This is a genomic window from Saccharolobus shibatae B12, from assembly GCF_019175345.1.
GTDB lineage: Archaea > Thermoproteota > Thermoprotei_A > Sulfolobales > Sulfolobaceae > Saccharolobus > Saccharolobus shibatae.
This window is the reverse complement of the sequence record NZ_CP077717.1, coordinates 230199-287869: the sequence shown is the minus strand read 5'-3', so window position 1 is coordinate 287869 and position 57671 is coordinate 230199. Positions and strand designations below refer to the sequence as shown.

Here is a 57671-nt window from a genome sequence, read left to right as displayed (position 1 = left end):
TAACCTATCAACATAATATATCTTATCGTAGAACAAGACAGCTATTTGCCTACTATCGTCTCCATCTTCTATATTAGCAAAAGCGTAAATTTTCTTACTTTCTATTAAAGAGACTATCACACTCAATATTATTACCTTATCATTAGCCTTTATCAAATATTGAACTTGATCTTTAATTTTATTCTTACCAATTATTGGATAGTTCTGTTCGATAATATTAGTCACATTGGCAAAAATTTCAGAATTAACGTAAAGAAATTTCCTAGAAGAAAGCTCAATAGATCTCTCCTTAACAAATTTTGAAATCGAAAACAAACAATACTTTACACATTTCTTATATTCATTAAGCTTGTACAGACCTTGATTGAAATAGTCATGGACTTCATTTAAATCAAAAATTTCACATAGCTTTTCCTGTCCATAGTAAAAAGCGGTATTACTAATTCTAGAGTCAATATAACTCCTTATTTCAATTAAAGAATCGTCTAACGATATTAGGACAACATCTTCCATATCGCTGACTACTATATCTTTTATTGCCTCTTGAAAAGTTTTATATAACGATGTTGGAATCTCAGCCCTTATCATTCAATTACCGTTAACTATATATAAAATTTAAATTTTAAGTTCAACTATTTCAAACAATTTGGAAAGTATCCTATATGTCATCCCCCAAATTCTATATTGCTTATAATAAAATGCGTTATCGCCCCTTGCGAATTCACTTTCGTGAACCCAAAATACCTTATCCACCTCCGCTGGATTCGGCCTTGGTTCTATTAGCTCATCAAGTAATGCAATATATGCCCTAACTTTTATTTTAGCATTATTAGGTGAGAATACTCCTAGACTGGACCTTATATTTGGCCTGATTCCAACTTCCTCCTCACACTCTCTGATAGCTGCTTTAAGAGTAGTTTCATTATCTTCTCTATGACCTCCTGGCAAAGCCATTTGACCCGACCACGGATCCTTTGGATTAGTAACTCTCTTTATCAACAAGATATACTGGCCTTTAGCTATTAATACTACAACTGCAGCATTGCTCTCATTATCATCAGTTAGTGGAAGCTGAAGAAGTTTACTAATGTTCATAATTAGAAACTAAAAACAGTTCCAATTAATTTTTATGCACTATTGCCTTCTAGCTTTTATTAATATGGAAAAACGCTTAAAAGGATAACGGGAAAAAAGAGCTATTCCATGGCTAGAAGAACTTGTCCTAAATGCGGTAAGGTTGTTGAAATCTTAGTGGAGCACGTTAATAACAAGGTTGTGAAAAAGTGCCCTAATTGTGGCCATGTATTCATAGAGTACGAAGTTAACTCCAACTCCTCTTTTCTATCATCTTTCTCTCCATCTGCTAAATCTAACAGAGAGGAAAAAGAACAATATAGATTCGAGTAACAGAACTAGAAATGATATAACTAACATTTCCACGCTTGTATTTACCAAATTTGTAATCCCTTGTGAGAATATTGCTGAAGCTGTAGTTGGTAATATGAGCAAAGGAATGTAAAGAGACTTAGGGAGGAATGTATAGGGATAAAAAACCGGTGGTATTATGGTTAAAATGCTAGATAAAAGACCAGCAAAACCCCAGCCATATCTCGTATGAGGTACTAGGCTAGCCAAGAAGAACCCTATGGAGGATGTTGCAAACAAGAGAAGAGTAATATCAATTAATAATGGTATAAAGTTAGTTAAATTCAAAACGTGGTACACTAATGCAAGTATAATGTATAATATAACTCCCGGAGAGGAGTATAGTAAATTTGCAAACATTAATCCCATGATATAGTCACTAGGGCCTATACTAGTTGCAACCAACAAATCTTGAAGTCTACTTTCAAGTCTTAAGAACACTAAATCACCAATTAGTGAGAACCCATTGTTGGCCATAACGCTAATTAATCCTCCAACAATGGCGAACCTTACGAAATCTCCCCTCGTGATAATGTATATTAAAAACAGTTCAGCTAGAGGTATGCTGAGATAAGTTAATACGTATACAAATCCTCTCCTTATTGAGGATAAGCCATAAAATATTGTAAAAGCTAAGAGAAAACTACTCCTCAAGAGTCTCACCACCGTAAATTATGAACAGATCCTCCAAAGTAATTGGCTTAATAACATATTTCCCTACATAATCAGATGCCTCATTCCTATCTATATAACTAATCCTTAATCTTCCTATCTTATAATCACCAATTCCCTCCACTCTAACCTTATTGTCAAATTTAGCCAAAAGCTCCTTTATGCTTCCTTTAGCTATTAGCTTTCCCTTATGAAGAAGGATTACCTCATCCGAGAGCTCTTCAGCTTCTTCCATATAATGTGTAGTTAACAAAATCTTGCTCTTTATACTCTTTAACACGGACCAGACTTCTAACCTAGAGTATGGATCTAACCCTGTAGTTGGTTCATCCAATAATACTAGCTCAGCATTTGATGCTAAAGCCATAGCGACGAAAATCTTCCTTTTCATTCCACCTGAGAGTTCGTCACTTGGTTTATCCTTAACTTCCCATAGCCCGACTTCTTTGAGAGCGCTCCTAGAAATTTCAGTAGCCTCTTTAAACGATAATCCCCTAGCTGTTAAATACATGACCAAATGTTCCATGGGACTAGCTATGCCTATTGACTTAGCCTCTTGAGGTATTGAAGCTATTATTTTTCTAACTTTCTTGGCGTCCTTCACTACATCATAACCTTGAACCCTAGCAATTCCGCTAGTGGGCAATAATTGAGTTGAAAGAATTCGAGTTAGCGTTGTCTTACCAGCCCCGTTCCTACCTAAAAGCGTAACTACTCTACTATTCGCACTAAACGTTAAGTTATCCAACGCGATAGTCCCATCTCTGTAAACCTTAGTAAGGTTAATAGTTTCAAGCACAAATCTATATTAATGGACGCTTGCTTTAAGTATATAGGTTTTATAAAGAGAAATAACAATTCAACATCTAGAAATGCAACCGTTGAAATCCATATAAATAAGGAATATGAAGAGGGGTTAAAAGGATTAGAGGAGTTCTCCCATATCATAGTCGTTTATCATCTACATTTAGCTAACTTTGATGGAAGATTGTTGAGGGAAAGGAAAGGAGTTACGGTAGGAGTTTTAGCAACAAGATCACAATTCAGGCCAAATCCTATAGGCATATCTATAGCTGAATTGATCGAGATTAAAGGTAATATTATAATAGCTAAAGGTATAAATGCATTTAATAATACTCCAGTTCTGGATATAAAGCCATACGATAAATGGGATAGGGCAGAGGAAATTAGAGTTCCAACATGGCATGATGTTGTGTGATATTTCCATATATTAGAGAAAGAATATATAGTTTAATGCAATTCATATAATTATGTATGTTGCAGATTTGATAGTTAGAAATCCAGTTACAGCAAAGCCCGAAATGAGTATACGAGATGCTGCGAAAATTATGAGAAAGGAAAATCTAGGATCACTTATAATAGTAGACGAGACAAATAAGCCAATTGGGATAATTACTGAAAGGGATATTTTAAGAGCGGTCGCTGATGAGATATTATTAGATTCTCCAGTTTCTACAATCATGACGAAAGGTTTGATAACTATTTCTCCAGATAAGGATGTTACAGAGGCGTTGATAATCATGTATCAAAATAACGTTAGACATCTGGCAGTAGTTGGGCAAAATGGTGAATTGGTAGGAGTAATATCTATCAGGGATGCAGCCAAGGCAGTTAATCTATTGGCACTTGATCTGGCAATATGGTAAGTTATCTTACTAAAGTAAATTGTTAAAACCATAACGAATTAAATATTGGCAACAATCTAATTCCATATTATAAATATTTTTTAGTACTAATTTAGTAGATGAGTTTAAATGTGATAATCCGGAAAAGGAGAGGATGAAAAATAAATTTATAATATATTTTATTTTATTCTTATTTCTGATATCATTGGGTATTATCCCATTAGAACATGCTAATATACAAAAAGAACAAGTAATCATACAGCAGTATTCGACATACTTAATACGAAATGGTGAGTATCTAAATTACACCGTGGTAGGTGGAGTTGAAGACAAGACGATCTACAGCAATGTAACACAAGTAGGAGTCAGCTACAATAAAACTACATATTTGCTTAAACCGTTAAATTTAGTATATTATAATAACTCAATAATAAATGTTTCAATAGATGGAGGAAAATTAAAAATATATAGTGGTATCCCACAACTAATTAAGGCCATACTCTATACCTCAGGTCTACAAGAAGTAATATGGGCTGGATATCTATCAAAACCAGCCTTTATTTCGACTTACGCTTATGTAAATGGGAGTGGCACCTTAGAATTACAATATCTAAACGGTTCTTCTACATATAGCTTAAATGTTTCTATTGGTCACAACCAAAAACTCTCCGTTCCCCTTATAGGCTTAAACTATGTAGCGTTTACACTGAAATCATATCGTAATATAACGATTTCAACTGAGTTACCCATGCCATATAGATCATTTGAAAATATAAGTTACTTTTACGTCTCTATGTCATCATTTTTCAACAACACGTTTTTACCCTCAATGATTTGGAGATCAAACAATATTACAGCAATTGAGTTCTTTGGAATTGATGACAATATTGCAGGATTCGTGGAGGTAAATGGATCGAGCCTATTAATCTTGAAAAATCTTAACGCAGAATACTATACGCCTAAGTACGTTATTACTACAACAATTAATAATAGGATAATAATGTTAGGAATTGGTAATAACAGTGTGGAAAGCACTGCTAATATTACGTTCTCTTACTTCGTTGGTGTTAGTAAACAAATAGGATTATTATTTAGTATTGAAAATACGTCAAGTGTATACTTGGCTTTTGATAATGGTAGTGTTTATGATATTGAAATCTCATATCCAAAAAATATATCTGTCTCCAATATTACAATTCAAAATACGGTGTTCTTAGCAGAAAAAATAATTGTTGTCCCTAACTCGTCAATCTCACTAATACCAATAACACCTAAATATAACGGCACATTTTTGATATTGAAAGAGTTACCTAATAGTTCAATATTATTTATAAATGAAACGGACTTTTTCATGCGCAACAGTACCTTATACCTATTAACTTTAAAGCCTGGTGGAACGTATTATATTGTATATTCTGACCATCCATTACTTACAATAACACAAACTAAACAACCTATAATACCATATGGAGCCAATAATCTCGTTTTAATCTCTGGAGTAGTTGTAATCTTGTTAGTTATCGTATCAATAGTTGCAATAAGAAAGAGAAGATCGTAGTACATAAAGTATATAAGACGTGCTTCGTTAAGTGTAAATAATGAGAGTTTCTAAATCCAATAAACCAAAGGAAATATGCCCAATAGTTTCCGCAATAGCTGTAATTGGAAGCGAACCGAAGCTGTTAACAATAAGGTATTTACTTGAAGGACCTAAACGATTTAATGAACTTCAAAAACTTACCTTGTTAAGCTCTAAAACCCTCTCAAAGACACTAAAAGAATTGGAAAGTTACGGAATAATTGAGAGGAGAATTATAAACTCTCGTCCGGTTATAGTAGTTTATGAATTAACAGATAAAGGCAAGGAACTGAAGAGAGTATTCGATGAACTTAGAAAATGGGGAGAGAAATTTACTCTATCACAAATTGCTATAACAAATAGCATTCGAATGAACGAGAATTTTTAGAACTAAAAGGAAACTGACTCCCTTATATAAAACATATTAGTCAGATCTATATTACACAGATTTGGCTGGGGTGTAGGCCGTTAACTTCCTTGAGCGTAAAGCTCCATGCAGAGCTTAACCTCCAATTCGGACCGGAAGTTAGGCTTGAAGCCGAATAAAAACATAAGGGTATACATGGAGGTTCCAGTTACAGGAAAAGATGTATCAAAAGATAAAGTAGTCATGTATTTCCAAGGCAAATCCTACGAGTTGCCAAATGATAGGCTAGGTTATGAGGACATATTCACATCTCGCCTAAGGGTTGTAAAGTGGATATATTGAAAAGGCACTACATGGTTTTAATGTCACTTTTCATGATCGAATATTGTTCGTGTATACGGATATTCTTTACTTTCATAATACCATGTTTTTCTTGCATAATATCAACTACCTTCAGCCCCTAGAAAAATTTACTTGCACTCCTACTCGGGGTTTTATCCTATATAGTTATAAAGACTTACAAGGATCAGTTTTAACTTAAGATGCTGAAAACGAGCGAATTGATAAAATCAACCAGTATAACTTGTATTGATAAATATTGATTTCCCTTATTATTTAATAAGAGAAGCTTTATATTTATATGAATTTTTGCATATAATAATGTGTTAGTTCAATATTCATACTCCTTATATAAGGAAGAACATTTTATAAATTTTATATACAAATGATGGCAGCATGTCCACACTCAATATTCTGATAGTTAAGTTTAATTATTTGGTGATTAGATTATTCTTTGGTAAAAGATGGAGAAAGTGGTAATAAAGAGAGTTGACATCCAAGGAAGGATAGTTATACCAAAAGAATGGAGGGACAAGTTTAACACTGACGAGTTCATCCTAGTTTTAAAAGACGATAGGATTGAGCTTTACCCCCGTGTTTCAAATTTAACAAAACTTATTGACAGCATTGATGTTGAAGAATTGCCAGGTGATTGGCATGAGCTTAAACGTAAAGTTTATAGATTCTAACGTGTTTATATATGCATTACTGAAACCAAAACGTTCAGTTGATGAAAAGATTGTGAAAATGAAAGAGAAAGCAAAGGAAATATTGACGCGAATTGATAACGGGGAGGAAAAAGTTCTAACTACTGTAGTTCACATATCTGAAATTGCTAACGTAATTGAGAGCTTATCTAACCTCACGACCTCAATTAAGGTTATCGAAAACGTGATTAACAACGAGAATATTCTCGTTAAAGAAGTCACAGTCCAAGATTACACTGAAGCTGTTAAAATAGCCAATGAGGAAAACTTAAGCATCAACGATGCTCTGGCTTATGTTATAATGATGAAAAATGGTATCAACGAGATTTACACTTTTGATGAAAAACATTTTAGAAAATTGAATGTGAAGATCTTGTGAATGTCCACCTCGAAGTGTAACTATTAAGCTAAATATTACTAGCTAGCTTAGAGTTTTTCTTACTGAATTAACTTAAAGTTGAATGAATGTACCAAGTCTAACTTTCAACAATCCTCTTTTTCAATAATAAAAGCTTTTTTAGCACCTCCTATTTCACCTTAATGAGCCCTTAAACCCTTCGTGGATGGATAGGCTCATTAAAAAAGGGTATAAAAGCTGTAAATAGGAGTTTGGAGGTTATCAAATATTCATGAGATACAGTTTTATGGTAAAGAAAATTAATTCTAGAATTTATAGCTTAAGGACGATATCATCTCTACACTTTAATACGTTATTAGCAAGGAAACTATAAGAATATTAACATACGTATACGATCTATTTAGGTAACAAGCTCATCCCCATCTTTACAAGACGACTAATGTTTCTTAATACCTTAGACTTAATTTATGTAAATTATCTTTTTATGGTTTTTAAGTATTCTAAACTACGTATGTTCGATGTACATATCTTATCAAGTTCTCACTTCTTATTTCAGAGAAAACTTTTGTAATTACGAGCATAGCTCTGATATTGTAAACCCCCGGCAAAAATATATTTAATAAATATATTATGTAGAGTGAGATCGAAAAACTCAATATAATATGTATGTTCTATATATTCCTCTATATTATATGAGTATGGACATGGTGTCGTCATTAAGGTATAAATTTTTACGTTTTGTAGAAAATCCACTTAGTTTATTATGAATTTTAGCCTAAAAAATACGAACTTAATTTTTTGTCGAAAAGTTTGTAACATAATAACGACATTATATAGAAAATTCTCCATTTAAGCTAGAAAAACGTTTATTAATACAATAGATTTATTTTTAGGGAGATGATTTTGGATCTACCATGAAAGGGAGTATTTCCTTTAGAGTTGGAAAAATTCTGAATAATTTTCAATTTAAAAATTTAAAATTTTTATACTATATTTATTCCTACAATATATGGCGAGGCTTTTAGTCGTAAGGCGCAAGCTACAAATTAGGTGGGTACAGATTATAGGTATAAGAAGAACGTGGGAAAATCTAACCTTCATAAAAATTTTTATATGAGAATCATCACACTCTAACGTAATGCCAATTAAGGGAAAAAGGAAGTATAAGGTGGAATTCGATGATTATACGTTGACTTCAGTAAATGGAGAAATATCATTAATCGATCAATTAGGTTCAAAGGTAGATTTTTCTAGGTTAGAGATAGGAGATGACGTAGCTAATAAAATAAATTCTGATCGATATTTCTATTACAAGATAATTCCACTATCCAAATATTTCGATATAGTAACGTATAGCCTCATCGATAGTATAGTAAAAGTGGGTGGATTTTATGGAGACCTATTGGAAGCGTGTTATTTGAAAGATAGGAAAAGTGGAAATAATGATTATAATTATTTAAAATATGCCTTTGGCAAGATTTCAATAAACAACGTGAAAATATATGACACGATAGCAGATGAAGCAGTAAAGAAGCTTATAGAAGAATATGGATGGGACTTCATAAATATATATGAGAATTTACGAAGTTTATTTAGAGTGTCAGTTGAAAAAGCTTACAATAAAGTAATTGAAAGCTTAGACAGGAAAAGGGAATTGGACGCCTTTATGGTCTATATTATATACTCCTACGATAAAAATAAGGCTAAGGAAATTCTAGAGAAAACCGTGATTACACCAAATTTAGACTACAATTATGAGTATGTAATCCCAAGATGGGGGCTAATAGGAATAGATGATAATATTATAAAAATGTTTAGCGAGATGGGAGTAAAGGTTCACAAAGATTCGCTTAAATTCAATGAGATTAAATTCCTTCTAGCAAAAATAAATAATGAGAAAGTTGAATTAATTAGTTAGATAATTCACGTTCCTACGTAGACCTTTCTTCCATCTTTAAGAACTAATAATAAGCATCTCTCCCCTTTCCTCACATTATAATACATCACCTTACCATCTATCGTGCTTCCGGCGAATATAACTCCCTTATATCTAGCAAAGCTACATATCTCATCTGGAGGTATCACTTCTTCAATTTTTTCAATTTGATCTCTAGGGAATGAAATGAAAGTAGATAACGTAGGTATTTTTATCGTAACACCTTTTTCATTAATCTCTACGCTCATAATAAAAACTCTCATTTTATGAATAAAAATGTTTTGAAACATGCAAAAATTAAGGGATTTTCATAAAGTGTGTCCTACTTAAACCGGAAATTATGAACTTAAGCTATGAAATTGCCGTTAATTTGTATTAGAAATCTTTTTTAGGAGTTAAGGTTACATGTATCTGATTTTCCTCGTGAAAGTCGATTAGGTGATAGTCCTCTTTTATGAATAGTCTTTCTAACGTTTTGAAGTTATATGCAGATATCTGCTTAAAAATGTGCGCTATAGTTATTCATTCCATTACAATTGAATCATAAAATTGTTGTAAATTAACCTTCCCAAAATTTTTCTGTGCCTTCTCGTTCAAAAATCTTGCATATTTTTATGCATATGTAAGTACTCTTTATTTTAAACAACTAACTGACTGATTAATAAAAATTTAAATTATATCATGAGTATTTTTAAATCATGATAAAAGTAGTTAAAAGAGATGGAACTGAAGAGGAACTTATATGGGAAAAGATTGTAGTCAGCGTATTGAAAACAGGTGCACCAGTTAACGTGGCTAGGAAAATAGCTTACATGACTGTCGGAAAAATATACATGGATGGAAAAGATAAGGTGACAGCGAAGGAATTAACAGGTATAATTCTAGGATTTCTAAGGAAGGAAAATGAGGAATGGTATAAGAACTGGATTATCTACGATAGGGCAGTCAAGAAGAGAGAGACTGAAAAAGAATTACAAAAATAAAAAAAAAAATTGCCTTTTAACTATTATCATCGCCTTGTGGATGGATAATGAGTAGTGGCTCATTGCTAACGTTTAAATCTCCTCTAGGATGCTGGGATACTTGGAATATAATTAATATTGAAATCTTGTAGGACCCACTCGTTAAACTGACATTGGCACTATCGTTTTCTGGTGTAAGAATTATAGTATGGTTGTTTATCTTTAATTCTACCGTGAAATTGCTGAAAACCTTTTGAAGTTTCTCAGCATGGAGCAAATCTATTGTATATGTTCCATTAGATGAAATGTTGATTACTGCAGTAGCAGTTGTATTGCCCTTTTCCCCAGCAGATAGATTACCTAAGTTAATATATGCTGGTATTATTTGCGCTTGACCTTGTTGTTGACTTACCATAATATGGTATGATATATACGCTAGTGGTCCATAGCCCGCTACACCAGCAGTTGTTAGTCCCGCTACAAATGCACCCGCTATCACTAAGGCTAGTAGAGCTGTTTTCATTAAGATAGTCTAAGTGTTTAGTTCTTTTAAGGATCACGTTTCGAAACGCGTTCCAATTAAAGTGAAACATAAAAAGAGACAACAAAACTGAATGAATCCCCTAATATAATAACTTTATTTAGTAATTATTTCAAATACTAAGTTTGGCTAAGATTTATCAAAATATTATAAGTCATATTTATGATAATGACTTACCCTTAATAGGGAGTCTTATTATTAATTAGTAAATTGAGAAACTGATAGAGCTCCAATAGTCTATTTCCGTTGTACTAAAAATTTATAACTTCAGATTTTATGTTCAATTTTAATACTTAAGAGATAAGAGAACTATGCAAGAGACCTACCTCTTTCCATACACTACAGAACCACGTAAAGAAAACATAAAACCAGTAATCCTAGAACACGAAGATGGAGATTTAAAGTAGAGGATATGGAAAAGTTAGTGAGCCTTAACTAAGTGTTAGGGTAAAATGTAGTATCTTTATTGTTACATACTACCTTTCTCAACACCACTTAACTTCCCAACAATTGATTCAAATGTTTACACAATTGAAATTTGCAATGGCGAAAGATTCCTCACCATAATGTTACTATATAATTAAAAAAATTAAACGTAAAATTCCGTATTAAAAGAGAAAAGAGGTTCCCAACTAAAATGATGTTATTTAAAAGACTTTCTACATAAAGTTAATTTATTTAGAGGCTTGCTCTTCTTGAACAATTACCTCTTCTTCACTTATTTCCTCTAAACTCTTACCCTTAGTTTCCTTAACAGCTATTAGAGTTACTATCGCGCCTAGTATTGATAGCACTGAAAGCATTATTAAAATATTCTTTATTCCTATCGAGGCCAAAAGTGTAGGGAATAGGTAAGTAGTTATTGCAGCCCCCAATTTACCTGATGCTGCACTAATCCCATGGCCAGTAGTCCTAGCCCTAGTTGGGTAAGTTTCAGCAGGGAGTACAAAGGTTGTAGTATTAGGACCAAAGTCTATGAAGAAGAACGATAGTGCGTATATTAAGAATCCAAGTTCAGCTGGAATCGTTAAACCAATTACCTTAGTACCGCTAACTATTAAGAATGAGGAAACAACTGCATAAATTATCGCCATCAATATAAAGCCTTGCAACTGTATAATTCTTCTTCCTAACTTATCCATCAAACTAACTGCCGTGAAGTAACCGAAAAATCCTACCATATATGGCAAACCTTGTTCTAATATTAAATTCGCTATACTACTGGGTTTTCCTAATATTAATTGAGTTATTGCACCAGAGTATATTCCAGTTCCATAAAAAGCTATATCAAGGATAAACCATGGAACTGCAGTACCTATTAGTGTTAGCCAGTATTTAGATAGGAACTCTGACAGCGATATAGGCTTCGAGTAAGCTTTCCTTTCCTCGATTTTACCACCTAGGAACTCAGCAGCTTTCTTAGCTTCTTGTACACTACCCTTCACTAACATTGAATATCTAGGAGTTTCTGGAGTTTTTCTTCTAAGGTAGATTACAGTCGCTGCCGGTATAGCACCTATTGCTGCCATCACCCTCCAAGAAATATCTAAGGGAAACGCTAAAACAGTACTAATCCCTACTGCAACTGCCGCTAAACTACCTAATCCTTGATTTGCAAATACTAAAGCTATCAACTTACCTCTGTCTTTAACATTAGCATACTCACTCATTATAGTAGCCGAAATTGGGTAATCTCCACCTATTCCTAAACCCATTAATGATCTGAAAATAATTAGCCAATATATGTTTGGAGAGATAGCAGAAAGTAAAGCACCAGCTGTCATTAACATTGCTTCAATCCCATATATTGCCTTCCTTCCTATCTTATCACCCAAGAAACCAAAGACTAATTGCCCAATTATTGCCGTCCATAACGCAGATGACGCTAAAAGACCCTCCGTAAAACCATTAAGTGGAAAATTAGGGTCATGCAACTGTATTAAAACGTCCAGAATTGCACTTATTATGAACAAATCATAAGCATCAGTAAAAAATCCCATACCGGAAGTGTACCAAACTTTAATATGGTTAAAAGTTAGTTTTAATGAATCAATGGAAGCAAAAGGCGTTTTTGAAATTCCTTTATCCATTTTTTCTCATGCCTATATCAGCCTCTGCTATTATATATTTTACCTATAAAGTAAATATAATCTATTGTCAACTATATAATCTATATAGCCCCCTTTTTTGCTTAAACATTTGTAGATGAGATTTAAAAAACTCTAGCGGAATATCTTATTTATAAGCAAAATTAGAATAGTTAATAGAGAAGATATAATAGCTGCAAAAAGAAGCGGAATAGTGTCTATATTTAACAATAAGGACTGGGGTAAAGCAAAATAATATCCCTTGTTAAAGCTTATGAAGTAGGTTGATCCTTTAGTGGTTACGTATGGAGCATTAACCAGACTATAGTGTCCACTTACGTGGTAAATTCCTGGAGAGCTAACAAAAATTGAATAGCCTAAGAGTATTTTGCCGTACATGAAAATGAAACTAGGCTCTTCTGAGGTTATATTGTAGATTGGTAAATAAATTTCACTTTTGTTAACTATTATCAATGCAGTAGTTGAGTTAACAATTACAAATGATAAATTTTCACTAGCCAACGAGGATTTGACTGGAAATGGCGTTTCTACTCCATTGGTTGTTATTACAAGGTTTTTGTCAATTTCAACTGCGGGAAATACTCGTTTATTTGATATGTTATAGAAGTAAAATGTGAGATTATTGGAGTGCACTAATCCAACCTCTAAGACGGGTATCCCATTAACACCCCTAATAATGTTAATTAGATCCTCAGATGAGTTAAATACTGTAACTGGAGCATAGGTGTAGTTGTAAGTTAGTATATAATATGAGGGAGGAGAGGGAAGAGGAGGCAACGTGTCGTTTATCTTTAATGTATTCAAGATTTCTGTTCTAAAAGTGTATAGATTACTAATTTCGCCCGGAAGTGCCATTTCTTCTCCCATTTGTATTATTCTGTTCAAATAAATTGGATTAGGATAATTCATTATCCATATCGTTAAGTTTAGGGGGTTCATATAAGGGATAAGAAATGTCGCGTTAAATCCACTAGTCTCAAAACCACTCCATAGTAAAAACTTTCCTACAAATATTGAGAATATATTAGGCAGATTTGTTGAAATACTCAAGGTCCAGTTAGGGAAATACGATATTCTAACTACATAGGTAACTGAAGTTATATTTATTGGAATGAGCTTTTCGTCTATAATACATGATGAGTTAGAATAAGAGTAAAGAATCTCTGAACCGTGAAGTTGATATGAAGAGTAATTCACTACGACATTACCATACGATATTAAAGATGAAAGGAAGAAAATTAAAGTTAGCATGATGAGTAGGAATACTCTCATATAACATACATTGGGCTAAATATTTTAAGTGTTACCAGTAAAATAGTAATACCATGAGGAATAATCTGTTACAATACATTGCTGGATTTCTAGGATTTATAGCATTATTTTACGGAATATTCTCTCTACTCAGTGAATACAAATTTCTTGAAATTAAGTCTCTAGAAGTATTTATATTAATCTTTTTTGGTTTTTTTGCTATCACTTATGCATTTACTGACAGAATCATGATAGAAAAACCGTTTGCACTTACGTTTTCTGTCATATTGTTTTATCTTGCACTCTTTAGTCCATTACCCCTTACAAGTAAAATACTACTTATTACAGGTGGGATAGTTGAGACACAATTGACATCGAGAAGGGGTATCGGAGGAACATTATACATAATACTTGGTATCTTAACACTCCTTTACTTCATATATATACATTTCATTGAATTATCATCAACACTTTCCTTGATAGGAATTGGATTATCCTCCCTTATTATAGTGTTAGGTAATAGGGATAGAAAAGTGAAAGCTATCTCATATTTCGCCTTCCCAATTGGTATCCCGTTAATAGTTTATGGTATTAATGGGTTCTTTCCCCTGTCACTAAATCCAATATTCATTATAGTGGGATTAGCTATAGTGTTGCTAAACTTAATTCCGAGCAAGGGAGCAACCAGTAAAGATAATGGCCTAAAACTTGACGAGAAATTATGTAGTGATATCCAAAGAAATGAGTGCAAGGATGTTATTGAGATTTACAAAAAATATATGGTTTACATTCCTCAACATTGTCTGGACAAGGTAGTGTTATGTATTGTAGATCAGAACGATATGCAGGATTTTAATTTAGTTGTAAGTAATAGCTTAGCTCGAAGTGTCGCTGAAAAATATATAGATAAAATGTCACCGGAGATGGTATATTCCCTGGCATTTTTATCAAACAGAAAGAAAGAGCTGCTGGAATTAGCATGTAATAAGGGATATAAGAAAGCATGCGAGCAAACTAAGCCGGTTTTAGATCTTAGGAATTGGGATCCTAAGGTATGGGTAGGAAAGGAGATATACAATTACAACATTGTCGATATAATCGGAGTTGGCGGTACAAGCTATATACTAAAGGGTGAAAAGGATGGGAATTTCTATGCCCTCAAGATACCATTAATAAATTACTTAAATAACGTAATGGATTTAGTTGGAGAATCGTCCAAATTGATAGAACTTTCTACTAAATCCCCCTATATAGTTAGACTATACGCAATTTATGCAGATCAGCTTGATGTAAAGGAGATCTTAGGCGGAAATTCAGAAATTTACTATAATAAGCCGCCTATGTTAGTAATTGAATTGATGAAAGGTGGATCCATAAATGATGTGATAAATGTCAAAGAGTTAGTGAGAAGTGAATATTGGAGAAAAATAGTATTTATTGCCACAGCGAGGATTGCTGAAGCACTAGAGACCATTCATTCTGAAGGATATGTTCACTGTGATATCAAACCTCTAAACATATTATTTAACGAGAAATTACCTCCAAATGCCAGACTAGCCCATGATAACTTGAAGAATGGTAAAATTATAGTTAAGTTAGCGGATTTAGGTTCTGCAGTCAGAGCTGGTGCAAAACCATTTAGTTATACTCCAGCATATGTACCATTTGACCTAGTTAAGTCAACTGCCTTTGGAGGAATTTCCCCAATGGCTGATATATACGCATTAGGAGCTACTGTGTACAAATTATTAACTGGAGTCCCATTAAATACTAACGCAATGATAGAAGCTATAGATAAATTTGATGTTAGTAAGGATATGAGATATTTGGATAATTCTTTATACAATACCAGGAATTTGGACTTGTTAAGAAAGTACGTGGATAAAAATACTTATACCTTTATAGCGAAAATGGTGGATCCAGATCCTAATAAAAGGCCAACTAGTAAGGAAGTAAAGGAGTTTTTCTATTCTAAGATATAAATACTATTTAAGGACCTTATTTAACGACTAAAACCGGAACATTGGACTTTGAAACTAAAGCATTCGACACACTTCCCAATATGGCTTTCTTAATCCCTGTAAGCCCTCTACTACCAGTTACTATTAGACCGCATCCTATATTATTACAGTACTGTAATATTGAGTCAGCTACGTCATTACTTTCCAAAATTTTTTGCACTATCTTATAATCGCTAAGTTCACTTACTACCTCATCTTGCATTTGCTTTGCTCTTTGCTCACTCTGTATTATGACTTGTTCTGGACTTCTGGGTGCTTCTTTTATTATTGTAACTAGGTGTATTTCGTCTTCCTTTTTAATTAAATTTAATGCAAAAAATAAGGCATTTTTAGCGTGATCTGAACCATCATATGCTACAACTACTTTCATATAGATAATTCTCTATCTACAGTATTTTAAAAATTCCTATCATAGATATTAAAAAGTTTGTATAAACAAGATGAGCAAGTTAACCGTTAAGAAATATATTAACGAACATTTACGGCTTTTATCTTTTTAAGGTATTCATCTATGGTTATTACATTATTATTTTCATCAACAACTAGTGTTCCCGGAAATCCTTTTCTAGCTTTTAATATATACCAGGAAACCACAATACCAGCAAATACGGTAATCATTAAAAGCTGAACAATATCCATTTGTAGTACAGATTGAATATCTCCCCAAGAGTTTACTGCAGTTGCTGTAATGGGTATTACTATATTCGCTATTCCTAAACTATTTATCCTCCAGTAAAATACTGGAGCTCCGAAACCATCTAATATTCTACCTAGGAGCCACAACACTCCCTCAACTGCAGCTACCTCAGTGAAAGCCCTAGTAATACCTAATACAGAAACAGATAACACTGCAATTATGGCTGTTGAAATACCGATTATTGCTGTCGCTACCAATGGTTCTCCACTCCTATTAACTTTAGTAAAAATCTTAGGTGCTGCTTTTTCCCTTGCTAAATTAAATAGGATTCTAGCTGCCCCTATCGTTGTCCCTATATTAGATGCTAACAGACTATTAATTGATAGCATTAATGCTATATAAAACGCGATTACTCCATATTGTATCATTTCTACGAATAATGGTTGATTCGAGTTAGCCAGACTATTTATCGTGCTGGGCCACAACACTATCATAGCGTAAGTTCCTAAAAACATGGAAATACCGCCTATGATTAGAGCTAACCACATTCCCTTAGATACATTCTCATGAGGATTCTTTGTCTCTTCGCCTAGGTAGGTAGCGGCTCCAGCTCCAGATATACTTACAGTAGTTAGCACGTATGCTGTAGCCAAGTCTCCAAAATTCCTAAATTTAGGTACAAAATAATCGAAATGAATACCCTTACTTAACGATAAGAAGAATAGTGAAATTAACAACGCTGCTTCAGCCGTAGCGCTTATGGTTACAACGTATCCTAGTAATTTTTTAACGTGAGTAAATGAAATCAATGAAGGATAAGCTACGCTAAAACCGATTATAGAATAAATTACCCAATTTGGAATTATAATTCCCAAAATGTCAGATACTGCTGATAATATTGTATAAACTGCAATTACATTAACAACGTTTAAAAGTGTATAGGCTACCATCTCAGTAAGTGCTTCTAAAAACGCAAGTTTTTTACTTCTCCACGCTCCATAATTGAAGTTATAGTATCCTCCAGCAGATGCAAGCTTTTTAGTGTACATTGATAAGGTGTAAATCCATAAGGCACTTGTTAGTAAGGATAAAAATGTGGTGAATATAACTGAAGATCCAGCATACAATATGGCAGCTGTAGTTGTTGAAACTACACTACCTAAAGGTGCTGTTACTGCCATTGCTTGAGCGTAAGTTTCCTTAAACGATAAAACGGCTTTCTTAAGCTCCATGGTATCTCCCTTTAAGCTTTACTGTCCTAAAAGTTTAAAAATTTTCCCTAAATTAGGGCAGAGAGTTTCATGAAAGCTTAAAAGACTTTCCCTTGAAAAGGTTAAAGATTGGCTTATAGGACTACTAAAAAGTATTCAAATCAAAGACGATTAATTCTTACAAATACGTTTGACAAAAGATTATAATGGAAAAAATTATTTACTTATTTTCACAATTAACTCTAGATTTCTCTTTAAATCTTCAAATCGTATTTTCATTTCAGGTGGCATTGGTTTCTTAGGAGAAATAGAATTTATAATTTCTAGAGATTTCCTAGCTTTCTCAACAGCAACGTTCTCGTTTTTATAAGCGTCATAATATGCCTCTCTAATTAACCTAATCGCTTCCCTCCACTTCTTTAAGTCATCCTCTGTTAATATCCCTTCCTTGATGTGATACATCTTTATATCGTCATCAACTAATGGGGCTTCATTATTTAGAACCTTCCATAAAACGTTCTTCACATCTTCCATACGTTATAATCTAAAATAAAAAGTGGAATAAAAAGTCTCATGTGTATTTTAATGAAGTTTGTTGTTGGGGTTCATAAGGTCCAAATCTTTGGGTGAATTTCAACATTATACTAACGCCAGCATTTCTCACATTCAATAAAGTATTGATAAATTCGTTTGCGGTTAAGCCGTCTATAAATATTGGTTTAGATACTTGAATAACATTAGGAATTTCTTGATTTGGAGGTAGGGCTACAAAATCCACTCCATACCGTAAAGCTTCCAATTGTAAATCTATTATAAATTTTATTCTTTCCTCCCTATTTAGAGCCATTAAAGCACTGACATGAGATGGATGTATTCCTATCCCCATTGCTATAATATAGAATTTTGAACTATCATTTACCCTCACTACACTAATAGTAGGCCCACCTTGCGGAGGCGTGGCAACAACGTGAAAGAATTCTTTAGCTTGAGGCGGTCTACTCGCAACTAGTCCTAATTCCTTTAACCAGTCCTCTATTTGTTTATCCATCGATTTGTCAAACATAATCTTCCCTTCTTACTTCATTATCTGCAACTCCCTTATCTATATATTTTTTCACATTCAAACAAGCTATGAACATTGCCCTCTTCATTATGCTCTCATTACCATAAGCTCCAGCAGTGTGAAGCGTTCCAGTAAAGTTATCTAATTCCCAAAGCTTTGTATTATAGAAATCCTCCTTACCGTTTTTTCTCCAAAATACATCAGTCCCAAACCTCACGTCTTGCCTCTCCTTAAGCAACCTATAAATACCTTCTTCATCCACTGTCTCACCTCTGCCTACATTAACAATTATAACATTACGCTTTACATCTTTTAGTAGATCATAATTTAAAAGACTCCTAGTTTGCTTGTTTAGAGGTAACGTATCGACAATTATATCAGCCTCTTTAATTTTCTCCCTTATCATGATCATTCCGTGCTTTTCATCAAACCATTCAGGTTTTTTGAATGATCTGGAAATGCCTATTACATAATTTCTAAAAGCCGTTTTACCTATCCTGGCAACTTCTGACCCTATGCCACCCCCACCTAAAATCAATAACGTTTTTTCAGAAACATCGTAAACTATAGTCCTCTTTTTTGTTCCCACACCTTTGGCTGATGCTAAAATTAGAGCCCAAGCGTGTTCAGCTACTGATAAAGAATAGGCACCAGCATTTGAGAATACTTTAACATGTGGAGGAATTATAGAGAAATTTAAATCATCAACTCCTGCTGAAAACGTTTGTATTACCTTAAGGTTAGGCATCTTATCTATCAGATTGCTGTTTACTCTTCCTGGCCACGTTAGCAAGATCTCTGCGTTTTTGTGATCTTCTTCAGTTAGATTCTCATCTTTAACATTAATTATATTTTTACACTCGTCTGGAACTTTTTCTGTAGATATTATCTTCATAAACCCTACTTTACTTCATAGGTTTTAATATTTAATACAAGAAAACTCTCGTCAAAAACCGCTAAGTTTCAAACTCTCTATTAATTTTCTTCCCTCTTCAGTCGCTTTGTATTTATCCCCAATATGCTTTATTAATCCATGAGACTCCAATCTATTTAAATACATCCTAACAGATTTTCTACTTAGATTTAGATTAGTAGATATATATTCCACTGTTAAGCCGTCTTCCGCTTCTTCAATTAACTCTAGAATCTTCAACAAGTTGTATCTACATTTTGTATCCACTATAAAATCGGAAGTTAAGGGAATATATGCTAAAAACGGACAGCTAGAGAACCTATAATTATGATGTTTAGATATTAACAAACCTATATGAAATAGAGTAATACTTACGGCAAATAATATTGATCTTTTGATAGGCATCGATAATATGAATAAGGGATAATATTTATCTCTTGTTCCCAATTCTTTAGGTTTTTACATGGAGCTGACCATGTTATTTTGGGAGAAAAATTTATTAGTTAGAAGATCCTCATGATATTTACTTATGTAAGTAAATTCTCAACAAGGATTTAATCATACTTTTGCAATAGATAAGTAAATTTAAATAGGGGAATTTAGAAGATAGCGTGTGAGCAGCAAAAACAGAATATTCGTAAGGGAGACTTCTGGTTTAATAAAGAATGTATCGTTATGGGACGCAGTTGCACTTAACATAGGCAATATGTCAGCTGGAGTAGCTCTGTTTGAATCAATATCACCATATATACAACAAGGAGGAGTGTTATGGTTAGCATCGTTAATTGGTTTTATTTTCGCTATACCGCAATTACTAATTTATGTAATTTTGACGTCGAAAATTCCAAGGACTGGTGGAGATTACATATGGATTTCGAGAAGCCTAAATGGTGGTTTAGGATCTACAATGGCTCTGGCAGTGATGATAGAATCTACAGCTTACTTCGCACTGGTAGCGTTTTTCACGTCTTCCGCCATAAACACTGCCCTAACAGTAATAGGTGAATATCAACACTCTCCTGCGCTCTTAAGCATAGCCAACAACATAATAGTCGACCCATATGCAGTAACACCAACCTTACAACAAAGTTTAACAATTTATGGGATTTCGGCGTTAGTTTTCGTAGTGATAATTCTCCTTAACATATTTAGGGCTAAGTGGGGGTATAGAGTAGTATCAGTGTTGGGAATATTTTCAATGGCCACGTTAGTCTTAGCAATGATAGTTTTAGCGCTTAATTCAGGTGACTTTTACTCGAAAATTTCAACATTAATAACCGCTAATAATCTTAATGTAACTATTCCCTCATCTAGAGGATCATTTTTGCCTTCTTCGATATCTTGGTCTGCTACATTATTCCTCTTACCGTTCTTCGCATTATATACATATCCTTGGATGCAAGCTGGACCAGCAGTTGCAGCTGAATTTAAAGGAAGGAAGACCGTAAAGTGGAACTTACCAATAGCTCTAATACTCACTGGAATATTGGTAACATTAGCGTTTCTTGAGATGGATTTAATTGGAGGTTATAATTTCAACTTAGAAGCTTATCCGACCTTCTTATACAACTTCTGGACGGCTGCAATAGCTGTAGCGTCAAATCCCATATTACAATGGATAATCGCATTAGGGCTAATAGTATGGAACATATACATACTTGCTTACGGTGTTATAGTATTTGCTAGATACGTTTTTGCATTGTCCTTTGATAGAGTTTTACCGACTAAGTTCAGTGAGGTTAATAAACATGGTTCACCAGTATACGCTCACGTATTCGATCTCTCATTAACTTTACTGTTGCTTTTAGTTCCGGCATTTTCCATAGGCGCTGCACTTTCCCTTTATGGCGCTACAATACTAGGAAGTCTATATTTTCTCGTGGTAAGTGTAGCTGGTATTGCGTTTGGAATTAAAGAAAGAAACTATATATTATCCATAGCAGGCTTAATTTCAGCTGGTTATTTCGCATATCTGACTTATGTAGCAGCAACGAATCCAGACTTTGGATTCATGACTTCTAATGGACCTAATTTAATCACAACAATATTTGTGATAGGGACGCTTATTGTTAGTGCATTAGTATACATCATTTCAAAGATTATTCACAAAAGGAAAGGCATTGATATAGATTTGGCATTCAAGGAAATACCACCTGAATAAAGTTTTTTTAAGATAAAATTACTTATCTTTTTATTATGAAGCTCGTAAGAAGAGAGGAGTTTAAAGCTAAAAATCTAATTATGCCATTAATACTTATAATCACTGTTATAAATCCAATTTATGAGAGTCTAGAATTTAAGTACGAGTTTCTCTTTATGCTAAGTCATTATTTGTTAGTACTTTCAGGATTACTCATAGGCTATAAGATTCTTAGAGGAAACTCTTATTATTCAGTTTTAGGAATTATTCCTATAATATTCTGGCATATGCCACTATTTTACAACTTAGCTGGAGCTTACATTGCGTACAGAATTCTAGATAATATAACACTATTATTAGGTGGGATATTGATTGGATCTTATATACCATTAATGAGCACCGCCATAAAATTGGGCTTGTTAGTATTATGGATGGCTGCTGATAGTGTACTTTCAGTCATACTAATAGTTGAATGGCCCAATTATTCAAATTCCATTTATCCATTTTCACCTTGGCCATTGAGTCAAGAAGTTTTAACAGGTATAGTGATGTTCTTCACTATGACAGTTCTCTTCATAATTGCCTTAGTGAAAATATTAAAATCGTCAACTTTCAAGCTTTTATAGTCTCTACAGAATCCGTATTAATGATTGGAGTATTGCCATATTTCCCCTTTCCAAAACCTAAGATACTATTAATAGGTTTGCCGTCAAGGTCAAACAAGAAAGATTTATGAACAAATAAAATTCCTCTCGGGAGTGAGGTATCCCTCTTAAACATTACCCTAACCTTACCATATTTTGTTGATAAATAACCTATTCCCTCAAATTCTGAATTATACACAATACCCTTCCTATCACCATATATCTCCTTAAATTGGCTATTAGTATAATTAGGATGAGAGGAAAAAACAATGATATTACCATTAGGTTTCTTGAGTTTATCTGGAAATGGTTTTACTCTTACCTTATCTTCTGGATATCTAGGTAACAACTTTACGAACCCTTTAGTCTTTAGCTCCGTAACGTTAACCCCCGTAGCTTTACCTATAGCTAACCATTCGTCCTCAAATACAACATCGTCGGTAATCTCTAGTTTTACTGCTAGCATTCTCATTAATTCGACCTCAGTTAAGCCTCTTTTAGGTAGCATTGGCTTATTGTAAACTAGATAATTATGCCAATAACTGTAGACAACATCCTCTTTCTCAAGATACGTAGGAGCGGGTAACGCTACATTAGCTATCTTCGCAGTCTCAGACCAATATGGATCATGCACAACAAGAAATAACCTACCCTCTTTTACAGCCTCATATATTCTGTCGGACATTGGTAATGAATGTAAGGGATTAGAGTTCCAAACAAACATGAAAGTTATTTTACCCTCTTCAACCTCCTTGCCAACTTCTGCCATGCCTACTATTCTTGAAGGAGAGTGCTTGTGAAGCCCTCTCAAATATCTAAAATCTATTCCAAGTCCATGAGAATTGGCATAGAAAAACCCCTTTTTCATCCCAATAAGTGCAGGTATTAATGAGATTAGTGAAATAGCGTCACCACCGTTTATGCTCCTGCCTAGCGCAAATCCAATAATCGTTAAAGGTCTTCTATAATGATACATTTCAGCTAACTCATTAATTTTAGAAGAATCCAAACCAGTAGCTTCCTCAATTTCTTCATCCTCAAATGAGAATATATATTCCCTTAATTCCTCTGGATTATCTACGAGTGACAAATCGACCCAATTTCTCTCAAACAATCTTTTCATGATTCCTATAGCTAAATACGCGTCACTTCCAGGTTTCACAATGTAATATTTATCACTCCTCTTAGCGGTTTCAGATACTCTAACATCGATCGTTACCTTATACTTATCTTTAATCAAGTTCCAACCATGAATGAAACTAAATACTAATTCACTTCCCCATATGATAAATGAATCATATTTAGGGAAATCCTCTGGTAAAGCACCTATTGAATTACGATAATGTAACTTAATTGCCTCATGACCTTCTGAACTGCATATTGAGTAGTCTATTGATGCTGCACCTAGTACGTTCCATAATCTTGCCGGGAAATACCACGTTAATAGACCTTGGTTTCCATCATAGTCGACGTGTATAATTTCCTCTTTTTTCCGCTTTCTTATCTCCTTAGCTATTAAGTCTAATGCCTTATCAATACTACTTGGCTTTCCTTCTATGTAAACGTTATCAATTCTGTTCAACGAGTTCCTCTTTAAATCCGCTATACCCCTAGAACACGTAAACCCATTAAAGGGAAATATATCAAGTGGTTTATGATTATCGTCAAATATACAAGTATCATAACAATCTCGTGTACAAGCGTGAACCATTATTTTTATAATGGGAAAATACAGAATTTAAGTTTGAGTGAAGAGAGCGACCGTAGCTGAAATGTGACGAAATTCCTTTAAGCTGAAAACCTTAGCAGAATTGCGATTAGAATTGCGTAGATTCCAAATAGAGATAATCCTTCTTTGACTTTTATGTTTCTATCCTTTATTATTCCTAAAGCCAATAGACTTGTAGCTAGTATTAGCAAAAGGTATAGTAGAGATGGTCTAAGACTAACTGTTTGAGAAATACCTATTATACCTAAGAGTAACGTCATGTTTTCCAATTTACTACCTATGAAATTCATTAATGCTGTGGTTACACTTGATGGTGAATCAGATATTAATTTTATTGCAGTCAAATTTTCTTCTAACTCTGCTGCAATAGGAGTTATTAGTATTGCGAGTATTAGTGGTGAGACATTAAACATGCTCGCAATGCTACTTATAGTGGAAACCAAATACTTGGATGTAAAAATTAATGGTAAACCTCCTATTATAACGTAAGTTAGTCCCTTTATTATATTGCCCTTATTCTTTCCATTTTTAGATATATTTCTGTAATTTTTATATCTTCTATAAATATAGTATATATAAGGGGAAAGCAAAAAGAGACCTATATAGTAGTTTAGCTTACCATATGCAACTGCTATACCTAAGATTATGACTGCTATAAGAAATGAGCTATATTCTATATTTATATCACCATCTAAAGTAATAGTATTGGACTTATACTTTAGATAATAAAAAATAGAAACAAGCCCTATCCCTAAGGTAAGTAGCAATATGTTCCCGCCTAAAGCAGAACCTAATGCAATATCATAAAAACCGCTTAAGACGGCTTGAATTACAATAATAGTTTCCGGTAATGCGTTTATAAAGCCTAATATTAATCCTCCAGCTATTCCTTTGCCGAAAGACCTCTCTAACTCTCGTGTCCCCTTAGCCATTAAAGTAGCTGACAATGCAACTAAAATAAGTAAGGCTATCAGCTGTAATATTAAAAACCATACCAACTTAATTAAGATTTATGTTTTACTTCCCTATAAGCTATAATTAAAAAATTACAAGTATTCCCAAATACCTTTTCCTTTATAATTATAGACTATTGATTTGTAGGCTGTTACATATTGAATTGTGTACCCAATACCCTCTCTACCAATTCCAGAATCCTTCCTTCCGCCAAATGGGAAGTAGCCAATTCCATGTCTGGGATAGTCGTTTATATAAACAGCACCTACTTCTAAGAACCTTTGAAGCTTCCTAATCTTGTTTATGTCTTTTCCAAATATTGCTGCATCCAATCCATATTTTCTACTATTGGAAATTTCTAAAGCCTCATCAATGTTTTTAACTTTAATTAAAAGCGCTGCAGACGCAAATACTTCCTTATTATAGAAGTACATGTCTTTAAGGGTCTCTTTTGGCGCCTCTATTAATACTGGTTCAATATACGTAGGACCTAATCTCTTACCTCCAAATAGTATTTTCCCACCTTTTTCAACAGCATCTTTTATAGCCTTTTCCCATTCATCTACTGTTTTTACGTCTATAACGGGTCCAACGGTCGTTGATGGATCCCTAGGATCTCCTACCTTAACTGATTTTGTCAACTCTTTTACAAGCAAGTCTTTCAGTGTATCATACACTTCTTCTTCAACCAGAACTAACTTTACTGAATCACATCTTTGTCCAGTATAGCTTATTATTCCAGTTGCTATTCTTTGCGCAGCCCATGCCAAATCCGCATCACTCAAAACTATTGCTGGATCTCCTCCTCCTAGTTCCATTATGAATTGTTTAATTCCAGCGTTCCTTACTACCTCTTCTCCAGTTTCAGTACTTCCAGTTAATGATATCGCTTGAATCCTTTTGTCTCCAACTACCTTATTCATCTCTCTGCCGGGTAGGGTAATTATGGCAAACGAATCCTTCGGAAAACTCGCTAATTCCATAACCTTAGCTAACATTAAGATGGGTAATGGAGTTGAAGATGGTGGTTTAATAATTATTGCATTTCCAATTACAGTAGTGTAAACTATTTTATTTACAGTATCAAATAGGGGATAATTAAATGGCACAATGGAAAGAACAACTCCCACTGGTTCTTTTCTTACTACAGCTTCAGTCTCTAAAGTCTCTGAGCTCCAATCGCCCGGTACATAATCTCCTCTTGTCTCTTTGACGTCTAGATCTGCGCGTAATAACCTCTCTATTGCAGCTTTGACTTCACCTTCTGCAGCAGTTCTTGTTTTACCGTTGTTAATCATTAGCACATTAACGAAATCTTCCTTAAATTTATCCAACAAGGACGCCATCTTCTTATATATGTCTAATCTCTTTTCCCCCGGTGTATCTCGTATAGTCCATCTTCCCTTTCTATATATGTGCTCTAGGGTATTATCTACTTGATTCCAGCTTAATTTAGGAATTTTTGCTATAACGTTTAAGTCAATTGGACTAATTACATCTTGCCACTCATCTCCACTAATCCACTGGCTTGCTAAATAAGCCTTAAAGTAAGGTATTCCATCTTTTAGTTCATAGATTTCCGTAAGTTCCTTAGATTTTATTAACAATGAAGTTTTCTCCATAATATATAATCATTAATGAAAAATTTAAATGTTAGACTTTACGTTTTAAACTCATTTAAAAATCTTTCGGCATCCTCAGTAGTTGGAGTAAGTTCATTATCTCCCCTTACTGTTATAACTATAGTTGACGCCGCAATACCATGAGCTAACGAATATTCTATACCTTTTCCCTGCAAATACAACGAAATAAATGTTCCTGCCATGGCGTCACCAGCTCCAGTAGGGTCCTCAACTTGCACTTTATAGCCTTCTTTAAAGGCTTTTACGTTGTCTTTATATGCCATAGCACCTTTGGCACCTAATTTATAGAGCAAGACTTTAACTCCTAGCTCCTTATATTTCCTATAAGCATCATCTGGATCAGTCACATCTAACAAAATTTTAGTGTCGTCTGGATCAGTTACTAGTACCTCAATATCGTATTTCTTTAATATTGGAAGGATTGTTTCCCTAGCTTTTTCAAGACTGCTCCAAAGTTTAGGTCTGATATTTGTGTCTAGACTCCTAGATTTTGCCAATTCAAACGCTTTAATCACAGCCTCCTTAGCACTGTCGCTTATGGCCAACGTTATTCCAGTTGAATGAACTAACCTAGCGCTCCTAATGTAAGTTTCATCAACATCTTCTGGAGAAAGTCTACTCCCTGCGCTGCCTTTTCTGTAGTATATTAGTTCACTTTTCATAGGTATAGGATAACCCCTTTGTATAAAGTATATCCCGGTGAAAGTCTCCTTATCAACCTTTATATAGGTAGTATCAATACCTTGAGCTCTAGAATATTCTATGATATTTCTTCCAAACTCGTCATTACCTACTCTCGCTATTAAACCGCATGATAGATGATTTCTAATAACGGCAATGCAGAAATTCAACTCAGATCCTGCTATATGTTTTTCAAAATAGTTTACAAATCTTAATGGACCAGAGGTAAAAGAATTAAATTGGACTAAAGGCTCTCCTAAAGCTATTACATCAACCATGATAGTATACTATTCTTTCAATATTTTAAGCTCTACAAGTTTAGCCCTTATACCCTCAACTTTCTTAATTAACTGTCTCTCTTCTTCCTCATCTAATGGGAATATTGGAGGTCTAGGATTTCCTAAATCATATCCTTGGAAGTACTTAGTTAGAACATAATTTGAAGATAAGCTCCCGAATATTCTAGATGCCTCTATTATCTCGTCATGAAGGAACTGTAACTTAAGGGCTTCAGCAATTTTCCTTTCCATGGCTAATTTCTTAATTGTCACAGTAACCTCAGGAAGATAGTTTGAACCAGCAGCAACGTTACCATCTAAACCCGTAGAAGCTACTGTGGCAATTAACATGTCAGATCCGCTATACACTAGCATGTTAGAATTTAAACGCTTGTAATCTAAGGTGTGAATTATGTTTTCGATGGTGTCCTTTACTCCTGCGAAACAGCCTATCTCCTTAGCAAGTTTTGCATCTATATCTTTACCAGTGGCCGTTGGATAATTATACAAATAAACAGGATGTGGTGACACTTCGCACAACGTGTTAAAATACTTTATTAAGTGCTTTTCCGGCATTCTAGGATAATAATATGGAGCGTAGGAAGCAATACCAACAATATCGAAATCCTTACTTAACTTAGCTAATCTTATAGCATCATCTAGATTTAACCCACCAACTTGAAATATTACCTTATTTGTAACTTCATAAACTACTTTTAGATTCTCCAACTTCTCCTCCGGAGATAGTGAAGGGCCAAGACCAGTAGTACCATTCACGAATAACTTATCTATCCCTTTCCTAATGAGATTCTCCGCATGCATCTTTAATTTCTCCTTATCTATTCTATTATCTTTAGTAAATGGAGTTATGATTGGAGTTATGATCTCTGGCATTTTCAAACACCATAATTCTTCCAAGTTCCTTTAACAACCCAAACTGGTTCCTCAATTACATCTAATGGTATTGGTTCAGCTCTTAATTGCTCTATTATTTTTTCATTAATTGAAACACCTATACCGGGCTTATCTGGAACCTTAACATGACCTCCTTCAACTGGTGTTTCATTATACACTAAATCCCTTTTCCATTGAGGGAACCAATCATAGAAATTTTCAAGCAAGTATAAGTTCTGTGTAACTGCACTTAGTTGTATTTCGACAGCATTCTGAATTGAACCAAAGGCGTTATGGAAAGCCACTTCTACGTCATTGGCTTCAGCTATCTTTATAACACTCTTACCTACTGTCACGCCGCCTATATTGGTTAAATCTGGTTGTAATATGTTTACAAGACCTTCCTCAACATAAAACGCGGCTTCCTTTTCACTTAGCAGTCTTTCTCCCAATGCAACCCTTAAATGAGTATTAGCTCTATATTTCCTTAAACCAATGATATCCTCATGATGTACTGGTTCCTCCATAAATCCTGGATTGTATTTTTCTAACCTTTTCGCTATCATTATTGCTGAATTTGCGTTAAATCTGCCGTGATGTTCTATCAAAATATCTACATTATTACCAACTGCCTCCCTAACAACCCTTACCCTCTCCTCAGCTTCTCTTAAACCTCTCTCGTCTATCCAATCGTAGTAGGGACCAAATGGATCAAATTTTAGGGCCTTATATCCCGTTTTTACAACCTCTTTTGCCTTTTCTGCAAAGTCCTCTGGAGTTACACAGTCCTGATACCATCCATTTGCATAGACTGGTATTCTATTCCTAACTTTTCCGCCTAATAACCTGTAGATTGGGGCTCCAAGCTCTTTTCCTATTATATCCCAAGAGGCTATATCAATTGCACTAACTGCAGTTGTTGATTCAAAAGACCTAGCTAAGTAGAAGTCTTGTTTATACCACTCATGATAGTTCTTCTCAACCTCTTCTACTTCTTTTCCTATATAACCCTTAGCAACTTGTTTAATAGCATTGTATACGGATATAACTCTTAGTGTTGGTACAGCCTCGCCATAACCTACAGCTCCATTTTCCGTTATGACCCTCACAATAATCATTGTAGACGCCCAAGTTGCGCTGCCTTTCTCTTTAGAGGTAAGTACTATTGGTTCTATTTCTCTGATTTTCATAAACTATAATTTGGATAGCAAATATAAACTTACATAATGGCAAGACTCAGTGATAAGGATTTAATAAAATTTATAGGATATATTATACGGATTATTTTATTATTTGGAATAGGCGTACAAATAATATTAACTATTTACGCTATAGTATCTAGCATAATTTCTCTAAATTTATTAGATTTAGTAAACGTAACTATAACTGGTCCATTACTAATTTTGGTATTATTAGAATTATACATTGCCGTAAACAGCTACTTATCTGGAAAAGAAAGAAGCATAATTAACGTAATAGATGCTGGTATATCATTTTTCGTTAGAGAACTAATTCTTGAATTGTTCTCCCAGAATTACACTATAACTCACATATTGATAATAGCGGGTGTAGTTGGAATACTATCATTCTCTAGATTTATCACAAATCGTTGAACAAAGTTTTTGTAAATCACTTACTATAAATAAATGAGATTTTACATTTCTGTCATCACTAGAGCCAAATTTTTCTACATACGCGTTATTTTCACTTAATAGCGAGGCTAATTCCTTCTCCTTAACGCACTTCATTACAAACACGGCAATTGGTTCACAAACTGTTGTTAAGTAGTCAATATGCCAATGATATTTGTTCTTGCTTCTATTTAAGTGTCTACTTATACGTTTACTACAAGACCTTCCACATGATCCAACATATGCATAAAAACCCTTCCTTATGAAAAACTCCCTACACTTAGTCCTTACAATAACATCGGTCTTGCATTCAATTAATAGAACGTAACTTGTCATAGAACGGGTCTTCTTCTTAAATGCTTACCTCCTTGACCTTTAAACCTCTCTTCCTCCCACACATTTCCTCTTTCATGATATCCTCTTTCCTCCCAATATCCGTCAACATAATCCTTTATGAACTCAATTTCTGTTAACCACTTTGCGCTTTTCCACGCATATAAATGAGGAATTATTGGCCTAGCTGGAAAACCATGCTTTAAAGGTAACTTTTCCCCATTCATAAACAATGCGACAATTACATTATCCTTTAATACATCCTCATAGGGTATTATTGATGTGTAACCGTCTAGGCTGTAGAACATGACCCAATTCACATCCTTTTTCACCCTAGCAGTCTCAATCAATAATTTAAATGGAATTCCCTCCCATTTAACGCTCTTTATCGACCAACCAGTTACACAATGGAAATCCTCGATTATTTCCTTTCTTGGCAATTTCATTAATTCGTCATACGTAAATGAGAGAGGATTCTCTACTTCCCCACTAACTTTTAACCTATATGATTCTAAGTTAACTTCTGGTATACCAAACTCAGCATAGACAATAAAGTTCTTTATATATTTTTGATTTGGTGGTTTCTGAACTTCTTGCATAATTATTGTTGCAAAATTACGTTTAAAAAATTGTGTTAGAGATATTTAGTCATGAATTCTTAATCGCGTTTAACTCTCTCTTATACGCGTCTATAATACCATCGTATGTAACAATTCCTAAAAGTTTCCCCTTATCCACAACCGCAACCCATCTAGCCTTGTTAGTAGCCATTACCTCCAACGCATGTTCCAATGTGGAGGTTAAGGATACTGAAGGAGACCCTCTGGTTATATATTTTCCCACCGAGTCTTCAGGATTAGCCCTTTCCAAATCTCTTAGATACACTACTCCAAGAAACCTATTATCGTAATTTACCACGGGTAGGCTCATGAAATTATTCTCAAGCATTATTTGTATAGCCTTTCCTACTTTATCATCAGCGTAAACCTTAATATCTCTCAATTCACACTTTTCCACACGTACGGTCTCCATTAATGGAGTTTCATATTCAGCTTTGTGAGCTGGAGAGTCCCTTCTGGTTGGCAATTGAGAAATATATATCGTATTGTTTCCGGAAACTAAATAGGAAATTGCTACAGCAATCATGGCTCCAGGCAGTAATTGGAGACTTGAGGTCATTTCAGTAACCATTATTAAAACTGATAATGGAACCTTCCCTGCACCTGCAAAGAAGCTCATCATGCCAATGATAACAAATGGGGCTATGGCAGGTACAATGTTTGGGAATAAGTAATGGAACAATAACCCGACACTTGCACCTATATATGCCCCTATAAATAAACCGGGAGCAAAAACTCCACCACTACCTCCAGAACCTATAGAAAACGAAGTCCCTAAAATCTTTAAAAATGGTAATATTACTAATAATATGATTGTAGGTATAAGTGGAGAATATAATGTGAAAAACTTCTCATACTCAACTAAGTTAATCCAGCCATAACCTGTTCCAAGAATCTCTGGGGCCAATAATGCAATGAAACCAGTAATAAGTCCACCTATTGCTGGCTTTACATGATTAGGTATTCGTAATTTTTTGAAAAGTGAATTAACTCCATAGAAGGTTTTAGGATATAGTATTGCCATCAAACCAGAAACTAGTCCTAGGACCGCATACATTGGCAATCTGAGCGGATCAAAGGTACCAGTATAATAACCAAATACGGGAGTGAAACCAAATATGCTTCCGAATATGGTATAACCTATTGCTGAGGCTACTAACGCAGGATATATTACTTCTGGCTCTAGATCCCTTCTATATAGGATTTCAGCTGCTAAGATTGCACCTCCTATTGGCGTTTTAAAAATTGTACCTATTCCAGCTCCGAGGCCTACTGCTAAGGCCCTTCTCCTATCCTCTGGACTGAGATGGAGTAAATCAGCAATAACTGAACCTACGCCAGCTGAAAATTGCGCAGTTGGGCCTTCTCTTCCTGCGCTACCACCAGAACCTATAGTAATTGCTGAAGCTATTATCTTAACTGGGATAACTACCCATCTAACCTTGCCTTGAAAATAATGATAGGCCTTTATTGCAGCATCTGTACCATGTCCCTCAGCTTCCGGAGCGAATGTGTAGACTATTATTCCAGAAATTAATCCTCCAATAGCAGTAGATATGGGTATAAGAAGATAAGTTCCAGGATAAAAGATGAAATTTAATGTTCCTCCCTCGCCAAGCGGTCTAGGATAACTCATTCCAATAAAATGAAACAGAAATATATCTTCGAACAAGTGCAATAACAAATAAAATGTAGTCGCAGCCAACCCTGCTACAACACCTAAAATTATTCCAAGGATGAACCACTTCTCGAAATAAGGTAATGACGATAGGTTCATACAATAGTCTAGAAAATACAAATTAAAAGTTTATCTAATTATGGAATGAATATCATTATTCTCAATCTACTTTTTTTAAGTCTATAATTATACTCAATCCTAAGTAAAGTTTTTTAATATCTTACAAACAGATTTATATGATACCATATGGAACAAGAAATTACAGAGAATATTAAAGAAATAGAGGAAAAGGTAGATTATAATATAAGGCTTTACAAGGAGATTTATAGGGAAAGTATAGAAAATCCAAGTAAATTCTGGAGTAAACTAGCTGAGGAATTGATTGACTGGTTTGAGCCCTGGAAAGAAACCTTTAAGCAAGAGATTCTTACAAAGTGGTTCGTTGGGGGGAAATTGAATGCTAGCTATAATGCAATCGATAGACATTTGAACAGTAGTAAGAAGTTTAAGGCTGCGATAATTTGGGAATCCGAAAAGGGTGAGAGAAAAGTACTTACTTATCAAGATTTATTTTACGAGGTAAATAGATGGGCCAATGCGTTAAAGCAATTAGGTGTACAAAAAGGTGATAGGGTTACAATTTACATGCCTTTAAGCCCAGAAGGAGTTATAGCAATGTTAGCTTGTGCGAGAATAGGTGCAATTCACAGTGTAGTCTTTGCAGGTTTTGGTTCACAAGCATTGGCTGATAGGATTGCGGATGCCCAATCGAAGATTGTAATTACTGCAGATGGGTATTATAGAAAAGGCAGGTTGGTAGAGCTTAAGAAGACTGTTGATGAGGCACTATCAAAATTACAGAATAATCCAGTAAAGAATGTTATAGTATTTAGGAGAAGTGGAACAGAAACACCATTTAAAGAAGGAAGAGATATATATTTCGATGAAATAGGGAAGTACAGATACGTTGAACCAGAACCGGTAGATGCTACTCATCCGTTATTTATCCTTTATACTTCTGGAACTACAGGGAAACCTAAGGGTATAGTTCATTCCACTGGTGGATATTTGGTAGGTACTGCAGCCATGTTGTTATGGAGTTACGGGTTAAGTCAAGAAAACGACGTGTTATTCAATACTTCCGATATTGGATGGATTGTAGGACATTCATACATTACTTACTCACCTCTGGTGATGGGGAGAAGTGTGATAATATATGAGAGTGTACCCGATTACCCATATCCCGATAAATGGGCTGAGCTAATTGAGAAATATAAGGCTACTACTTTTGGTACTTCTGCGACGTTCTTAAGGTATTTAATGAAGTATGGTGAAGAGTATATTAAAGCTCATGATTTATCATCACTTAGAATAATGGTGACAAACGGGGAACCCCTAAACTATGCTCCATGGAAATATGGGTTAGAAGTCATAGGTACGGGTAAAGTGTTCATGTCACACCAATGGTGGCAAACCGAAACTGGAGCGCCAAATCTTGGTTATATGCCAGGATATCCAATCTTCTTAACAATGAAGTCCGGACCCGCATCTGGATATCCATTGCCGGGAAATAAAATAAAGGTAGTTGATGAAAACGGAAATCTTGCCAAGCCTAGAGAGAGAGGTTACTTAATAATGGAACCGCCATTCCCGCCATCAATGATGATAGGTATGTGGAATGATGAGGGCAATGAGAGAATTATAAAGACTTACTTCAGTAAGTTCGCCAATGTGTACTATACTGGAGACTTTGCCATGATAGATGAAGATGGGTATGTATGGGTGTCTGGAAGGGCAGATGAGACGTTAAAAATAGCTGGACATAGAATAGGAGCTGGTGAAGTAGAGTCAGCAATAACTTCACACCCCGCAGTAGCTGAAGCAGCTGTAATAGGTATTCCAGATCCCGTAAAAGGAGAGACCGCTCACGCATTCGTTGTATTAAAGCAAGGATATCATCCCAGCAATGAATTGGCTAAGAGCATAAATGAACATGTAAAGAAGGTTATGGGACCAATTGTAATATTAGAGGTACATTTCGTTAACGCGTTACCTAAAACTAGGTCTGGTAAGGTAATGAGAAGAGTGATAAAAGCAGTTATGATGGGCTCTGCTGTGGGAGATATCTCTACATTAGAAGATGAAGCTTCAATGGAAGAAATTAAAAAAGCTATAGAAGCGTTAAGGAGTCAGTTAAACCCATGAAATTATTGTCTTTATTTCTCCCCTAGGTTTTGCATATAATACTTCCGGGGCCTCCTCCGGCTTAACTACTCTAGTTATCATTTTATTTAATACGTTTGGATATCTATATTTCCAGATTGTAAGGTAATTCACACCCTCTTCGAAGTCCTTCTTACTAGCGTTAACGCTTCCAAACAATAAAACGTTATTTTCAACAAGATATGTTATTAAATCAGCATTTACCTCAAACTTCTCTCCACCAGTAGTGCCGAACAGTATAACAGCTGAGTTTTTGTTTAACTTATCCATTAAAGGAATAAATGCCGATGGGTATCCAGAAGTGTCAATAAGCATGTCTATTACATTAGGTAATTGATCTTTAGTAGCGTTTATGAATTTAGCATTAATCTTCTCTATAATCTCTGATTCAATTGGAAAAGGATCTCTCTTATTTAAAACGAATGTGTTAAAACCTTGAACGGAGAATATTAACGAAAAAAGGAGACCTATTGGCCCAGATCCCACTACTACAACGTTTCTACAGTCATAACTACCATCTTTACACCACCATATCATCCTCTTTTGCGTTAACATTAGCTCATTATAAGCCTTTACTACATTGGAAAGAGGTTCGAGCAAAACTGCAATATCAACTATTTCATTCGGTATTCTAACTAAATAACTTGCATTATCTATATAAAATTCCCTCATAAAGCCATCTAATCCCCTTATGCCAGCTTCCACGAATTCACCTGTTTCGCAAAAATCTTGCCTTCCGGCGAGGCAATTGGAACACTTTCCACATCCCCTTCTAACAATCGAAACAACATAATCCCCTTTACTTAAACCTTGTACATTGGGTCCCTTATCGATTACTTGACCTAGATTTTCATGTCCTAACACTAGATTATTCTTACCTTCTGGAGGACGTGAAAATTTTAATAAACCAGAAACAATACCACGATCAGTTCCACAAATGCCATTTGCTATCGTTTTAATTAAAGCTTCTTCCCCGCTTATTGATTGACCTATACTATCTATTTCTTTAACTTCTACTCCTTTATTTGGTGGATAAACTACTAATGCCTTCATAGAAGTGTATTTACATCTAAATTTATAAATACACAATAACGCTCGTTAAGATCCTTCATTTTTATATTCATTTACTTAAACCCCTTTCCATTAATAATCACGATATCCAATATTTGTTGACTTATAAGATTTTTATCAAGTAACGTTTAGTTAACTTTGACCCAGATCGATACTTTTTTCAACTTTTTCTAAAAGTACTATTAAATTTCCAAAAAGCAAAATCCTTTATTGTATACCCGTTATTGAGTGTAAACAACAATTTCATTCATTTGGAATATTTACATTTATTATCACCCCTTGTCTAGCAAATATACTGGAGCGTAAAGCGCGTTATAAGCTAGAAAGAACACTGATAACCACCTCGTGAGCGTGAACCTATTAGTGTTCCACGGGAAGTGAAAATCCATTGAGGATATCCTGTGTTTTAAGCTTCTGAACCCTTGTTCTGCGTAGTCCCTCTCGTTGAACGTTACCCTCTTGTGCTCCACGTTTAGCCAAGTGAACGCGTTATAGATTGTTGCCCCATCGTGTAGATAGATTACCTTGTCTATCCTCGTTTTGAGCACTTTCTCAGCCTCCTTTTCCGCATTCTTCACGTTGGTCAAGACTATTAGTACGTGCACTCCACTCCTCAAGCTCGTCACCATGAAGAAGGGTATCGCACCCGTCTTTACATCCCTCACAATCCACACGTAATAATACTGCCCCTTAATTACCATAATTTTAGTCTCGTCTACCGCATAAAAACCACTAATTGGCACTACGTACTTAATGCAGCTCAACCTCCTCAAGTAGTACAACAAGGTAGAATGAGGCAAAGAAGTCCTCCAAGAAGACAAACCCGAGAGGTAACTAGCCAAAGCCGAGGCTATTACCTCACTAGAGTAAAACCTAGGCTTAAGATTAATATACTCCATTAAAACTAATATCACTTGGGTGAGCACGGGAACTCTCCACCTAGTTCCCGTAGTATCACCCAAGTAATACTCCCGTGCTCACCCTAAAAAGGTATTACGTCGCATTCTATTTATAGAACACGAACAGTTCATATAATTTGTTTTGAATTAACAAAATTGTTGTCCACACTCCGCTTTGAGGAGGTTCTAATGAAGTTGAGAACCCATTACATCTTCTCAACCGGTTTATTATCACTTCTGGACTCCGTACTCTTTCATGAATATTTTTACTACACTCTAATCTTTAGCGGAATAGTTTCAGTAATAGGTAATTCCTTGATTGATAGGATCGGCCATAAGGAAATTACAACCAGATACGGATATATCCCGGTAAGGACACCGTTAACCCACACAATCCCCAGAAGTATAGCTTGGGGTATCATCTCCGTAGTCCCAATCCTTATCCCCCTATTGATTTATTATTACGGATTTAGCTATCACGAATACTATTTCTCACTCAACAATAAAGTAGTGTTACTAACATTGTTAAACGGTGTAATTGTTGGACCCTCCCATATGCTCTTAGACGTATTCACCGAGAGGGGAATCTACGTTAAAAAACACGGAAAATGGAGAAGATTTGCATTAGCCCATTTCAGATATGATAACCCGGCAATTAACGGTTTAGCAATGATAGTTGGAGTGTTGATGTTTCTAATCTCAATGAAAATATAACTATTATTTCTAATGAGATATTAAATGAAAGCAGAAAAGTTTTTAAATGTGTTTTGTTCCTATCTTATTGTGGTTTGTGAGAAGTGGAAGATAAGAGTTAGCATGAGGAAGGCCAAGAGTTTTAATGAATTAGTAGAATACATTTCTAACGAGTTTCCTAACGTTAAGATATTAAACATGATTAGAGAGAAGATTAAACTACTTAAAAGCGATCCTTTGAAATATGCCAGAGAGAAGTTAGGAAGAGATAAGTACGGAAATCCCATGTTTTCCATAGAAGTTACTGGGGATATAAGGATACTTTACAGTGTTGATTCAAAAAACTGTATCGTATTTATTTGGGAGGTTGGGCCTCATAAGAGGGTTTACGAGCCTTAACCTTTTCTTTAGCCCTCTTTACTACTGCATTGAATAGTTCATCTATATCTTCCTCACTCTCTAACTCTAGGAATCTTTCACCATCCTTATCTTCAACAATTCTCATAAGTATATATTTGTTACTGGCATTAAAAAGGATATGCTGATTACTCTCATTGAATTTTGAAAAATTGTTGAGTAAGTAGTAAAAGCGTAAGTGTTGGATCCCAGGGTAAAATGATGCGAGAGAGAAATTGAAATAACTCCCTAGTTTACTGAGAAAAATTTCTACTGTTTGTTTTTGAAATATTTCGCAATATCTATCAGAGCATCTTTATTCAATTCCTTTTTTATCGCGTACTTTTCCGCTATTTCGATTATCTCTTTATCCAAGTTAGGATTATTCCTATCCCTATTGATAATTTTCTTTATCTTTAACCAAATTCGTAATAGTCTGAGGTAGGCTTAATACCATATCTCATAAGAATTAGATCAACAGCTCCCTCCTCTTCGCCGAAAAGTTTATCCGAACAATTTTTCTTGTACACCATTTCATCAACATAACATTCTAATCTTACAAACATAAACACCCTATAAATGTTGACATGAGGATAGTAATTTCAACCGACAACCATGTTTAATCACTTTATTTTTCTTACAGTGTTGACGGAAGAATCCGGTAAGCTTGCTTAATATCGTCACATGTTTTTAACCGGACATAAGGCATTTCGTAAGGGTTGAAGACTACCAATGTCTTAACGCCTATATAGGTTTCCCCACATCCATGAAATTGAATGGGTGTGGGTTTGGGGTTATCCTGCTAAAGGGACGGAGAAGAGTGAACGGGACAATGTCCCATGACTTCGGTGAAGTCCAAGGGCTGAGGATTAGATAAAAATTCATGAAAATTCAATGAAGCCCAAACCCCTCATTCTTCGTAAACACATGTTTATAAAGTAAAATAACAGATAATATATGTGAACATAGAGACTTTAATGATAAGAAATCCACCAATATTGTCTAAGGAGGATAGATTAGGTTTAGCGTTTAAGAAAATAAATGAGGGAGGTATCGGTAGAATAATTATAGCAAATGAAAAAATAGAAGGGCTGTTAACCACTAGAGACCTCTTATCTACCGTAGAATCGTATTGCAAAGATAATTGTAGCCAAGGTGATCTCTATCGTATTTCTACTACTCCAGTAATAGATTATATGACCCCTAATCCCGTTACAGTTTACAATACTACTGATGAGTTTACTGCATTAAACATAATGGTTACAAGGAATTTTGGATCATTGCCAGTTGTTGATATAAATGATAAACCAGTAGGAATAATAACAGAGAGAGAATTTTTACTACTCTATAAGGATCTGGATGAGATCTTTCCCGTAAAGGTTTTCATGTCAACTAAAGTTAGAACTATTTATAAGGATGTGAGATTGGATCAAGCAGTTAGATTAATGTTAAGAAGGGGATTTAGGAGATTGCCAGTCATTAATGATGATAACAAGGTAGTGGGAATAATAACTGTAGTTAATGCTATTAGGCAGTTAGCTAAAGCAGTGGATAAATTGGATCCAGATTACTTCTATAATAAGGCAGTGAAGGACGTTATGGTCACAAACTTAGTGACTATTGATGAGCTAGCTTCAGTAAATAGGGCTGCCGCAGAGATGATTGTAAAGAGAATAGGCTCGCTGCTTATACTGAACAAGGATAATACCATAAAAGGTATAATTACTGAGAGGGATTTGTTAATAGCTCTACATCATATTCTAGTTATGGAGAAATTTAAGGAAAAACTTTAAACTATTTTCGATTTAGTAATCCACATGAAGGAAATAGTTTTCACGGATAAGGCTCCTAGGCCAATAGGTCCATATTCTCAAGGAGTAAAAGTTGGAGACGTGCTTTACGTATCTGGACAAATCCCAGTAGATCCTAATACAAATGAAATAGTAGGTAAAAATATAGAAGAGCAGACAATTAGAGTTATCGAAAACATAAAAGCTATTCTAGAATCAGCTGGTTATATGCTAGATGACGTTGTAATGTCATTTGTATATCTAAAAGATATAAAGGATTTCCAAAGATTCAATGAAGTTTACTCGAAATATTTCAGTAACAATTCTCCTGCTAGAGTTACTATAGAAGTTTCAAGATTACCAAGAGACGCATTAATAGAAATAAGTGTTATAGCTCAGAAGGGTTAAGAAAAAATCTTTTTCAATAGCTTTTCTACATGCGGGCACTCTAGATCGAATAGATTATGATTTCCGTGTTCAACGCAGCTTGCTTGGATTGGTTTACCTTCTAATAGGACAACGCTAGCTTCGTCGTCTTCCCATATCGTATATGCTAGTCCTTCGAACACTTTCCTAGCCATTGGCTCTATCATTCTTTTTCACCGACTCTTTTATTTTATATAACTGTCATCAATAGCTTATAAGCTTTTCTGCTTCACTGTTCAAATTATTAATGTCTATGTTATAATCTTCAATCAAAATTTCTTCCAGTTTTCTATTTATCTCTAACATACTAACTTCGCCCTTTAGCCCACTCATTATAAGGTCCTTAAATTCCACTGGTACATAGTCAAGCCTTGGTACTGCTTTATGAAAATCGTCCAAAGCTTGTTTTCTTTTCTCTGAATTCTTTACAGCTTCCTCAATTTCATTTTCTAACCATTCTGGGTATGGAAAGTTGTTAGTGAGAGATACGTAAAGGGATACTGTAAACGAGTAAACGTCGAACATAGTTTCGGCTTTATTCCCGAATCTCTGTAAGGGATGGGCATAATAGGGAGTATAGTGCATTACTGGAGTACCTATTTTTACCGATGAACCTAGATCAGATAATTTAGGTACAACTTCAAAATTGAGTAAAGAATTTAGAGCATCTTCTCCGTACCTAGGTAGCTTCTTATTGAACAGAACATTAGATGGTTTTATGTCACAATGTGTATACCCTTCCTTATGAACTTCTATAACGGCTTTTGCGAGTTTAGAGAACACGAATGCAACTACTTGAGGCCACTTGACCGAATGACGTAACGCAGAATACTCTTGATCGACTAAGACTGACCTTAAGTCACCCCCTTCCATATATTCCATTATTATTGCGGGTGGAGAACTAAAGTAATCTGTCCAATTCTCATCTAGAAAACTAGCAAATATTTTAACTAAGTATTCAGATCTCTTCGAGATTTCTTGCATTTTAGCAACTTCATAAAGCATTTCTATAAAAGTATATTCCTTCTTCATCACTTTCATAGCATACTTCCTACCATTTCTCTCAACTAATAACACATAACCCATACCGCCATTTCCCAACAATTGTTTTACTTCGTATCCATAGAGCACATAGCCTAACCAGGCTGTAGCATCAAAAGGCTCTGGTACGTAAAGCTTATACGATCTAATCTTCATACACGCATCAATTATCCCTTCCCTACACGCATAGAGGAACTCTCTTTCAGCTTGAGATGGGGCATTTAAACCCTCTAAAGCTAATCCTTTTATGTATGCGGAACCGGCATTCCGCTTAACCCTTTCCGCTTTCTCAATAACCTCTAATGCCTCCTTATATTTCTCACTACTTATAAGAGACCATGCGTATAGCAACAGATTATGGAACGTAGGTACTCTTTTAACAGCTTCCTCGAAGTATTTTACAGCATCCTCAAACTTCCTCTTGTTAACGTAATACCAGCCTAATTCAATAAGTGGTGCGTCATACGTTGGTAACATCTTAACAGAGTCTATTAAGAGCTTCACGTTTCCCTCTTTCCTATATTCCTCAATAATTGAGTTTACCTTACTTCTAATCTTACTCTCCAACTCCCTATACTTCTCTTCGGATAGAAATGAATAGATCTTTAAGGCCTCCAATTCCTCTCCTATCTTCTCCATACATTGAGCTACGGCTAAGGAAACCTCTGGGTCAGAAACTCTCAATTCCTTATAATAGTTTACTGCATCCTCACATTTCTCAAATTTGACTAAAGATAAAATAGAATGATTTACTATGCTAGGGTCATTCCTAAAATTGTCTAATGCATATAGTGCAACCCTATAGTCCCTTTCTATAGCTTCTATTATCTCAGTTTTAGAACCTAATGCGATAGGTATCCCATGTATAATCATGTATGGAAAGTTTAATTTAGGATTAGGGAGATTTCCAAAATATGCGTATATAATATTACCGTTTTCAAACAAATAAATATTCAAATTATCTATTTTTTCCTTCAATATTGCTTGTGTAACTACACTGAAATCACTTACTCTCACTACCTTATAATCGTATAAAACTTTTACCTTACCTGCATCATAAATAACACCGTACCCTATCACGTCATCCCTAGTCTTTATCTTACCATCAAAAGGCCTAATTACGCCATCAACGTATAAATATTTCTGATCATCTAACTGTAATACTAACTGCACATTAACTCTGTTCAAAGGAATATCTTAAGTAACTTAAATCATATAATACCTCATCTTCAAAACGAGCTCATGTTATGGCCAGATTATGGACACCACACTTTTTATATCTTTTAAAATGGTTTCTCCTCATTTCAAAGTTTCCAAGTTATTTAGATTTTGGAAATTCTCTCATAATCCTCATCACTTAAATTCCATCCTAAAGCTCCCAAGATCTCATCAATGTGATCTTTAGTCGATGCCTTAGGTATTGGTATCGATCTCCTCATAAGGTAGTTTAATGCCACTTGAACAGAAGTTCTATTATATTTTCGTCCGATTTCATCTAATATCTTGTTGCTCTTGATATTTCCTCTAGCGAGAGGAGAATAGGCTATTACTTTTATATTATTCCTTTCACAAAACGGTATAACATCTTTTTCTGCGCTTTTATTCTCAACATTATACTCTATTTCATTTGCAACTATTTCATATTTTTTAGTTAACGACATGGCCTCTTCTAAAAGTTTGACATCAAAATTACTCACTCCAATACAATTTACAATGCCTTGATCTACCAATTCCTCCATTGCCCTTATACTTTCCTCTAAAGGTACTGAAGAATTTGGCCAATGGATCAAATATAGATCAATATACTTTGAGTTGAGCCTTCTTAGACTATTTTTAGCAGATCTTATTAAATCATCATATCTCAAGTGATTAGACCATACCTTGGTTATAATGAAAATTCCATCTCTATCGAAATCTTGTATAGATTTTCCAACTAGTTCTTCCGAATGTCCTCCACCGTACATTTCCGCAGTATCGATAATGTTTATCCCCTTACTTATTACATACTTTAACATCTCGATATAATAGGAATCCTTAGAATAATCTGGATTCCAATAACCTCCGCCAATTTTCCAAGTCCCAAACCCAATTTGCGATATCTCTTTGTTACATAACTTCATAATTACCTCACCTTATCCACTATAACTTGAATCACGGCTATTTTATTCTCTTTTCTAACTTTCTCTAAACCCCTTATTAAGGCAGACTTAATCTCCCAAGGATCCTCAACTAGTTCATAGTAGCCATGAAAAGCCTCAACAGTCTTTCCGATCTCGAATCTCTTATCAAAATCTGCCCCTGGATAGTACTTTTTACTTTTTGCCAAACTCTCAGGGAAAACCTCATCTACTGCCTCGGCTGACGCTAACCAACCACCGTTGTCAAAAATCACAACCATTGTAGGATACTTTGAGGACACGTAATAAAAGGCTTCTGGAACGCCGAATATGAAGGAGCCATCACCCGTAGTGATAAGTACATCCTTATTAGTAGCTATTTTATACCCAACTCCAGCTCCTAATGCAAGGCCTAGATAACCTATGGATAAGTCAGCAAAATAAGAACCGAACTCGTTTAGCTTAGCATATCTAGGATTAAACTGATATTCATTAAATATCGCTAAATTATACTCAGAAGCGACATTCCCGATTTCATACGATAAGTACTTAGGATGAATTGATTTCCTATCTTTTAACCTCTCAATCTCTTGCTTCTTATATTCTTCCTGCTTTATCTTTAGCTCTCTAATTTCATCATAGCTCTTTGCTCTTATTGAGATATAATCAAAGAAGTTGCTGGGAGTGGATTGTATACATAGATCACATCTAAAACCGTAGTATGGAATATAAGAATATGAAGGTTCTACATCAACCTTAATTATTGGGATATCTAAATCAATTTTCTTGGGAAAATATGGCACTTCAGCCTCTACTACTAATAATAAATCAGCATTTCGTAAATCAAATCTATCCAAGGCCATTGCCCCATTACTGGGATAATTCAAAACCTCCCCAGCATAATTGAGAACTGGAATATTGTAACTACCTGCAAATCTCTTTAGGGACTCAAACCATTCTTTTCTCCTTCCAGCCCTCCACGTGATAATTACCGGTCTTTCAGACTTTTCCAGCATCTCCTTAGCTTTATTGATTTTCTCTGGAGAAGGTGCGGGTTCATAATAGTCCATTGGTATTCTCTTAACTTCATTAACTTCTTGAACGCTTACCTCTCTTGGCAATACAAGATATACTGGGCCTCTAGGTTCACTCATCATAATCTGGATTGCTCTAGATATTACTGCTGGTATCTGATCAGCCATCCTAATTTCAAAATCATACTTAACATATTGCCTTACCAATTCTCCTTGATCCTTAGCCTCTTGCGTCCAATGAATTCTCAAGTTCCTGCTCGCAGTACTACCTTTTTCAGTATATGGACTCCTTCCCGTAATAACTAAAAGTGGTATTCTAGAAGTATACGCACTCATTATACCTCCTAACGCGTTTGCTGTCCCGGGTGTAGTGTGGACCGCAACGGCGCTTAGCTTATTACCCAATGCATAACCTATTGCGGTCGAAATTGCGGTAATCTCGTGGGGTACTATTTCAAAATCTGGCAAGCTAGGATCTTCAACTTTAGCCTCTATTAATGAAGCGTAATCCGTGCCAGATACTATAAATATCTTACTAATTCCACTTTCTTTAAGGAGAGATAAGAATGCCTTTCCCGCATTCATATCTTAATATTTTATCATGAATATAAAATATTATCTTTCGCTCCAAAGAAAATATTAAATGATGTTAATTTACTGTTTACGATAAACGAATACTCGGCCTTGTTACTTTAAGAATTTAGGAAAAATTAATATATTATAAGTTCGAATTTTAAACTATGAGTAAGAAAGTAGACGAGTTAGTAAAAGAGGATCAAGAATATTTGATGCAATCCTTTAGGAGATGGTATCCATTCGTCATAGACCGTGGTTCTGGTGCTATAGTCTACGATATCGAGGGAAAGGAGTACATTGACTTTAACGCGGGGATAGGAGTAGTAGCATTAGGTCACAAAAACGAGAAGATCATTAGTGCAGTAAAGGAGCAAATGGAGAAGTTTTTCCATTATAGTCTTACAGATTTTTATTATGAAATTGCAGTAGAAGTAGCTAAAAGATTAAGCTCCCTAATGCCATTCTCAGCTAAGGTGTTTTATACCAACAGTGGTACTGAAAGTGTTGAAGCGGCAATAAAGATAGCTAGAGGGCATACGAGACGACAATGGATTATAGGTTTCATTAATTCCTTTCACGGAAGAACTCTAGGTTCCTTAGCCTTTACCTCAAGTAAAGCTATCCAAAGGAAGTCCTTCTCTCCTCTTCTACCATCAACGTATTTGATCCCATATCCAGATAAGAGAGATCCCTTATGTAAAGAGGATTGCACTGAAGCGTTATTGGGATTTATAGAGGACTGGATTTTCAAGAAGGTAGTTGATCCTAATGAAATAGCCGCTTTTATTGCTGAGCCTATACAAGGAGAAGGTGGGGTTATTGTACCTCCTAAGGATTTCTTTTATAAATTAAATAATTTACTTAAGAAATTTGGAATCCTACTTATCCTTGACGAGGTACAAACTGGAATCGGAAGAACGGGTAAGATGTTCGCATTTGAACACTTCAGCGTAACACCGGATTTAGTGTGTTTAGCTAAAGCATTAGGTGGAGGACTTCCACTCGGTGCAGTTATTGGAAGAAAGGAGATCATGGATTTACCTCCAGGATCTCACGCAAACACTTTTGGAGGAAATCCATTAGCATTGGCTGCAGCAAAGGTTATTTTAGAAGAGGTTCCGAAACTTTTAGACCATGTGAGTAGTATAGGCAAGAAAATTGTTGAGGAATTTAAAGATACTAGATCACCTTACTTATACGATGTTAGAGGATTAGGTCTTCTCATAGGTGCTGAGTTAAGAAAAGATAATAAGCCATTTGTCGAAGGTCTAGAAAAAGTATTATATAATTCCTTTAGAAGAGGTGTATTAGCAATAGGTGCTGGAGAATCTGTGGTTAGAATAGAACCCCCATTGATAATAGAGGAAGATTTGGCTTTAAAAGGTACTAGAATATTAAAAGAAGAAATAGAAAAACTTTAACTTCTCTTATCCACAAGGATTAGTACTAACGATAATACTATTAGGATTCCATCAAGTGCTAAGGAGATATCGACATAATAATTAAATGGAAGTTTCTTTCCTACGAATAATGCTGGTCCTAATCTAGTCTCGCTAAGTAATGCTAAGTCAATGGTATAAAATGCAGTAATTAATGAATAGCTATACTTTATTCCTTGAATTATTAAAACCGCTGCTATTATTGCTAATGCAGATGTAAAACCAAAGAATGTATCGTAAATCATTGTTGCAGTTGAATTAGGCAATATTGCATGTGTTAGTACCATGTGAACTCCTGCCCATAGTGCAGATAGTATTGCAGTTGTCCATCTTAATGTTAGCTTAGCAATTCCGACTTCTTTTTCCGCCATTGAGTACTTTTTCCACAAAGATATAAATAGAATTTTTCCCAAATCTATTATTGTTTTGAAACATATTTACCAGATGTTAACTACGAGCTAAAAGATATTTTTAAGGTATAAAATCACTATTAGTAATGATGATTTTAACTTACCTTTCAGCACTTGAGACAATATTAGCTGGAACAACGATAGTTTTTGGTGGAATAGTAGAAGGCTATGGATATGGTTTATCACTAGGAACTAACTGGCCATATACACATGATATAATGCAATTGGCTGCAAAAAAAGACCCTGAGGCAATACACAGAATTTTAGCTACATTAGTCGGAATTTTTTCTCTTTCTATATTAATAATCCATCCATCCCTTATATCAATAATTGGATTTGTATCCGTAGTTTTTACAGCACTTTTAGGTATGGCGACACTATATGTACTAGCTGGTAAGCTACCTTCAATATTCCAAGGCTTGCATGATATAGCAGCTTATACGACTTTCGTCTCTTATTTTCTCATTATGTTACAAGGATTGGGAATGTTTAAATTGGATATAGTGTCCTTTCTGATTAACGCGATAGTTCCTCCACACTTTTTATATTTCGTTATCTTCATGGGAGGTGTAGTAACTGGGACTAGGAGAATGAAACTAAAGATAGGTAGACCTTGGGAAAAAGATAAGGAGAGAAACCCATGGTTACAAGCTGCATGGGTAATTCACGGTATTGTCTCGTTAATCTTCATTATTGCTGTAGTCCTACTACATTACTGGTTAACATTAATTTTCACAGCTTTAGAAATAATTGTTGGCTTATGGGTATGGGATTCTAGCAATAGAAATCCATTAAAGCCCGGCATGTCTATTGGATTACACCAGCTATTCTCGATTCTCGTGGTAGTGGCTATTATACTGAATAGCATCAGTTGAGGTGCATCCATTCACCTATTCATATTGTTGTGAACTCATCACATCCTTTAATGTTAGACCTACCTTACTATCAGCGGTTAAGTTATAATATTTTTGCATTATTTTTGATATAGCAGAATATATTAATTCATATATATGTGTCCTATTACTATTAAGTATAGTAGACACGTAACTCCATGGCTTACCTTGAATAACTTTAGCAATTAACACCAATTCTTCATCTTGAGTCAAACTCCAATCTCTTTCTCCATCCCAGAAATACTTTAACGTTAACATATGTATTCCATCAGCCGAGGACTCATATGGACTTACACCTTGAAGAAATGAGATGGTTTTGTCTAATAATATTGGATTCACATCAACGGTCTTATGAGCAATCCTACTTCCTTTTAATATTAACCTAACTACTTCAGGGTTCATATTAAAGTACACATCGTGTAAGGTGTTAAGCAGCTTCTCTTTTAACATATACACAGATATTTTTACAATCTTAGTTGCTATATCACTTATAGGTCTAATAACAACAACTGGGTAATCACCTAATTTCTCATTTTTCTTTGGTGATATATGAACTGGGATAAAGCCGTTCTTTATCCAGAAATTTAGAACTTTTTGATCAGACATAAAAGAAGAACCTACCCAATCCATTCCTTTATCCTTAGCTTCTTCATATATCATTTTTAACAGCTCACTACCAAATCCCTTATCTTGAAGTTCTGAAGCAACGGCGATTCTAACAATCCTCCACCCTCGTAATCTGGCAAAATCCTTAATCCTAACGTGTTTTATAATTCTGTCAGGTATTAGATCACCATCAAACGTACCACCTTTTAAAGCAATATCTACCATATTGTCAGAAAGTTCACCTTCTTCAGCTATTTGACAAGCCGCAACGTATGAGTTCTCCCCTATCCGTATGGCCTTTATCTTATGATGAACTCCATCCAACATTATCATTAAGTCATCTGGATTATTTTTGTAGTGAGCTGTTACCATTATTCCGTAAATTGCTCTCAATTTGATATCATCGTTGGCTAGTTCAGATTTATCCACATCTTCATAAATCATTGTATCATTAAGATATTGTGGTTCTGAAGGCTCTGCGTCAAGTAATAACGCGTCGTAGAGCCACTTTTCTATTGGATCTCCATTTGCATATCTTAAAGGCTGTTCCATATTTATCCATTTAACCCTAATCCTTTTACTTTCAATTAATCTTCTTAAATATCTAAGAAAAGCCTTGTTAGAACCCTCATATCCATGTACTGTAGTTACTAGCGCCACCTTTTTCCACGCTCTTAGTGCTAAGTCTATATAATTGATGCCTAAGGCTGCGGCTTCATCTACGATTAAAAGCTCACCCTCATCTTCAACCGCTGCGTCCGGCGGAACATACTCTACCTTGAAATAGTCACCTCTTAATGTCTTTATATGTCCGGTATCACTAACTTTTACTGACAGCTCTTCACCTAAAACTTCTAAACCTAATTTAGCAAACGACATTACTTGAGATGCGCTAGCTATTGATGGAGCAGTAACTATTACTCTAGCGTTTTTCCCTTTTCTTTCCCCAAGCTTTTCTATTAGCCCCGCTATAGATAATCCAGTAGCTGCACTTTTTCCTCTGCCCCTAGCAGCTGTTAAAACTAAAGCTCTTTGCCCTCCACTTAGTAAATAAGCGAAATTCTCTATAACTCTGTTTTGGTCCTCACTCAGTGATAATTCATGAATTTCTCTTGGCATTACGGGATTTCTTGGTAATTTCTTCTCTGATTTTAGCATTATGGTACCGGAAAATGGCTTAGAAACATATCCGTTAGCATCAACGATAAATATCCCTTCATGCTCATACAATTTTCTTTTGAACCTCTTCTCATATTCGTCTAAAACTAAACCGTTCCTCACTATTGAAGTTCTAAAAGCCTTATCTTTAGTTAGATTATTTGTATAAATTATTATTAAACCTCCACCTCTAGCAAGATCAACAAGTCTACCTATGTTAATTGGCTGAAAGTTATCTACAGCATCCAATATGACCAAATCATAAGTATTACCTAGGTAATATTCAGCATTAGCATAATCGATATCATCAAATTTCGAGAAATATTCTTTTATAGTCTTCATTCTCTCTTTAGAACCACTCGCCCAAGGTACGAAACCATACGCTACTGAAGGGTCTGGTTTAAATTTAAGAAATACATTTATAATTTCCTTGACATAATCTAGATAATCCTCCCTCTCTATGTAAACTAAGTTCCTATAATATCTAATATTACCGTCTTCTAATGCCTTTCCTATTTGATCATAAAACTGTTCTTTATTTACCATTGCTTACAATTTATACTTCTTCTTTAAAGCTTCTTCTATGTCTATACCTTTTAAGTTAGCTATCGATACTGTCCAAGCTATAACATCCGCTAATTCCTCCTGTATAGAATCTGAATCGTTAGATAGAAGTGCTTCAGCTAATTCTCCTACTTCCTCTACCAACCACGTAAATGTAGCGTAAATGCCCCTTTGTGAATCTTTTTCAAAATACATTTCCTTCATCTTGGACTGCAGTTCCCTAGGTTCCAAGTCCGATTTCCCTCCGCATCACTCTTATCTCATCATCAGAAAAAGTTATTCTTAACTTAATCTCCTCGTTAAAGCTCTCATCGACAAAATATATGTTAATCCATTTCTTTCGTGAAACATTCTCAACAAATTTAGTATCTACTGAATATTCGACAGTTAGTGGATTTGAAGGATCATCCATGATTATATGTCTAAAAATTACTTCTCTACCCTCCTTGTCTATTTCAAATAATACCTCAGCATTGGCATTTTTAGGATAATCACTGGTCATGCATACTACTGAATCATTACAGCACGTGAGACATACACCCTCACTTAGATTATTCTTAACTTCTGATGGAAGTTCCATGATGGGGATGGATATTTTTATGTTTGTCAAACTATTAAATAATTATGCCTTCCGCAGTAGGTAAGAAAGTCGTCACAACACAAAACTACATAGCAAGTTATGTAGGAGCTAAGGTTTTAGAAGAAGGGGGAAACGCATTCGATGCAGCTATAGCAATAAGTGCTACTCTATCAGTGGTGATACCACATACTAGTGGTCTTGGAGGTGATGGATTTTTATTGGCCAAAACACCAGAGGGTTTAATAGCGTATAACGCATCTGGTTGGGCTCCTAAGGAATTGAAAGTAGAGAAAATAGACAACGACAGAAGTCCACTTACCGTAGTAGTTCCAGGATTGGTAGACCTATGGGAATTCATTTATGAAAATTACGCCTCGAAATCGTTAAACGAATTACTTAACCCTGCAATTTCATTAGCAACAAATGGCTTTATGGTGGGAAGAGGGTTACATCACGCAATAGTAAGTTCATTCAAATTATCAGATGATTGGAATAGAGTTTATGGCAATAAAAGGTTTGGAGATGAAATAAGACTCAAGGGAATTGCTAGGGTTTTAAAGGAGATTGCAAAAGATCCTAGAAGCTTTTATGATGGAAAAATAGCGGAAGAACTAACTAATGGATTAAGAGAAAGAGGGGTACCAATGAGTTACGAAGACTTCAGCGAATTTCGTGGCGAAGTTATTAGTCCAGTAAAAATGAAATACAAGGACTTTACGCTATATGAGTTACCGCCAAATACTCAAGGAATAACTACATTAGAATTACTCAAAATGGTTGAGATTACTGAGCTAAACAAATTGCCTTTCAATGACGTAAGGAGAATAAATGATCATGTGCGATTAAGCGCATTAGCTTACGCTGATAGAAATAAATATATTGCGGATCCAAAATTTGTGACTGTACCAATAGAGATGTTGTTATCAGAGAAATACATTGCAAATAAGATTGCTGAGTATGGATTCGAGGTAAAAGTAGACGTCACTGGAGATACAACGTTTTTCGCCGTTTCTGATGGTGAGAATGAAATTGGATTTATACAGAGTCTATTTTATCCCTTCGGCTCTGGGATAGTAGTAAACGATATACCATTTAATAATAGAGGCGCAGGATTTTCTGAGGGAAATAACAAACCAGAACCTAGGAAGAGACCCTTACATACCCTTTCTATACTAATGGCTGAGAAGGAAGATGAGAGAGTCTTTATTGGTTGTGCAGGCGGAGATCTAAGACCTCAAATTCACGCTGAAGTATTTGAGTATTATGCGGATTATAATATGGAAATTGATGAGGCCGTTCAAGCACCTAGATTCATGTATTTAGGAAATAAGGTTGTTGCTGAAAAGAGACTAGGTGTTCCAGCCACACAGACAGATTACTATTCGCCAGAAGTGGGGATAGTACAAGCCCTAAAGTATAAGAAGGGAAGATATATTGGAGTTGCTGATATTAGAAGTGAGGGAGTAGCATTACCCGTTAAATAACTCAAATTACTCCTAATCATACATTAGAAGGTTAAATGGCAATAATTTATATCATTCTTCTTAGGAAACTATTAACGTAATTAACAAGACATCTCCTAAACCACTTCTTTTTTTTAGGGCTATACTTTCCATCTCGCCAACCATCTCACATTTGAGGGTTTTCTTGAGTCTTAGAATTATTTCTAACTGAGGAGGAATTAAAAATCTAACACGTTAATATCGCATCCCGTTCGTTTAAAGGCTAAAAGAAGAGCACCTTGCTCCGGTTCGTGTTCTGCAACTATACCCCTTATATTATTACTGTCTAGATAACTTCTGAAGAAACTGAAATATATTGGTGAGCTGAACATCCCGCCTTTAAGGTATATCTTATCGACACCTATTTTCACCGCCATTTTAACAGCGTCACTAGCAAGTTCGAAAGCCGCACTTTTCAGTATGTTTAAAGCTATTTCATCCCCCTCATTGGCTGCCTCATCTACTATTTTTGATAATGACGCAATCTCTTTAACCTTATGCCCCTCATGATAAGCCCACTTGATGAGATCGTCAAGATTGTTTATATTTAAACTTCTCATGATCTTCTCAGCTATTAAAGTCTTATTCATTCTTCCATCTAACATTTTTCCGAAAGCTCTTAGTGCCTCTCTTCCTATCCAATAAGCTGAACCTTCGTCAGCTATTAACCATCCTAGACCACCAAATCGAACTCTCCTATTACCATCATAGCCAACTATGACACTTCCAGTACCAGCTATGACTATAACACCGGGATTTCCTCTAGTTTCAGCGTAGAGCGCGACAAAACCATCATGATCAATATAGACGTCTTTTGCAACAAGTCTCAGCGCTTCTGACATTACGTTATAATCATATTTAGAATCTATTCCTGCTAATCCTATATAAGCCACGTCGGGTTTCATACCTTTTGTGGCTAATAAAATAGCCTTGTTAACGTTTTTTACAGTCTCTTCAACACCTACGTTATGAAAATTTGCAGGTCCAGCTAGACCTTTTCCTAAAAAAGACCCGCTACAAGTATAGGCTATTGCGCTTGTTTTACTTCCTCCGCCATCTACTCCAACAAGTATCATCAAATATATTTTGTTGTTAAAGAAATTTAAATGAATAGTTTAATGCGTCAAGGTAACTTTTAGGATCTCCCACGTTCAACCATTTTTCATCTTCACTCATTTCTAACGCATAAACTTCTTTACCATCTAGCAACAAGTTATGTATTCCATAAGTCAATTCTATCTCTTTACCTTCTTCAACATTAATTTGTTTCAACGCACTAAATATACTAGGCTTAAAAATATAAACCGCTGCTATGGCTAAATTAGATTTTGGATGTAATGGCTTTTCTTCGGCGTCAATTACCTTATATAATTTATGACCATCATATACCCCTTTATCTTGGATAGTTACCACACCGTATCTACTAGGATTTTCAACTCTTCTCACGAAAAGTACAGCATCTGGACTTACTTCATCAAATAGCAATTTAAGTGACTCGTATCCTTTAGTTAGAACGCCATCGTCTGCATGAACAAAAAATGGCTCATTGGATGAGAAGTCCTCTGCTCTTAATACAGCGTCACCAAATCCCTTAGGCATATCTTGGAATACAAAGGTTGGTGTTCTATCGAATAAGTATTGCATAAGTAACATTCCGTTTCTTCCTACTACAATACAAAATTTTTCAATACCTATCTTGTTCAATGAATCTATTATTAAATCTATAACTGGTCTAGTTACCTTACCTCCGTTTTCGGTGACGAATAAAGGAAGTAATGCCTTTGGTAATACACTCGTTATATGTTTCATCCTACTACCTTTTCCAGCAGATGTGATTACGGCTTTTTTAAGCATCAATTGATATTAAAATTTTCACATTATATAAACTCATTGCAAACCTATTCTTCTTCCTCATTTTCCTCTTCTATCATACTTAACGTCTCCGCTGCTAGAAAACCTATTATTATAAATGACATAAAGATATATACTTCTATAGGAGATGCAGAAGATATAGAATTTACTAGCTCAAATACGCTGAATATTACAGCAGAAATTCCAATTATAATTTGGAACAGTCTCCTTCTAAACTTCTTAATTGAAATTTTTATTAACGAGAAATTAGCTGCTACGTGTACAAATAGACTTGAAAACAATGCTATAGTCCCTAAGACTCCAAATGCAAGAAATGGATTATTTATAAAATATAAACCTAAAAGTGAAGTCAAAAAGTATAATAGGACTGACAATATCACAGCGTTAGTAGGACCTTTGTAACTTTCAAACTTGCTGAAAACTTTAGGTAAGAGATTAGTATAAGACATTGCGAAGATTGTCCTAGACGTTGCTATTATAAAGCCCAAACTACCTAAGATACCATCGTTTATAGCTGCAAACAAAACAAATATGAACGTAATAAGACCAAATTTATTTTCTATTAGATGCAAAATATCAACATTATTTGCAGATATATTATAGAATAATAAATGATCACCTATTGCATAAATATCGAATGCAGCTAGCAACCCTCCTAGTAAGATAACTGTTATAATTGCTCTACTGATTGTCTTTTTAGCATCTTTAGCTTCACCAGAAACTGGTGTTATTGATCCATATCCAGTAGGTATACTGGAACCGAATAGAATAGCATATGCTAAAGTTCCTAGGCTTACATGAAAGGATAATGGATTATACAAGTGAAATCCAGTAGAGCTTAAAAATACTATTGCAAGAATAGTCATAATACTTATTTCTAACAAGCTTGTAAAAACAGCGTACTTTGTACTAATCTTTATACCCATTATGGCAAACAAGGATGCAATCGATAATAGTCCTAGCCCTATTATCCATGGATTTACCCCCAAAATATGATAGATTATGTACGTAGTCCCAAAAACATATGCAACACCGTATGTAGTTGAATACAACACATAGAGCCATCCAGTCTCAAAACCTAAACGCTTTGTTAAAGAATAGAATGCGTATGTATAATAACCACCAGCTTTGGTAAATCTCTTTGAAAGTTCATAAACTACAAATCCATTTAGTAAGACTAGTAGGGTACCTAAAATAATAGCTATTGGAGCTAAGAAGCCTGCAATAATAAACGCCTCTACACCATATGTCAGAATACTCAGAAAGGGTGCTTGAGAACCCATTGAAAGGAAAACGATATCAATAAAACCTAAATGTCTTTTTGGTTCTTGGCTTTGTTGAGCTTTGCTGAGTGACGAAGTACTCATCCGAAAATCACTTTTCTACGACTATTATTTAAACTCTTTCCCTTATATCGGTAAAAAATTACTTTAGAATATTTATCTTTTGAACTAGTATAAATAATGACACTACTACGTACGTATCAGCTACTGGCATGAAATCAGTTACGTAAAAACTGAAGAGAGTGTGATTTCCTAGTAAATACACAATTACAAATCCTATCCACATAGTCCAAGCCCACATTGTAGTGGTTATCAGCTTGCTGTCCCTAAATATAAAAGCGAGTGGAGTTGTGATTATCCATAGTATTAACACATAAGGATTAGTATTGGCGTATAAATTGTAACCAAGGTAGAAAGAATGAATATTTAAAAACCAATCCCATGGCGTTGAAATTTGAGAAGTTGCCGTTAATGTGATATGGCCATTAGTAATGTCCCATGACGCACTATGGATCACAGTAGCGTCTAGCCATGCTTTAACTCCACCATAATAAGCTATTAACGGTGTAGAGAACAAAACGTAAATCAAAACTGGTAATCCTATGCCATACATTGCTCTTTTCTTAACGTTATTTGAAATTTCCCCTAAATAGTATAGAAACGGAAATATTAGAACATAAGCTGATTCCTTTGATAGCATAGCCAATGCTAACGCTAAACTAGCCCATAATGGTTTATCGTTTAATAGAAAATAAAGAGATAATAGGCTAAAGAAGGATACGTAAATTTCAAGAAGTCCTATCCCGTGAAGAGACCACACATTAGGATCTAATGCAATGAGGAGACTAGAAAGTATTCCGGCAAGGTTACCTAAAATTCCATTCCCGACCATTTTTTTAGCAAGAAAATAACCTACTATAAGCATTAAATCGCCTAGAATCCAACTTGGTAATCTCCAAGCTATTGGATAGTACCCCATAAAGTAGATGAAAACTGCCATAATGTACTTAGCTAAAGGAGGATGCTCTGGGTTAATATATGTTTGAATATTCTGCTCATTCGGATACCCTATATTTATCATTGGTGGTGGATTTAAATGAAACACCAATTTTAACATGTTATAGGCAGCGGTAGGGTACCATACCTCATCTCCTATATAGGAGTTAATGGACGAAAAAGTAATTATTGTTTCATAAGTATATACTGAAATAAGCACGACCAATGCCAAATAAAAGAAAAAGTTTATCCATTTTAATTGCATAAACAAGCCTTTACTTCAAAATTTTTAAAGCTTCTCCAATATCTACATTTTCATGAACAACCTTCGATATTGCTTTGGCTAGCTTATCTGGTTCATCTGCTTGCCATAAATTCCTACCTACAGTTACACCCTTAGCTCCAGCCTCTAGAGCATCTTGCAACATCTTTAAGAATTCCTCATTGGTGTTGGTTTTTGGACCTCCTCTAATTAGGATCGGGCTAAACGCTACGTTTACGACTTGTCTAAATGACTCCTTACTTCCCGTATAGTCAACCTTTAGGATATCAGCACCTATTTCTGATGCTAATCTAGATACATACTTTACGAGATCTAGTTCTTTTACTGAATCTGGATTATCTTTTGTAACATATAGGGGTTCTATGATAAACGGTATCCCATAATCATTAGCTTCTTTCCTTAAGGAAGCCAAAGCACTCAAATTATACCCCTCCACTGTATCACTCCCATAGCCAACTACAAGATACGTAACCACAGCGTCTGCCCCAATATTAATCGCGTCCTTTACTGTATAAATACTCGCATAGTAACCTTCATTATATACCTTGTATTTTTGCCTCCATACATTCGCAGTATCCAATCTAGCAATTAAAATGGGTGAACCTCTTGTGAAGAAATTTTCCTTAACTAGCTTAACCATAGCGGGAGTCATTTGCAAGGCGTCTGGACCATTCTTGGCAATTTTGGCAACAACTTCAATCGGGTTTTCTATTCCCTTTAATGGTCCCATTACCAATCCGTGATCTAGTGCTACGACAAATGCTCTACCTTTCTCGAACAACCTAGCCATCCGAATTTCTGAACCAAGCATATAAAGTAGATTAAACTCTTTGCTTAAATTCTCTTATAATCGCTATT

At 35.0% G+C, this 57671-nt stretch carries 61 protein-coding genes and 1 pseudogene (2 of these 62 cut by a window edge); 21 read left to right on the top strand and 41 right to left on the bottom strand.

Annotated elements, in window-relative coordinates; translation table 11 throughout:
• From J5U23_RS01905 to J5U23_RS01890, 4 genes are all read right to left on the bottom strand, one after another.
• Positions 1-588 carry the 5' portion of a hypothetical protein gene (locus J5U23_RS01905; protein WP_218266752.1) on the bottom strand. It extends 402 nt beyond the left edge of the window, so 588 of the gene's 990 nt are visible here — the first part of the coding sequence; its start codon is at positions 586-588; its stop codon lies beyond the left edge, outside the window.
• Between the two features lie 27 nt (positions 589-615).
• Positions 616-1095: an NUDIX hydrolase gene (locus J5U23_RS01900; RefSeq protein WP_218266751.1), complete on the bottom strand. Its 480-nt coding sequence runs from the start codon at positions 1093-1095 to the stop codon at positions 616-618.
• 249 nt (positions 1096-1344) lie between these two features.
• A complete protein-coding gene (locus J5U23_RS01895) occupies positions 1345-2088 on the bottom strand; it encodes an ABC transporter permease (RefSeq protein ID WP_218259209.1) in 744 nt (247 codons plus the stop codon).
• The gene (locus J5U23_RS01890; protein ID WP_218259208.1) at positions 2069-2896 is read right to left on the bottom strand and encodes an ABC transporter ATP-binding protein; all 828 of its coding nucleotides are present in this window, start codon (positions 2894-2896) and stop codon (positions 2069-2071) included. Before J5U23_RS01890 ends, J5U23_RS01895 begins: the two co-directional genes overlap by 20 nt.
• A 12-nt stretch (positions 2897-2908) precedes the next feature.
• Here J5U23_RS01890 and tsaA point away from each other — a divergent pair, with 12 nt between their 5' ends.
• From tsaA to J5U23_RS01850, 8 genes are all read left to right on the top strand, one after another.
• Positions 2909-3316 carry a tRNA (N6-threonylcarbamoyladenosine(37)-N6)-methyltransferase TrmO gene (gene tsaA / locus J5U23_RS01885; RefSeq protein WP_218266750.1) on the top strand — a complete coding sequence of 136 codons (408 nt, stop codon included), beginning with the start codon at positions 2909-2911 and terminating at the stop codon, positions 3314-3316.
• A 52-nt stretch (positions 3317-3368) separates the two neighbouring features.
• Positions 3369-3764, top strand: coding sequence for a CBS domain-containing protein (locus J5U23_RS01880; protein ID WP_218259206.1), 396 nt, complete (start codon positions 3369-3371; stop codon positions 3762-3764).
• Between the two features lie 133 nt (positions 3765-3897).
• Positions 3898-5301: a hypothetical protein gene (locus tag J5U23_RS01875; RefSeq protein WP_218266749.1), complete on the top strand. Its 1404-nt coding sequence runs from the start codon at positions 3898-3900 to the stop codon at positions 5299-5301.
• Between the two features lie 40 nt (positions 5302-5341).
• Positions 5342-5710 (top strand): winged helix-turn-helix transcriptional regulator, encoded by a 369-nt coding sequence (locus J5U23_RS01870; protein WP_218259204.1) that lies wholly within the window; start codon positions 5342-5344, stop codon positions 5708-5710.
• A 174-nt stretch (positions 5711-5884) separates the two neighbouring features.
• Complete coding sequence (locus J5U23_RS01865; RefSeq protein ID WP_407690810.1) at positions 5885-6031, top strand: hypothetical protein; 147 nt, start codon at positions 5885-5887, stop codon at positions 6029-6031.
• Positions 6032-6492: 461 nt separating this feature from the next.
• Positions 6493-6717, top strand: a complete 225-nt coding sequence (locus J5U23_RS01860; RefSeq protein ID WP_218266748.1) for an AbrB/MazE/SpoVT family DNA-binding domain-containing protein — start codon at positions 6493-6495, stop codon at positions 6715-6717.
• Positions 6686-7114: a type II toxin-antitoxin system VapC family toxin gene (locus J5U23_RS01855; RefSeq protein WP_218259202.1), complete on the top strand. Its 429-nt coding sequence runs from the start codon at positions 6686-6688 to the stop codon at positions 7112-7114. Before J5U23_RS01860 ends, J5U23_RS01855 begins: the two co-directional genes overlap by 32 nt.
• Before the next feature lie 1117 nt (positions 7115-8231).
• On the top strand, positions 8232-9011 hold the full coding sequence (locus J5U23_RS01850) for a hypothetical protein (protein ID WP_218259201.1): 780 nt from the start codon (positions 8232-8234) through the stop codon (positions 9009-9011).
• Between the two features lie 5 nt (positions 9012-9016).
• On the opposite strand, the gene J5U23_RS01845 is transcribed toward J5U23_RS01850, so the two are convergent.
• Positions 9017-9319 (bottom strand): hypothetical protein, encoded by a 303-nt coding sequence (locus J5U23_RS01845; protein WP_218266747.1) that lies wholly within the window; start codon positions 9317-9319, stop codon positions 9017-9019.
• A 408-nt stretch (positions 9320-9727) separates the two neighbouring features.
• On the opposite strand from J5U23_RS01845, the gene J5U23_RS01840 reads away from it, so the two are divergent.
• A complete protein-coding gene (locus tag J5U23_RS01840) occupies positions 9728-10012 on the top strand; it encodes an ATP cone domain-containing protein (protein ID WP_218259199.1) in 285 nt (94 codons plus the stop codon).
• A 16-nt stretch (positions 10013-10028) separates the two neighbouring features.
• Here the strand turns inward: J5U23_RS01840 and J5U23_RS01835 are convergent, their stop codons facing one another.
• The 3 genes from J5U23_RS01835 to J5U23_RS01825 form a co-directional block, all read right to left on the bottom strand.
• Positions 10029-10514: a hypothetical protein gene (locus J5U23_RS01835; protein WP_218259198.1), complete on the bottom strand. Its 486-nt coding sequence runs from the start codon at positions 10512-10514 to the stop codon at positions 10029-10031.
• A 692-nt stretch (positions 10515-11206) separates the two neighbouring features.
• Positions 11207-12622: an MFS transporter gene (locus J5U23_RS01830; RefSeq protein ID WP_218266746.1), complete on the bottom strand. Its 1416-nt coding sequence runs from the start codon at positions 12620-12622 to the stop codon at positions 11207-11209.
• A gap of 132 nt (positions 12623-12754) precedes the next feature.
• Positions 12755-13912 carry a hypothetical protein gene (locus J5U23_RS01825; protein WP_218259196.1) on the bottom strand — a complete coding sequence of 386 codons (1158 nt, stop codon included), beginning with the start codon at positions 13910-13912 and terminating at the stop codon, positions 12755-12757.
• A 53-nt stretch (positions 13913-13965) separates the two neighbouring features.
• On the opposite strand from J5U23_RS01825, the gene J5U23_RS01820 reads away from it, so the two are divergent.
• Entirely contained in the window at positions 13966-15873 is a 1908-nt protein-coding gene (locus J5U23_RS01820; protein ID WP_218266745.1) for a serine/threonine-protein kinase, read from the top strand.
• Between the two features lie 16 nt (positions 15874-15889).
• On the opposite strand, the gene J5U23_RS01815 is transcribed toward J5U23_RS01820, so the two are convergent.
• The 6 genes from J5U23_RS01815 to J5U23_RS01790 all read right to left on the bottom strand — a co-directional run bounded on the left by J5U23_RS01815 (position 15890) and on the right by J5U23_RS01790 (position 20141).
• On the bottom strand, positions 15890-16282 hold the full coding sequence (locus J5U23_RS01815) for a universal stress protein (RefSeq protein ID WP_218266744.1): 393 nt from the start codon (positions 16280-16282) through the stop codon (positions 15890-15892).
• A gap of 98 nt (positions 16283-16380) precedes the next feature.
• Positions 16381-17781: an APC family permease gene (locus tag J5U23_RS01810; RefSeq protein ID WP_218266743.1), complete on the bottom strand. Its 1401-nt coding sequence runs from the start codon at positions 17779-17781 to the stop codon at positions 16381-16383.
• 195 nt (positions 17782-17976) lie between these two features.
• On the bottom strand, positions 17977-18294 hold the full coding sequence (locus tag J5U23_RS01805; RefSeq protein ID WP_218266742.1) for a hypothetical protein: 318 nt from the start codon (positions 18292-18294) through the stop codon (positions 17977-17979).
• A gap of 37 nt (positions 18295-18331) precedes the next feature.
• Complete coding sequence (locus tag J5U23_RS01800; RefSeq protein WP_218259190.1) at positions 18332-18823, bottom strand: DUF2299 domain-containing protein; 492 nt, start codon at positions 18821-18823, stop codon at positions 18332-18334.
• Positions 18816-19718: a 2-hydroxyacid dehydrogenase gene (locus J5U23_RS01795; RefSeq protein WP_218266741.1), complete on the bottom strand. Its 903-nt coding sequence runs from the start codon at positions 19716-19718 to the stop codon at positions 18816-18818. Before J5U23_RS01795 ends, J5U23_RS01800 begins: the two co-directional genes overlap by 8 nt.
• 51 nt (positions 19719-19769) lie before the next feature.
• Positions 19770-20141, bottom strand: coding sequence for a winged helix-turn-helix domain-containing protein (locus J5U23_RS01790; protein ID WP_218266740.1), 372 nt, complete (start codon positions 20139-20141; stop codon positions 19770-19772).
• A 208-nt stretch (positions 20142-20349) separates the two neighbouring features.
• Between J5U23_RS01790 and J5U23_RS01785 the strand changes: the two genes are divergently transcribed.
• Together J5U23_RS01785 and J5U23_RS01780 are read left to right on the top strand one after the other, a co-directional pair.
• Positions 20350-21897, top strand: a complete 1548-nt coding sequence (locus J5U23_RS01785; RefSeq protein WP_218259187.1) for an APC family permease — start codon at positions 20350-20352, stop codon at positions 21895-21897.
• A gap of 35 nt (positions 21898-21932) precedes the next feature.
• Positions 21933-22502, top strand: coding sequence for a DUF1404 domain-containing protein (locus J5U23_RS01780; RefSeq protein WP_218259186.1), 570 nt, complete (start codon positions 21933-21935; stop codon positions 22500-22502).
• Here J5U23_RS01780 and J5U23_RS01775 read toward each other — a convergent pair.
• The 6 genes from J5U23_RS01775 to J5U23_RS01750 form a co-directional block, all read right to left on the bottom strand.
• Positions 22489-24231: a molybdopterin-dependent oxidoreductase gene (locus tag J5U23_RS01775; protein ID WP_218266739.1), complete on the bottom strand. Its 1743-nt coding sequence runs from the start codon at positions 24229-24231 to the stop codon at positions 22489-22491. The two genes, J5U23_RS01780 and J5U23_RS01775, sit on opposite strands and share 14 nt — an antisense overlap.
• A 77-nt stretch (positions 24232-24308) precedes the next feature.
• Entirely contained in the window at positions 24309-25247 is a 939-nt protein-coding gene (locus J5U23_RS01770) for a sodium:calcium antiporter (RefSeq protein WP_218266738.1), read from the bottom strand.
• Between the two features lie 48 nt (positions 25248-25295).
• Positions 25296-26825, bottom strand: coding sequence for an NADP-dependent glyceraldehyde-3-phosphate dehydrogenase (gene gapN, locus J5U23_RS01765; protein ID WP_218266737.1), 1530 nt, complete (start codon positions 26823-26825; stop codon positions 25296-25298).
• A gap of 38 nt (positions 26826-26863) precedes the next feature.
• Entirely contained in the window at positions 26864-27805 is a 942-nt protein-coding gene (kdgK, locus tag J5U23_RS01760; RefSeq protein ID WP_218259182.1) for a bifunctional 2-dehydro-3-deoxygluconokinase/2-dehydro-3-deoxygalactonokinase, read from the bottom strand.
• A 9-nt stretch (positions 27806-27814) separates the two neighbouring features.
• Entirely contained in the window at positions 27815-28699 is an 885-nt protein-coding gene (locus J5U23_RS01755) for a bifunctional 2-dehydro-3-deoxy-phosphogluconate/2-dehydro-3-deoxy-6-phosphogalactonate aldolase (protein WP_218266736.1), read from the bottom strand.
• 2 nt (positions 28700-28701) lie between these two features.
• A complete protein-coding gene (locus J5U23_RS01750) occupies positions 28702-29889 on the bottom strand; it encodes a mandelate racemase/muconate lactonizing enzyme family protein (RefSeq protein ID WP_218266735.1) in 1188 nt (395 codons plus the stop codon).
• A gap of 36 nt (positions 29890-29925) precedes the next feature.
• Between J5U23_RS01750 and J5U23_RS01745 the strand changes: the two genes are divergently transcribed.
• Positions 29926-30312 carry a phosphate-starvation-inducible PsiE family protein gene (locus tag J5U23_RS01745; protein ID WP_218266734.1) on the top strand — a complete coding sequence of 129 codons (387 nt, stop codon included), beginning with the start codon at positions 29926-29928 and terminating at the stop codon, positions 30310-30312.
• On the opposite strand, the gene J5U23_RS01740 is transcribed toward J5U23_RS01745, so the two are convergent.
• Genes J5U23_RS01740 through J5U23_RS01730 form a run of 3 tightly spaced genes read right to left on the bottom strand, consistent with a single transcriptional unit; the run spans position 30283 to position 33060 of the window.
• The gene (locus J5U23_RS01740) at positions 30283-30666 is read right to left on the bottom strand and encodes a GIY-YIG nuclease family protein (protein WP_218266733.1); all 384 of its coding nucleotides are present in this window, start codon (positions 30664-30666) and stop codon (positions 30283-30285) included. The two genes, J5U23_RS01745 and J5U23_RS01740, sit on opposite strands and share 30 nt — an antisense overlap.
• Positions 30663-31262: a sulfite oxidase-like oxidoreductase gene (locus tag J5U23_RS01735; RefSeq protein ID WP_218266732.1), complete on the bottom strand. Its 600-nt coding sequence runs from the start codon at positions 31260-31262 to the stop codon at positions 30663-30665. The genes J5U23_RS01740 and J5U23_RS01735 overlap by 4 nt, the downstream gene beginning before the upstream one ends.
• Positions 31263-31311: 49 nt before the next feature.
• Positions 31312-33060 carry a chloride channel protein gene (locus tag J5U23_RS01730; protein ID WP_218266731.1) on the bottom strand — a complete coding sequence of 583 codons (1749 nt, stop codon included), beginning with the start codon at positions 33058-33060 and terminating at the stop codon, positions 31312-31314.
• 147 nt (positions 33061-33207) lie between these two features.
• Between J5U23_RS01730 and acs the strand changes: the two genes are divergently transcribed.
• Positions 33208-35166 carry an acetate--CoA ligase gene (gene acs / locus J5U23_RS01725; protein WP_218266730.1) on the top strand — a complete coding sequence of 653 codons (1959 nt, stop codon included), beginning with the start codon at positions 33208-33210 and terminating at the stop codon, positions 35164-35166.
• Here acs and J5U23_RS01720 read toward each other — a convergent pair.
• Positions 35155-36237, bottom strand: coding sequence for a glucose 1-dehydrogenase (locus tag J5U23_RS01720; protein ID WP_218266729.1), 1083 nt, complete (start codon positions 36235-36237; stop codon positions 35155-35157). The two genes, acs and J5U23_RS01720, sit on opposite strands and share 12 nt — an antisense overlap.
• 261 nt (positions 36238-36498) lie before the next feature.
• Positions 36499-37154: pseudogene (locus J5U23_RS01715) on the bottom strand (IS6 family transposase).
• 189 nt (positions 37155-37343) lie between these two features.
• On the opposite strand from J5U23_RS01715, the gene J5U23_RS01710 reads away from it, so the two are divergent.
• The gene (locus J5U23_RS01710) at positions 37344-37868 is read left to right on the top strand and encodes a DUF1286 domain-containing protein (protein ID WP_218266728.1); all 525 of its coding nucleotides are present in this window, start codon (positions 37344-37346) and stop codon (positions 37866-37868) included.
• Between the two features lie 69 nt (positions 37869-37937).
• Complete coding sequence (locus J5U23_RS01705) at positions 37938-38246, top strand: type II toxin-antitoxin system RelE family toxin (RefSeq protein ID WP_405048829.1); 309 nt, start codon at positions 37938-37940, stop codon at positions 38244-38246.
• On the opposite strand, the gene J5U23_RS01700 is transcribed toward J5U23_RS01705, so the two are convergent.
• Complete coding sequence (locus J5U23_RS01700; RefSeq protein WP_218266727.1) at positions 38203-38352, bottom strand: hypothetical protein; 150 nt, start codon at positions 38350-38352, stop codon at positions 38203-38205. The two genes, J5U23_RS01705 and J5U23_RS01700, sit on opposite strands and share 44 nt — an antisense overlap.
• A gap of 307 nt (positions 38353-38659) precedes the next feature.
• A complete protein-coding gene (locus J5U23_RS01695) occupies positions 38660-38809 on the bottom strand; it encodes a hypothetical protein (RefSeq protein WP_218266726.1) in 150 nt (49 codons plus the stop codon).
• A 393-nt stretch (positions 38810-39202) separates the two neighbouring features.
• Between J5U23_RS01695 and J5U23_RS01690 the strand changes: the two genes are divergently transcribed.
• Both J5U23_RS01690 and J5U23_RS01685 read left to right on the top strand, forming a co-directional pair.
• A complete protein-coding gene (locus J5U23_RS01690) occupies positions 39203-40036 on the top strand; it encodes a CBS domain-containing protein (RefSeq protein WP_218259168.1) in 834 nt (277 codons plus the stop codon).
• A 24-nt stretch (positions 40037-40060) separates the two neighbouring features.
• Complete coding sequence (locus tag J5U23_RS01685) at positions 40061-40441, top strand: RidA family protein (protein WP_218266725.1); 381 nt, start codon at positions 40061-40063, stop codon at positions 40439-40441.
• Here the strand turns inward: J5U23_RS01685 and J5U23_RS01680 are convergent.
• The 4 genes from J5U23_RS01680 to J5U23_RS01665 form a co-directional block, all read right to left on the bottom strand.
• Positions 40438-40626 (bottom strand): hypothetical protein, encoded by a 189-nt coding sequence (locus J5U23_RS01680; RefSeq protein WP_012712117.1) that lies wholly within the window; start codon positions 40624-40626, stop codon positions 40438-40440. The genes J5U23_RS01685 and J5U23_RS01680 overlap by 4 nt on opposite strands.
• Before the next feature lie 37 nt (positions 40627-40663).
• Positions 40664-42673, bottom strand: a complete 2010-nt coding sequence (locus tag J5U23_RS01675) for a protein kinase domain-containing protein (RefSeq protein WP_218266724.1) — start codon at positions 42671-42673, stop codon at positions 40664-40666.
• Between the two features lie 149 nt (positions 42674-42822).
• Complete coding sequence (locus J5U23_RS01670) at positions 42823-43620, bottom strand: aldo/keto reductase (RefSeq protein ID WP_218266723.1); 798 nt, start codon at positions 43618-43620, stop codon at positions 42823-42825.
• Positions 43621-43622: 2 nt separating this feature from the next.
• Positions 43623-45236: a thiamine pyrophosphate-requiring protein gene (locus J5U23_RS01665; RefSeq protein WP_218266722.1), complete on the bottom strand. Its 1614-nt coding sequence runs from the start codon at positions 45234-45236 to the stop codon at positions 43623-43625.
• A 155-nt stretch (positions 45237-45391) separates the two neighbouring features.
• Between J5U23_RS01665 and J5U23_RS01660 the strand changes: the two genes are divergently transcribed.
• Positions 45392-46648 carry an acetyl ornithine aminotransferase family protein gene (locus J5U23_RS01660; protein WP_218266721.1) on the top strand — a complete coding sequence of 419 codons (1257 nt, stop codon included), beginning with the start codon at positions 45392-45394 and terminating at the stop codon, positions 46646-46648.
• On the opposite strand, the gene J5U23_RS01655 is transcribed toward J5U23_RS01660, so the two are convergent.
• Entirely contained in the window at positions 46645-47037 is a 393-nt protein-coding gene (locus J5U23_RS01655) for a hypothetical protein (protein ID WP_240780622.1), read from the bottom strand. The two genes, J5U23_RS01660 and J5U23_RS01655, sit on opposite strands and share 4 nt — an antisense overlap.
• Before the next feature lie 125 nt (positions 47038-47162).
• On the opposite strand from J5U23_RS01655, the gene J5U23_RS01650 reads away from it, so the two are divergent.
• A complete protein-coding gene (locus J5U23_RS01650) occupies positions 47163-47951 on the top strand; it encodes a cytochrome C oxidase assembly protein (protein ID WP_218259161.1) in 789 nt (262 codons plus the stop codon).
• Positions 47952-47966: 15 nt separating this feature from the next.
• Here J5U23_RS01650 and J5U23_RS01645 read toward each other — a convergent pair whose 3' ends face one another.
• Genes J5U23_RS01645 through J5U23_RS01635 form a run of 3 tightly spaced genes read right to left on the bottom strand, consistent with a single transcriptional unit; the run spans position 47967 to position 50877 of the window.
• Positions 47967-50279, bottom strand: coding sequence for a tRNA(Met) cytidine acetyltransferase TmcA (locus J5U23_RS01645; protein WP_218266719.1), 2313 nt, complete (start codon positions 50277-50279; stop codon positions 47967-47969).
• 3 nt (positions 50280-50282) lie between these two features.
• A complete protein-coding gene (locus tag J5U23_RS01640; protein WP_218266718.1) occupies positions 50283-50528 on the bottom strand; it encodes a MazG nucleotide pyrophosphohydrolase domain-containing protein in 246 nt (81 codons plus the stop codon).
• Positions 50518-50877 carry a hypothetical protein gene (locus J5U23_RS01635; protein WP_218266717.1) on the bottom strand — a complete coding sequence of 120 codons (360 nt, stop codon included), beginning with the start codon at positions 50875-50877 and terminating at the stop codon, positions 50518-50520. The genes J5U23_RS01640 and J5U23_RS01635 overlap by 11 nt, the downstream gene beginning before the upstream one ends.
• 44 nt (positions 50878-50921) lie before the next feature.
• On the opposite strand from J5U23_RS01635, the gene J5U23_RS01630 reads away from it, so the two are divergent.
• Positions 50922-52361 carry a gamma-glutamyltransferase family protein gene (locus tag J5U23_RS01630; RefSeq protein WP_218266716.1) on the top strand — a complete coding sequence of 480 codons (1440 nt, stop codon included), beginning with the start codon at positions 50922-50924 and terminating at the stop codon, positions 52359-52361.
• 197 nt (positions 52362-52558) lie between these two features.
• Here the strand turns inward: J5U23_RS01630 and J5U23_RS01625 are convergent, their stop codons facing one another.
• The 6 genes in view from J5U23_RS01625 to J5U23_RS01600 are tightly spaced (at most 58 nt apart) and all read right to left on the bottom strand, a layout consistent with a single transcriptional unit that may run on beyond the window.
• Positions 52559-53455 carry an N-acetylglucosamine kinase gene (locus J5U23_RS01625; protein WP_218259156.1) on the bottom strand — a complete coding sequence of 299 codons (897 nt, stop codon included), beginning with the start codon at positions 53453-53455 and terminating at the stop codon, positions 52559-52561.
• 16 nt (positions 53456-53471) lie between these two features.
• A complete protein-coding gene (locus J5U23_RS01620) occupies positions 53472-54233 on the bottom strand; it encodes a nucleotidyltransferase family protein (protein ID WP_218259155.1) in 762 nt (253 codons plus the stop codon).
• Positions 54234-54277: 44 nt separating this feature from the next.
• Entirely contained in the window at positions 54278-55618 is a 1341-nt protein-coding gene (locus J5U23_RS01615) for an APC family permease (protein ID WP_218266715.1), read from the bottom strand.
• 58 nt (positions 55619-55676) lie between these two features.
• On the bottom strand, positions 55677-56795 hold the full coding sequence (locus J5U23_RS01610; RefSeq protein ID WP_218266714.1) for a glycosyltransferase family 39 protein: 1119 nt from the start codon (positions 56793-56795) through the stop codon (positions 55677-55679).
• Between the two features lie 10 nt (positions 56796-56805).
• On the bottom strand, positions 56806-57624 hold the full coding sequence (locus J5U23_RS01605) for a class I fructose-bisphosphate aldolase (RefSeq protein WP_218259152.1): 819 nt from the start codon (positions 57622-57624) through the stop codon (positions 56806-56808).
• Positions 57625-57634: 10 nt separating this feature from the next.
• Positions 57635-57671, bottom strand: partial view of an MATE family efflux transporter gene (locus J5U23_RS01600; protein WP_218266713.1) — the end only. Its footprint extends 1436 nt past the window's final position; the window shows 37 of its 1473 coding nt (coding positions 1437-1473); its start codon lies off the right edge, out of view — the gene reads right to left on this strand; the stop codon is at positions 57635-57637.

Coding starts and splice junctions, on each gene's coding strand:
- J5U23_RS01775 (WP_218266739.1), bottom strand. CDS start 24,231: ATGGTTCACGCTTGTACACGAGATTGTTATGATACTTGTATATTTGAC.
- J5U23_RS01695 (WP_218266726.1), bottom strand. CDS start 38,809: ATGTTTGTAAGATTAGAATGTTATGTTGATGAAATGGTGTACAAGAAA.
- J5U23_RS01685 (WP_218266725.1), top strand. CDS start 40,061: ATGAAGGAAATAGTTTTCACGGATAAGGCTCCTAGGCCAATAGGTCCA.
- J5U23_RS01875 (WP_218266749.1), top strand. CDS start 3,898: ATGAAAAATAAATTTATAATATATTTTATTTTATTCTTATTTCTGATA.
- J5U23_RS01845 (WP_218266747.1), bottom strand. CDS start 9,319: ATGTTTCAAAACATTTTTATTCATAAAATGAGAGTTTTTATTATGAGC.
- J5U23_RS01710 (WP_218266728.1), top strand. CDS start 37,344: ATGAAGTTGAGAACCCATTACATCTTCTCAACCGGTTTATTATCACTT.
- J5U23_RS01865 (WP_407690810.1), top strand. CDS start 5,885: ATGGAGGTTCCAGTTACAGGAAAAGATGTATCAAAAGATAAAGTAGTC.
- J5U23_RS01660 (WP_218266721.1), top strand. CDS start 45,392: ATGAGTAAGAAAGTAGACGAGTTAGTAAAAGAGGATCAAGAATATTTG.
- J5U23_RS01635 (WP_218266717.1), bottom strand. CDS start 50,877: ATGGAACTTCCATCAGAAGTTAAGAATAATCTAAGTGAGGGTGTATGT.
- J5U23_RS01830 (WP_218266746.1), bottom strand. CDS start 12,622: ATGGATAAAGGAATTTCAAAAACGCCTTTTGCTTCCATTGATTCATTA.
- J5U23_RS01810 (WP_218266743.1), bottom strand. CDS start 17,781: ATGGAGCTTAAGAAAGCCGTTTTATCGTTTAAGGAAACTTACGCTCAA.
- kdgK (WP_218259182.1), bottom strand. CDS start 27,805: ATGGTTGATGTAATAGCTTTAGGAGAGCCTTTAGTCCAATTTAATTCT.
- J5U23_RS01750 (WP_218266735.1), bottom strand. CDS start 29,889: ATGAAAATCAGAGAAATAGAACCAATAGTACTTACCTCTAAAGAGAAA.
- J5U23_RS01855 (WP_218259202.1), top strand. CDS start 6,686: ATGAGCTTAAACGTAAAGTTTATAGATTCTAACGTGTTTATATATGCA.
- J5U23_RS01645 (WP_218266719.1), bottom strand. CDS start 50,279: ATGGTAAATAAAGAACAGTTTTATGATCAAATAGGAAAGGCATTAGAA.
- acs (WP_218266730.1), top strand. CDS start 33,208: ATGGAACAAGAAATTACAGAGAATATTAAAGAAATAGAGGAAAAGGTA.
- J5U23_RS01610 (WP_218266714.1), bottom strand. CDS start 56,795: ATGCAATTAAAATGGATAAACTTTTTCTTTTATTTGGCATTGGTCGTG.
- J5U23_RS01780 (WP_218259186.1), top strand. CDS start 21,933: ATGAAGCTCGTAAGAAGAGAGGAGTTTAAAGCTAAAAATCTAATTATG.
- J5U23_RS01655 (WP_240780622.1), bottom strand. CDS start 47,037: ATGGCGGAAAAAGAAGTCGGAATTGCTAAGCTAACATTAAGATGGACA.
- tsaA (WP_218266750.1), top strand. CDS start 2,909: ATGGACGCTTGCTTTAAGTATATAGGTTTTATAAAGAGAAATAACAAT.
- J5U23_RS01835 (WP_218259198.1), bottom strand. CDS start 10,514: ATGAAAACAGCTCTACTAGCCTTAGTGATAGCGGGTGCATTTGTAGCG.
- J5U23_RS01840 (WP_218259199.1), top strand. CDS start 9,728: ATGATAAAAGTAGTTAAAAGAGATGGAACTGAAGAGGAACTTATATGG.
- J5U23_RS01630 (WP_218266716.1), top strand. CDS start 50,922: ATGCCTTCCGCAGTAGGTAAGAAAGTCGTCACAACACAAAACTACATA.
- J5U23_RS01680 (WP_012712117.1), bottom strand. CDS start 40,626: ATGATAGAGCCAATGGCTAGGAAAGTGTTCGAAGGACTAGCATATACG.
- J5U23_RS01625 (WP_218259156.1), bottom strand. CDS start 53,455: ATGATACTTGTTGGAGTAGATGGCGGAGGAAGTAAAACAAGCGCAATA.
- J5U23_RS01665 (WP_218266722.1), bottom strand. CDS start 45,236: ATGAATGCGGGAAAGGCATTCTTATCTCTCCTTAAAGAAAGTGGAATT.
- gapN (WP_218266737.1), bottom strand. CDS start 26,825: ATGGAGAAAACTTCATTGTTAATAAAATCTAAGGAACTTACGGAAATC.
- J5U23_RS01815 (WP_218266744.1), bottom strand. CDS start 16,282: ATGAAAGTAGTTGTAGCATATGATGGTTCAGATCACGCTAAAAATGCC.
- J5U23_RS01800 (WP_218259190.1), bottom strand. CDS start 18,823: ATGTTTGACAAATCGATGGATAAACAAATAGAGGACTGGTTAAAGGAA.
- J5U23_RS01790 (WP_218266740.1), bottom strand. CDS start 20,141: ATGCCTATCAAAAGATCAATATTATTTGCCGTAAGTATTACTCTATTT.
- J5U23_RS01735 (WP_218266732.1), bottom strand. CDS start 31,262: ATGCAAGAAGTTCAGAAACCACCAAATCAAAAATATATAAAGAACTTT.
- J5U23_RS01850 (WP_218259201.1), top strand. CDS start 8,232: ATGCCAATTAAGGGAAAAAGGAAGTATAAGGTGGAATTCGATGATTAT.
- J5U23_RS01795 (WP_218266741.1), bottom strand. CDS start 19,718: ATGAAGATAATATCTACAGAAAAAGTTCCAGACGAGTGTAAAAATATA.
- J5U23_RS01670 (WP_218266723.1), bottom strand. CDS start 43,620: ATGAAGTTATGTAACAAAGAGATATCGCAAATTGGGTTTGGGACTTGG.
- J5U23_RS01860 (WP_218266748.1), top strand. CDS start 6,493: ATGGAGAAAGTGGTAATAAAGAGAGTTGACATCCAAGGAAGGATAGTT.
- J5U23_RS01740 (WP_218266733.1), bottom strand. CDS start 30,666: ATGACAAGTTACGTTCTATTAATTGAATGCAAGACCGATGTTATTGTA.
- J5U23_RS01805 (WP_218266742.1), bottom strand. CDS start 18,294: ATGGAAGATGTGAAGAACGTTTTATGGAAGGTTCTAAATAATGAAGCC.
- J5U23_RS01820 (WP_218266745.1), top strand. CDS start 13,966: ATGAGGAATAATCTGTTACAATACATTGCTGGATTTCTAGGATTTATA.
- J5U23_RS01605 (WP_218259152.1), bottom strand. CDS start 57,624: ATGCTTGGTTCAGAAATTCGGATGGCTAGGTTGTTCGAGAAAGGTAGA.
- J5U23_RS01880 (WP_218259206.1), top strand. CDS start 3,369: ATGTATGTTGCAGATTTGATAGTTAGAAATCCAGTTACAGCAAAGCCC.
- J5U23_RS01870 (WP_218259204.1), top strand. CDS start 5,342: ATGAGAGTTTCTAAATCCAATAAACCAAAGGAAATATGCCCAATAGTT.
- J5U23_RS01650 (WP_218259161.1), top strand. CDS start 47,163: ATGATGATTTTAACTTACCTTTCAGCACTTGAGACAATATTAGCTGGA.
- J5U23_RS01730 (WP_218266731.1), bottom strand. CDS start 33,060: ATGAACCTATCGTCATTACCTTATTTCGAGAAGTGGTTCATCCTTGGA.
- J5U23_RS01720 (WP_218266729.1), bottom strand. CDS start 36,237: ATGAAGGCATTAGTAGTTTATCCACCAAATAAAGGAGTAGAAGTTAAA.
- J5U23_RS01615 (WP_218266715.1), bottom strand. CDS start 55,618: ATGAGTACTTCGTCACTCAGCAAAGCTCAACAAAGCCAAGAACCAAAA.
- J5U23_RS01755 (WP_218266736.1), bottom strand. CDS start 28,699: ATGCCAGAGATCATAACTCCAATCATAACTCCATTTACTAAAGATAAT.
- J5U23_RS01700 (WP_218266727.1), bottom strand. CDS start 38,352: ATGAGAATTGTTGAAGATAAGGATGGTGAAAGATTCCTAGAGTTAGAG.
- J5U23_RS01825 (WP_218259196.1), bottom strand. CDS start 13,912: ATGAGAGTATTCCTACTCATCATGCTAACTTTAATTTTCTTCCTTTCA.
- J5U23_RS01745 (WP_218266734.1), top strand. CDS start 29,926: ATGGCAAGACTCAGTGATAAGGATTTAATAAAATTTATAGGATATATT.
- J5U23_RS01620 (WP_218259155.1), bottom strand. CDS start 54,233: ATGCTTAAAAAAGCCGTAATCACATCTGCTGGAAAAGGTAGTAGGATG.
- J5U23_RS01900 (WP_218266751.1), bottom strand. CDS start 1,095: ATGAACATTAGTAAACTTCTTCAGCTTCCACTAACTGATGATAATGAG.